Here is a 55660-nt window from a genome sequence, read left to right on the forward strand (position 1 = left end):
GCGAGTGCCGGCGGCGGGACCTGGTGGGGACGTGTGTGGCGGGCATCGGTATCGCTCCCTCTCCGGTGGACTTCTGGTCACCGCGGGAGCGAACGGACCACAGGCCGCACGCGTGGTGCGGCGAAAGCCGCTCCCGCGGGCGTGCCTGCAGTCCGAAGCACACAGGTCGCATGCCCGGCCGTCCCTGGCGCAAACAGGGAAGGCCGGCCCCGCCTCGTTTCGCCAGGGAACAGCCCCGGAACAGGGCGTCTTCGCGGTGGCACACGCGTCCCACACACAACTTCTCTTGCGCGACCCCTGTACGCGGGGGGCGTGGAGGGGACAGGTTTTACCGAGGCGTCCGCGGTGTGGCGGACGCTCGTGACCTGGGAGGTGGATCGTGTCAGCCAGGACCGACGTGGAGAAGGCGCTGCTTGGGCACGCGACGTACCGCAGTCTCGGAGAGCAGCGGCTCACACCCGCCGAAGAAAAATTCGAACGGGCCCGCAGAACCTCGGGACTGTGGCTCGCGCCGCTGGTGGCGGCGATCTTCCTCGCGCTGCCGCTCGACATGGCGCCGAGTCAGCAGACGCTCGCGGGCATCCTGCTCGGCGTCGTGGTGCTGTGGGTGACCGAACCGGTGCCGATCCCGGTGGGCGGGCTGATCGGCGTGGGCGCCATCGTGCTGTTCGGGGTGGTGCCCGCGGACGATGCGCTGGCGCCCTTCGGCTCCACGACGATCTTTACGTTCATCGGCGCGTTCATCCTCGCGCAGGCGATGCTCAAACACGGTCTCGCCCGTCGCTTCGCGTTCCGGATTCTGGCACTTCCCGGGGTGGGCCGGTCGACGTTCGGCGTGATCACCGCCTTCGGCGCGATCACCTGTGTGCTGTCCGCGTTCGTGTCCAACACCGCGACCGTGGCGATGCTGCTGCCGACGGCGCTCGGCATCCTGACGGTCATCGCCAAACTGCTCCAGGACCGCGGCCTCGTGGCGGAGGACTTCGACCCGACGCGGCTGCGGGTCGGCGCGGCGCTGGTGCTGATGCTGGCGTACGGCGCGTCCGTGGGCGGTCTGCTCACGCCGGTCGGCTCGCCGCCGAACCTGATCGGCCGGGGCCTGATCGAGGAGACGACGGGCGAACGGATCTCGTTCGCCCAGTGGATGGGCATGGCGCTGCCGATCTGTGCGCTGATGTTCGTCGTACTCGCCGTCGTCCTGCTGCTGCTGAACAAGCCGGAGATCCGGCGCATCGACGGGGTCGAGGAGTACGTCGCGCAGCAGCGCAGCGAGCTGGGCCCGCTGTCGCGGGCTGAGTGGAACACGCTGATCGCGTTCGGGATCACCGTGGTGCTGTGGATCACGCCCGGCGTGATCGCGCTGGTCGCGGGCACCGACTCCTCGGTGTACGAGACGATCAGCGGCCGTCTGGACGAGGGCATCGTGGCGGTGCTCGGGGCCGCGCTGCTGTTCCTGCTGCCGACGCACTGGGGGCGCCGGGAGGCCACGCTGAACTGGTCGGACGCGGCCCGCATCGACTGGGGCACGATCCTGCTGTTCGGCACCGGCATCATCTTCGGCTCGCTGCTGGCATCGACCGGTCTCGCGGAGACGATCGGCACCGAGGCGAACGACTGGCTGGGCCTGTCCAGCGTCTTCGCGATCACGGCCTTCGCGGTGGTGCTGGCCATCCTGGTGTCGGAGACCACGAGCAATACGGCATCCGCGGCGGTGGTGGTGCCGATCATTCTGCCCATCGCGGTGGCGGCGGACGTCGATCCGTTCGTCCCGGCGCTCGCGGCGACGTTCGCGGCCTCGTTCGGCTTCATGCTGCCGGTGTCGACCCCGCAGAACGCCATCGCCTACGGCTCGGGTGTGGTGCCGATCACCACGATGATCAGGTCCGGTTTCGGATTCGACATCCTGGGTGCCGTAGTGATCATCCTGGGCCTGCCGCTGATGGTGGAGCTGGTCGGCGTCGGCTAGCCACCGGGGCCGCCAGGGGGCGGGAGCGGCGCAGCGGGCGCGGGAGCCCGGCCGCGCCCGCCCCCTCAATCCTCGCCGTACACCACGTGCTTGACCTGCGTGTACGCCTCTAATCCGGCCTGGGCGGCGCCGCCGTCCCGCGGGTGCTCGTTGACGCCGACACAGCCCGCCCTGATTCCGCGCACGGCGCGGCGCGCCCGGCCCAGGTCGCGGGTCCACACCGAGGCGGCGGGCCCCGCGGGCACGTCGTTGGCCAGCAGGACCGCCTCCTCCTCGGCGTCGAAGGGCAGCACGGCCAGCACGGGGCCCGGCACCGCGGCGCGGGCGATCTCGCTGTCCGCGGCGGCGCCGGTCACCAGCGTGGGCCGGTAGTAGGCGCCGGCGGCGAGGCCGCCGCCCGGCGCGGAGCCGCCGGTGACGATCCGGGCGTGGCGGCGGGCCCGTTCGACCAGCGCGGCGACCCGGTGCCGGCGGCTGAAGGACGCGAGCGGACCCAGCTCGGTGGCCTCGTCCCCCGGCGGCCCGATGCGTACGGCGGCAAACCGTTCGGCGACACCGGCGACGAAGTCCGCCAGCAGCGAGCGGTGCACCAGGGCGCGGGTGGCAGCCGAGCCGTCCTGCCCGCTGTTGAGCAGCCCGGCGGCCACCGCGCCTGGCACCGCGGCGGCGAGGTCGGCGTCCTCGTGCACGACGAAGGGCGCCGCGCCGCCCGGTTCGAGGCGGAGGTGCGGCAGCCCGCCCGCGGCGCCCGCCGCCACCTCCCGCGCGGCCGCGCGGGAGCCGGTGAACGCCACCGCGGCCACCTCGGGATGCCGCACCAGGGACGCGCCCGCGACGCGCCCGCTGCCGGTGACGACGTTGACCACCCCGTCGGGCAGCCCGGCCTCCGTCAGCAGCCGCGCCAGCAGCAGGGCGGTCAGCGGCGCCGCGGCCGGGGGTTTGACGACCACCGCGTTGCCCGCGGCGACGGCGGGCAGGACCACGGCCGCGGCCGTCCGCAGCGGGTGGCTGCGCGGCGTCAGGCACGCCACCACGCCGACCGGCTCGCGCCTGACGGTTCCGCCCGCGCCGCCGGCCGCCTGCCGGGCGGCGGCGGCGCTCAGCGCGGCGGCGCCCAGGGCGGCCGGAACGTCCCACCGGCGGCTGAGCCCGATCGGCTTGCCCGTCTGGCGGGTCTCCGCCCGCGCGAACTCCTCGGCGCGGTCCTCCAGCAGGGCGGCGGCCCGGGCCAGTGCCGCGGCCCTGGCATCCGGGGCGGTGTCCGCCCAGGCGGGGAACGCACCGGCCGCCGCGGCCACCGCCCGGTCCACGTCGGCGGGCCCCGCGGCCTCGGCCGTTCGAAGGACCTCGCCGGTCGAGGGGTCGACGACGACGGCGGTCTCCCCCGCGGTGCCCGTGGTCAGGGCTCCGCCGATGTACTGATGCATGCAAGGCCGATCGTTGGTCCCGGGACTCCGTGAAGGGCTACGGACGGAAACGGTAGGGGCTGGGTACGCCGCTTCTCCAGCCGGGAGCCCGGATCGCCGCGGAGCCGGCCGGCGGTAAAGGTAGGGGGAGGGAACACGGCCGCGCCGCCGCACGGGGCGAGCCGCACGCAGGACGAGGCGCACGCAGGACGAGGCGCACGCAGGACGAGGTGGAGGGACGCCATGGACGCCCGGCAGCTGGAGTACTTCCTCGCGGTCGTCGAGCATGGCGGGTTCAGCCGGGCCGCGGCGGCCCTGCACATCGCCCAGCCCTCACTCTCCCAGGCGATCGCGAGCCTGGAGACCGATCTGGGCCTGCCCCTCTTCCACCGGGTCGGGCGCGGGGTGGTGCTCAGCGAGGCGGGCGCGGAACTGCTGGAGCCGAGCCGCCAGGTGCTGCGCGATCTGGCGGCGGTGCGGGACACCGCGGCGGCGCTTTCCGGCCTGGCCCGCGGCACCGTGGAGGTCGCCACCATGCCCTCGCCCGGCGTGGAGCCGCTGGCCACGCTGATCCGCCGGTGCGCGGAGCGCCACCCGGACCTGACGGTGAGCGCCCGGGCCGCGTTCACCCCGGACGACGTGGTGCGGATGGTGCGGACCGGCGCCTGTGAGCTGGGCCTGCTCGGCTCGGACGGGCCGGTCACCGCCGCCGGCCTCGACGTGCTGCGCATGGAGGAGCAGCCGTTCGTGGTCGTGGCGGCGCCGGGCGGCGCGTTCCTCGACGGCCGCCCCGTCGCCCCTGGCGATCTGGCGGGGCACCGGCTCGTGGCCTCGCGCCCCGGCAGCCTCATGCGCCGCATCGTCGACGACATCGTGGCGGGCACCGAGGCGACGATCGCCACCGTCGTCGACCACCGCACCTCGCTGCTGCCCCTGGTGCTCTCCGGCACCGGCATCGCCGTGCTGCCCGCGGCCTGGGCGGCGCTGGCGCGCAGCTGCGGCGCGGCCGTCGCGCCCATCGAGCCCACCGCGCACCTGCGGATCGCGCTGATCGGCCGCAAGGGCCATCTCACGCCGGCCGCCCGCGCGTTCCGGCAGCTCGCGGAGGAGTACGCGGCCAGGCCCACCCGCCGTCCGCAGGCCCCGCGTTGAGCCCGGCGGCCGCGGGGGCGACCGCCGGGCGGTGACGGCCCGCGCCGCTCCGGGGAGACGACGGCGCAGACCGGGGCGCGGTCCGACCGGAACGCGCTCGTGGTGCGGGTACCCGCGCGCCGCGCCTCAAGTCCTCGGGGAGGGCGCCTCAAGTCCGCGAGGGGCGTGAGGAGATGACTGTGCGCCCGCCGAATAAAGCGCATTGGGCAATGCGCTACCCTGCCCGCGGGGGAGCGCGGAAGCACGACGAGGGGGCGCATATGGGCAGGGCGAAGCAGACCGCGGGCACCGGCGGCAGGAAGCGGATCACGCAGGTCGACGTGGCCCGGCACGCGGGGGTGTCCACCGGCATCGTGTCCTCCGTGGTGAACGGCCGCGACTACGGCTCGATCCGGGTCAGCCAGGCGACCAGGGACCGGGTGTGGCGGTCGGTGCGGGACCTCGGCTACGTGCCGAACATCGCGGCGAGGAACCTGGCCCGCGGCAGCAACCGGCTGATCGGGGTGTTCGCCTACCGCCCGCTGATGACGGCCGTGGACGGCGATCCCGGCCGCGCGTTCCTCGCCGGGATCGAGGAGGAGGCCGGGCGTGCCGGATACAACCTGCTGCTCTTCACCGCCGCGCAGGATGCCGCCGCCGGCCGTTCCGTCTACGCGGACGGGGTCAACAGCCTCCAGCTCGCGGACGGTTCCGTGCTGATCACCACGGAGCCGCCCGGCCGCGAGGCCGAAGCGGGCGAAGCGGGCGAAGCGGAAGCAGGCGGGGCCGAAGCGGACGGGGCCGAAGCGGGCGGGGCGCGGGCCGCCGCGGAGGCCGCCGCGCTCGCCGCGGAGGAGTACCCGTTCGTCCTGGTCGGCGACGCCTTGGCGGCGGACCCCGCGCTCTCCTGCGCCGGCGCGGACCACGCCGGCGGGACCGCGGACGCGGTCCGCGCCCTCGCCGCGCGCGGGCACCGCCGCATCGCCCTGGTGCGGCACGGGCGCCCGGGACGCGTGTCCGGCCTGCGGGGCGCCGGGTTCCGGCAGGCGCGCGCCGCGCTCGGGCTCACCGCCGCGGAGGCGCCCGTCGTGGACCTCGGCGGCGGAACGGGGGACGGCGCGGCGGACCGCGGCCTCCCGGACGCCGCCGGCCTCGCGGCCTGGGCAGCGGCGGGCGGTGCCACGGCGCTGCTGGCCGAGGAGCCCGCGACGGCGGCGGGGCTGCGCGGGGCGGCGGGCTCGGGCGCCTTCGCGGTGGTGGACCTCGGCGGCGGGCGCGCGCCCGGCCTGCCCGCCGTGGACGTGCCGCGCCACGAACTGGGCCGTGAGGCCGTCCGGCTGCTGCTGCGCCTGCTGGGCCGGACCGGCGGCGGGCCGCTGCGCAGCACGCTGAGCTGCACCCTGCGCGGCGCGGACGCCCTCGCCCCGCCGCCCGGCGCGGCCTGACCGGCGGCGGGCGGCGGGCGGCGGGCGGGGCTCAGCCGGCGCCGAGCAGCGGCGCGGACGGGTCCCAGCCGAGCGGCAGCGGCTCGGGCGCGGTGACGGCGACGCCGTCCGGCGCGGGGACGCCCAGCTCGCGGACGTCACGGTGCTCCGCGGCGTCCGTGATCGCGGCCATGACCTTCAGCACGTGCAGGCCCAGGGCGCCGGACGCGCGGTGCGGTTCGCCGAACCGCAGCGCCCGCGCCATCTCCAGCACGCCGAGGCCGCGACCGGCCGTCGCGCCGTCCACCGGCAGCTCGCGCCACTCGTCCTCGCCGTTCGCCAGCAGCCGCAGCGGCCCGCGGAAGGTGTTCGGATCGGGCACGGCGAGCGTGCCCTCGCTGCCGGTGACCTCGAACTGGATGCGCCGCAGCGAGGAGTCGAAACTGAAGACGCTGTGCGCGGCGGGCCCGGAGGCGAAGTCGAGCAGCGCGCCGACGTGCGTGGGCACGTCCACGGGGAACGTCTCCCCCGCTTTCGGCCCCGATCCGGTCGTCCTGCGGGCGCGCCCCTTGCCCGCGGTCGCCGTCACCCGGGAGACCGGTCCGAAGAGGGCGACCAGCGCGGTGAGGTAGTAGGGGCCGATGTCGAACAGCGGGCCCGCGCCCGGCTGGTAGAAGAAGGCCGGATCCGGGTGCCAGGACTCCGGCCCGAGGCTCAGCAACGCCGTCGAGGCCGCGACCGGCGTGCCGATGGTGCCCGCGCGCACGGCGCGCACCGCCGACTGGATGCCGGCGCCGAGGAACGTGTCGGGCGCGTTCCCGACGAGCAGACCGCGTTCCGCGGCCTCGGCGAGCACCTTCTCGCCCGCGGCCGGCACGGTGGCCAGCGGCTTCTCGCCGTAGACGTGCTTGCCCGCGCGCAGCGCCGCCGTCGCGACCTCCGCGTGGGCGGCCGGAACGGTCAGGTTGACGACGATCTCCACCTCGGGCAGGGCGAGCACCGTGTCGAGGTCGCCCGCCACGGGCACGCCGTGCTCGCGCGCCGCCGCGGCGGCGCGGTCGGTGTCCAGGTCCGCGACGCCGAGCACGCGCACGTCGGGGAAGGAGCCGAGGGTGCGCAGGTACTCGCCGCTGATGACGCCCGCGCCGACGACCGCGACACCGACGGGGCCGCCGGTGCTCATACCGCCTCCAACTGGGCCAGGTAACCGCGGCTGTCGGCGAGTGCGTCGAAGAAGTCGGTGGCGCAGGTGTCGAGTTCGACGATGCGCAGCGCGTCGGGCGCCGCGGCCAGGAGCTCCGGAACGGGCATGGCGCCCGCGCCGACCGCCAGGTGCGGTTCGTCCCGGTCGATGGGTCCGTCCTTGATGTGCAGCGCCCCCACCCGGTCGCCGAGGCGGCGCAGCAGGGCGGGCACGTCGGCGCCGCCGACGGCCGCCCAGTAGGTGTCGATCTCCAGCACGATGCCGGGCGCGAGCTGGTCGACGAGCAGCTCGATCGCGTGCCGCCCGTCGATGACCGGCTCGATCTCCCACCAGTGGTTGTGGTAGCCCAGCCGGATGCCGCGGGCCGCGGCCCGCTCGGCGAGGCCGTTGAGCAGGGCCGCGGTACGTGCCAGGCCGTCGCGGGTGGTGAACTCCTCGGCGGGGATACCGGCGGGCACGATGGCCAGGTCGGTGCCGAGCGTTTCGATGGCGTCGAGGACCGGCTCGGGGTCACCCTTCACCAACTGCCCGGCGTGGATGGCGATGACGCGCAGGCCCAGGCCATCGGCGACGCGCCGGAAGCCCTCGGGGTCGGCGGTCGGGTCGAAGGGCTCCACGGCGGTGAACCCGATGTCGGCGATCCGGCGGAGCGTCGCGTCCCTGTCGGCGGCAAGTGCGTCACGGACCGTGTAGAGCTGAACGCCCAAGGGTGGTGCCATGCTTGTGCTGCCTTCCAAGATGTCCTGTCGTGCGGGCCACAGAGAAGATAATGCGCTTTATTGGGACTGGCAACAGCCTTGGAACGCCCTTCCCTCACGGCGTGAACTTCAAGCCTGCCGCGTGCCGGACGAGGGAACACCCGAGCCCCCGGTACCGTTTCCCGAAAAGCTTCCACGCAAAGTCCGGAAGTTTTCGGCACGTATAGCGGACCAGGCATCAGCCTCCTCGCACGTCAGGGCAGTTCGGAAGCGCGCGCCAAAAATCCGGACGGGAGCGCGGCAGGCATCCACGCGGTGCCGAAAGAGCCAACTACCGGAAGGCGCACTGCTTTTCCGCTGCTCAGTGGCGGTGTGCGGCACGGGGCGCACCCGGTTCGTTCCACAACTGAGCAGGTCACCACGGCAGCATGGCCACCTGGACACTGCGGCAACCATCCGAGAATTACCGGAAAGAAGCGTTGACGACCCCTCAGCCGCGGCGCATACTCCCCAGCGATCGTTGCCGATCGCGGGGCCCTCGCGGGCCCAGAGCCGCGGCAGGTCATCACATCCGGGCGGTGCGTCCGCACAGTCAGGTCCCTGGGAAAAGGGGTTGCAATGATCATTCAGTCCTCGCGCAGACACAGCGGATACAGACGCCCGCTCTGGCGAGCGCGCGCCCGGCGCGCGCTCGCGGCGTGTGCGGTGGGCGTCATGGCCGCGGGCGGGCTCGTGGCGCTGTCCGGCACGGCACACGCCGCCGGCACCCTGGGCGAAGCGGCGGCCGAGCGCGGCCGGTACTTCGGCACCGCGGTCGCGGCCAACCACCTCGGCGAGTCCGACTACACCGGCACGCTCAACCGCGAGTTCAACAGCGTCACCCCCGAGAACGAGATGAAGTGGGACGCCCTCGAACCCTCCCGCGGCAACTTCACCTTCGGCAACGCCGACCGCATCGTCGACCACGCGCAGAGCCGGGGCATGGACGTCCGCGGTCACACCCTGGTCTGGCACTCCCAGCTGCCCGGCTGGGTGAGCGGGCTCGGCACCAACGACCTGCGCTCGGCCATGAACAACCACATCACGCAGGTGATGCAGCACTGGCGGGGCGAGATCCACTCCTGGGACGTCGTCAACGAGGCGTTCCAGGACGGCAACAGCGGCGCCCGGCGGTCCTCCCCGTTCCAGGACCGGCTGGGCAACGGCTTCATCGAGGAGGCGTTCCGCACCGCCAGGGCCGCCGACCCGAACGCCAAGCTCTGCTACAACGACTACAACACGGACGGCATCAACGCGAAGAGCAACGCGGTCTACAACATGGTCCGGGACTTCACCCAGCGCGGGGTGCCGATCGACTGCGTGGGCTTCCAGTCGCACTTCAACGCCCAGTCACCGGTGCCCTCCGACTTCCAGCAGAACCTCCAGCGCTTCGCCGACCTCGGCGTCGACGTGCAGATCACCGAACTGGACATCGAGGGCTCCGGCACCGCGCAGGCCAACAGCTACCGCAACGTCGTGAACGCCTGCCTCGCCGTCTCCCGCTGCACCGGCATCACGGTGTGGGGCGTGACCGACAAGTACTCCTGGCGCAGCGGCGGCACCCCGCTGCTCTTCGACGGCAACTACAACAAGAAGCCCGCGTACGACGCGGTCCTGACGGCGCTCGGCGGCTCCGGCGGGGAGGACCCGGGCCCGGGGCCCGGCCCCGGCGCCTGCACGGTGGCGTACGAGCAGACCGACCGGTGGGGTGACCGCTTCAACGGCAGGGTCACGGTACGGGCGGGCAGTTCGGCGATCAGTACCTGGTCGGTGAACGTCACGGTGCGGTCCCCGCAGAAGATCTCCGCGACCTGGAACGGCAGTCCGACCTGGGATTCCAGCGGCAACGTGATGACGATGCGGCCAAGCGGCAACGGCAGCGTCCAGGCCGGCGGGTCGACGAGCTTCGGCTTCACGGTCATGGCGAACGGCGAGTGGTCGCCCCCGGCACTCGGCTCCTGCACGGCCGGCTGACCTCGCCATCCCCGGCCCCGGGCCGGTCCGGGCCGCTGTGGTCCGGACCGGCCCGCTCCGTCCGACAGGGTCAGCCGGACGGGGCTCTAGGATGCCGGGCATGGTGGACGAGACGGATCTGCGCCATTTGCGGCGCTGTGTGGAGCTTGCGGCCGAGGCGCTCGCGGCCGGGGACGAGCCGTTCGGCTCGGTGCTCGTCGACGGGGACGGAGCCGTGCTGGGCGAGGATCACAACCGGGTGGCCTCGGGGGACCGCACGCGACACCCGGAATTCGCGCTGGCGCGCTGGTCGGCCGCCCACCTCACGCCCGCGGAGCGGGCGGCGGCCACCGTGTACACCTCGGGAGAGCACTGCCCGATGTGCGCCGCGGCCCACGGCTGGGTCGGGCTCGGCCGCATCGTCTACGCCGCCTCGTCCGAGCAACTGACAACGTGGCTGCGCGAGTTCGGAGTGCCGGCCCCTCCGGTGGCACCGCTCGCGATCGGCGAGGTGGTGCCCGGGGCGCGGGTGGCGGGCCCGGTGCCCGCGCTGGCGGACGAAGTGCGGGCGCTGCACTGGCGCTTTCACTCGGGCTCCTGAGCGGGCGCCCGCCGCTATTCCCGCGCCGCCCGCAACGAACGGCGATTCCTCCTACCACCGTACGATTAACCCTTCCGGAGTATCTTCGGCTTTTATTCCCTACTCGACAATAGTGTGGGTATAACCGAAAGGCGCATCCAGCGCAGGCGCGGCCGGTTTCGCGAGTGCACCGCGGAAAAGCGCGAAGGACGGCCGCCGCCACCGCCCCTCCGAGTGCCCATAATTCGGGAGGCACCGTGGCCACACCGACAGACTCACGCACCTCACTCCTCGCCTTTTTCGGCGATCCACTCAATCCCGGAGTCAGGACCAGGGTTTTTGTTTACTGGCCGACCGGCAGCCGGGGGCAGACCGCGGAATTCCGATGCGCTGCCTGTCCCGGCGGAGAAGAGCAGACGTACCCACTGACCGCGGTGGACGACCGATTCTGGTCGGGCGACTTCGACGTACGCGCGGACGCCCCGCTGGCCGACGCCGTGCTTCAGGTCACCGCGCATCTCGACTCGGGGGACCAGACCGAGTGCGTGCCCATCACGGTCAAAGCGCCCCACTGCCTCATTCCCGGACCGCCGGGGCCGCCGGGACCCTGCGGTCCGCCGGGGCCACCTGGGCCCTGCGGCCTACAGGGCCCGCCCGGCGCGAACGGCCCCTGCGGGCCGCCCGGACTGCCGGGCCCGTGCGGTCCGCCGGGCTGCGAGGGCCCGGAAGGCGCCCCGGGGCCCGCGGGTCCGCCAGGGCCCGAGGGGCAGCGGGGGCCGCAGGGCGCGCGCGGCGTTCAGGGCGACCCCGGTCCCTGCGGTCCGCGCGGCCCCGAGGGACCCGACGGTGCAACGGGCCCCGAGGGCCCCGAGGGCCCGCCGGGGCGCAACGGCAAGGACGGCAAACACGGCAGCGACGGCAGGGACGGACAGGACGGCGTCGACGGCGTCGACGGCCGGGACGGACAGGACGGCGCACCCGGACAGGACGGGAGGGACGGCAAGGACGGTCCGGCGGGACCGCGCGGACTCCAAGGCCCCAGGGGCGACCTGGGCCCGCCGGGCGCGCGGGGGCCCCGCGGCCCCAAGGGCGACCCGGGGCCGCCTCCCGACCGTGACTGCCTGCGCAGGATGATCCTGGAGGTCCTGCGCGAGTTCGGCTTCTGCGCCGTGCCGGACTGAAGAGGCCACGCCGGTCCGGCCGCACACGCCGGATCGGCGTGCCACCCCCGCGCACGGGCCGCCGCACGCCGGGCTCGTGTGCTCCTGCCGCACCACGATTCCGCGACGACCACGGGCAACTCGCGCCGTCGGATGAACCCGACTCACCCCCTTCGACCGCGCCTTCGCCGCGTTCGCCGTATGCGGATTCCTCTACGGTTCACCCGGCGACGCGCCGCCGATCCGATGCGCGTCGCCGCGTCGATCTGTCGTCGGCTTTCCCTTCGTTCCGCGCCCGGCGCATATCCGTATATGCGCCGGGCGTCTCCTCATTCCCGTGGGCTTCCAGGAATCACGCACGACCGGGTAGGGACGCATTCCGTTCCGCCGGCGCACGGCCGACCGGGCCGCGCGCCGGCGGAACTCGCGGAGACGCACATTCCCGGAAACCGAACTTTCCGGGCCTGACCGGCTCGTTGCCGTTGGACGTCGAGTGGGGCCGATATCGGCGGCGGCCCCGCGGTGCCCGGAATCGCTCCCCCGGGCCGTCAGACGGTCTGCACGGTCTGGTAGGCGGACAGCAGCCGGTGCGCCGTGGCGGCGGGCCCGTCCACGACCACCGCCGCGTCCCGGGTGAATCCCTGCACGGACTCGCGCCCGAGGTCGATCGCGAAGTCGTCGACCGTTCCGACCACCACGTCGGCCCGGTAGGCCGCGGCCCGCGCGTCCGCGGAGTCCTTCGCGGACAGCCGCCGGACGACGGTCCCCTCCGGCTCCCCCAGCATCGCCAGTTGCTCGGCGTGCACCCGGGCGCTCCCCTCCCCGTGGGTGATCAGGTGCAGGTGCGGGTGCTCCAGGCGCAGGAGCTTGAGGGCCATCCACCGCATGACGATCCGATTGTGCTCTTCACGCTGTGTTCTGCTCCGGAACATCCCGCTCGCCACCACCGTCCACTGGGCCGGACCGGCACGGTAACGGCCCCGGCCGCGAGGGGTCCCGGCCGCCGCGGCGAGTGCGGCTCAGGGCCCCGTGACGGGGTGCCCCAGCCGGTCCAGCCGGTCAAGACCGTCCAGACCACCGAACTGCGCGGCCTGGATGCCGTACAGCTCCCGGAAGCGCCCGCCGGGGCGCGCCAGCAGCTCCTGCGGACTGCCGGACTCGACGAGCCTGCCGCGGTGCAGGACGTGCACGAGGTCGGCGTGCCGCACCGAGGCCATGCGGTGGGTGATCAGGATGACGGTCTGCCCGGCGTCGGCCAGGTCGCGGATCTGGTCGAACACCCGCTGCTCCTCCTTGGCATCGAGGGCGGCCGTCGGCTCGTCGACGATCAGGACGGGCGCGTCGCGGTAGTGGGCACGGGCGATGCCGAGCCGCTGCCACTGGCCGCCGCTGAGCTGGTGGCCGCCCTGGTAGCCGCGCGCCAGGAGGGTGTCCCAGCCGCTGGGCAGCGAGTCGACGACCGTGTCCGCGCCGGCGTTGCGGGCCGCGTCCGCGAGCCGGTCCTCCTCGATGGGGGCGGAGGGCGCGCCGATCGCGATGTTGACGCGCGCGGTGAACCGCCAGCGGTTGAAGTCCTGCGCGACCATCGCGATCCGCGCGAACACCTGGTGCCGGTCCGCCAGCGTGGTCGGCACACCGCCCCAGCAGACGCGGCCGGACTCCGGGAGGTAGAGCCCGGCGAGCAGCTTGACCAGGGTGCTCTTGCCCGACCCGTTCTCGCCGACCAGGGCGGTGATGCGGCCGGCGGGAACGGTGAGGGTGACGTCGGTGAGTGCGGGCTCTCCTTCGGTGCCCGGGTAGCGGAACGTCACGTTCTCGAAGGTGATCCGGCCGGGGCGCAGCGGGACGGGGGCGCCGCCGGTGGGGATGGCCCAGTCGGCGGCCCGCGCGCAGAGCAGGTCCAGATCGGCGACGAACAGGCTCTCGTCGTAGAGGTTGTTGATGGAGCGGACCATTCCGCCGAGGCTGGCGGACCCGGTGCGGATGGCGAGGACGGCGGTCCCGGCCACGGACATGGCCATCACCCCCGTCCACACCAGGGAGCCGAGCGCCAGGTACGTGGCGGCACCGGCCAGGCCCGTCCAGACCGAGGCCCAGAGACCGGTGCGGGCGTCGAGCCGGGCCAGCCGCGTCTGCTCGGCCTCTGAGCTGGCCGACATGTTGCGGAAGTGCTTCAGCAGGAACGGGCCGACCTGGTGGACCCGGATCTCGGCCGCGGTCTCCGTGGCGGTCAGCTCGCTGCTCAGCACGCGCCCGGCGCGGGCGTGCTGCACCCACGTGCGGAAGGAGCGGTAGCGGCGGCGGGTGGTGACGAGGGTGCTCCACATGCTGGGCACCGTCATCAGGGCGAGCAGCGGCAGCAGCACCGGGTGCAGCACGGTCAGGACGCCGGCCGCGGCGACGAGCGAGAGCAGCGCGTTGACGACGCCGATGCAGTAGTCGATCATGCGGCGTGCCGAAGTGGCCCCGTACTGGGCGGTGTCCAGCAGCCGGTGGAACTGGTCGTCCTCGATCGCGGCCAGCTCCACGCGGGAGGCGCGGACCAGATAGCGCTCGGTCGCGACGCGCTCCACCTTCGGCTCCAGGCGTCCGGAACCGTAGGTGGAGGCGGCACGCAGCAGGGCGGCGACCAGTGCGGTGACCGCGACCACGGCGAGGGCGGGCAGCGCCTCGCGCAGCCGCCCGGCCGGGTCGCCACCGGCGAGCAGCGCGGCCAGCACGGTGTTGACCGCGACCAGGCCCACGGCCTGCGCGGCGCCGCGGCCGATCTCGGCCGCGGCGACCAGGCGCAGCGCGCGCCGGTCCGCCTGGTCGGCCAGGCGGATGGTGGTCCGGATCAGCCGTGGCAGCGTGGCGACCATCGACCACAGGCTGAGCCGGGTGAAGGCGCCGTCGTGGCTGCTCCACCCCGTGTCGTACAGCAAGGGGCCGCCGAACAGCAGCTGTTCCGAGTCGGAAATACCGTGCGCGGGCCGCTCGGCCCCCGTCTCCTTCTTCTTCACGCCCACCCCTCGTCTCCCGCGCTCCCGCAGGGGACCTATCAGAGCGCAATCGGGCGACTACGGACAGCGCCCTCCGCGGGTTTTCGGACAAACTGCCGTCGGGGGTTTGGCGGCCCGCTTCGTATGGAGGCGCAGGTGTTCGAGAGGGGCCGGTCGTCGGCGGGACACGCCGCACCGACCCCGCCCGCCGACCCCCGGCGCACGCTGCGGGCCTCGCCGAACATGTCCTGATAACGCCAGGCAGAAACGATGCGCCATGCGGCCCGCCTTCCCCACCGGGGTGAACCCGCCGGGCCACGCGTTGACGAACGCGCGGCGCCGCGACCGACCGTCCGCGGGCGTTCAGGCGTTCAGGCGCTCAGGCGCTCAGGCGTTCAGGCGCCGTCCGCCGCGAGCCCGTCGTACAGGTCCGGCCTGCGGTCGCGCAGGAACGGGCGGGTGCGGCGGGTGCGTGCCGCGTGCTCCGGGTCGATCTCGGCGAGCACCACCTCCTCGCCGTCCTGCCCCGCCTCCGCCAGGATCTCGCCGTCCGGGCCGTAGATCGCGCTGGTCCCGAAGTACCGCTTGACGCCCTCCTGTCCCGTGCGGTTGGCGCACACGACGTACAGGCCGTTGAACACGGCCTGGGCGCGCAGCTCCAGTTGGAAGACCTCCCGCATCGGGGCGCTCGCGGAGGCCACCGGAACGCACATGAGGCTCGCGCCGCCGAGCGCGACCAGCCGCCCCAGCTCGGGGAAGTGCCGCTCGTAGCAGATGATGGTGCCCAGGGCGACGTCCTCGGTGCGGGTCACCACCGGAGGGCTGCCGCCCGGCCGGAAGTAGTACTTCTCGGGGAAGCCGTTGGAGAACGGCAGGTGCGACTTGCGGTAGACGGCGGCGAGTTCGCCGTTGACGAAGGTGCAGGCGGTGTTGTGGTGGACGCCCGGCACGTCCGCGGCCTCGAAGACGGAGGAGACCACGGTGATGCCGTACTCGGCCGACACCTCGCGCGCCACGGCGTTGGAGGGGCCTGCGAGCGGTTCGGCGTGCGCGAAGTACTCCGGGTCGGGCTCGGGCTGGACGAACGGGACGGCGTACAGCTCGGGGAGCAGCACGACGCGGGCGCCGCGCCGGGCGGCCTCGGTGAGCAGGGCGCGGGCGCGGCGCCGGTTGGCCGCGGCGTCGGGGCCCGCGGTGAGCTGGACGGCGGCGGCCTTCACGACGCCGCTCCGGTCAGGCTGCGCAGGGTGCGTTCCTTGTCCCCCAGGGTGGAGATGACGGGGCAGCGCACGCCCGCTTCGCGGTAGGCCAGCAGCTTCTCGTAGGCGTCCTTGGTGGTGCCGCACGCGGTGACGCGCTGCACCAGCGAGTTGGGCACGTGCACCATGGCGCGGCGGACGTCGCCCGGGGTGGCGGGCCAGCGGGCGGTGGCCTGGATGCGTTCGACGAGCCCGGGCTCGACGCCGCAGTGCTCGGCGATGTGCGGCTGCTGCATGAGGTAGAGCGTCAGGAACGCCTTGCAGGCGTCGATGGCCTCCTGCGGATCGTCGTCGTCGACGCTGCACGCGACGATCTGCGTGATGTCGATGCCGTCGGCGCCGTCGGCCCGGCGGGCGACGCCCTCGGCGATCCGGGCGCGGGCCATGTCCATGTATTCGGGCGGCAGCAGGAAGTCCAGGTGCACGCCGTCGCAGATCTCGCCCGCCAGCCGCAGCATCTTGGGGCCGACGGCGCCGAGGTAGACAGGCATGGGGACCGGCTTGTTCTCCCGGTACATGCTGTCGAAGCGCACCCCGCGCATCTGCACGAACTCGCCCTCGTGCTCGACGACTTCGTTGCGGAAAAAGGTACGGAGCACGCCGATGTACTCGCGCATGGCGGCCAGCGGGCGCACCAGGGGCTCGCCGACCTTGGTGGCCAGCGGCTCCCACCAGGCGCCGATGCCGAGGATGATCCGGCCCGGGGCGACCTCGTCGAGGGTCTTGAACGTGACGGCCATCAGGGCGGCGTTCCGGCTCTTGTTGTTGACGACGCCGGTGCCGATGCGGATGTCGCGGGTGCGGGAGGCGATGATCGCGGCGGGCACGATGCCGTCCCGGGCGAGCCGGCCTTCGGCGACCCAGACGGATTCGAAGCCGTGCCGGTCGGCGTACTCGGCCTGCCAGTAGGTCTGTTCGAGGCTGAGCCGCTCCCCGACGTGGATGCCGAGGGGGATGTCCATTCAGGTGCTCCTTGCGGTGGTGGTGCGGTGCAGGTACCGGCCGCGGCCCGGACGGCCGAGCAGGGTGCCGTCGGAGACGACGAGTTCGCCGCGGGACAGGACGTGCACGGCCCGGCCGGTGACCTCCATGCCCTCGTAGAGGCTGTAGTCGGGCCGGGAGTGGGCGGTGTCCGCGGACAGCACGTGGTGGGCGTCCGGGTCCCAGACGACGAGGTCGGCGTCGGCGCCGGCGGCGATGGTGCCCTTGCGGGGGTGGAGCCCGAAGAGCTTGGCCGGCCGGGTGGCGGTGATCTCCACGAAGCGGCTCGGCGAGAGCCGCCCGGCGGCCACCCCGTGGTGGTAGAGGAGGGCCAGCCGCTCCTCGACGCCGGGCACTCCGTTCGGCGTGCCGGGGAACCAGCCGGGCTTGCGCAGCTTCTGCGGCGGCAGGTCGGGCGGCTGGCCGAGGCAGAACCCGGCGTGGTCGGTGCCGACGGTGGACAGGCCGCCGGCCGCGAGGTGCGTCCACAGGGCGTCCTGGTTGGCGCGTTCGCGGATCGGCGGGGAGCAGATCCAGCCCGCGGCGCGTTCGCCGAGCCCCGCGTAGTCCTCGTACGCGGCGACGAGGTACTGCGGGCAGGTCTCGCCCCAGGCGGGCCGGCCCGCGGCGCGGGCGCGGGCCAGTTCGTCCGCGGCGCGCGCGCTGGAGACGTGGACCACGAACAGCGGGCTGCCCGCGGCCTCGGCGAGGACGAGGGCGCGGTGCACGGCCTCGGCCTCGGCGGCGTGCGGGTGGGCGGCGTGGTGGTGGTGCTCGGCGACGTGGCCCGCGTCGACCAGGCGCCGGGTCTCGTGGGCGACGAGATGCCCGTTCTCGGCGTGGACCATGGGCAGCGCGCCGTGTTCGGCGGCCAGCGTCATGTCCGCCAGCAGCTGGGCGTCGTCGACCATCTGCGTGCCGGGGTAGGCCATGAAGAACTTCCAGCTGCTGACGCCCTCGTCGAGCAGCCGCAGCAGGTCGTCCCTGATCTCCGGCTGCTGGTCGCGGGGCGGCACGATGGCGTGCAGCCCGAAGTCGACGACGCAGCGGGCGCGGGCGTCCTCGCGCCGCCGGAGGAACGTTTCGTACAGAGTGCGGTCCGGCTCCTTCTTCACGAAGTCGATGACGGTGGTGGTGCCGCCGTGGGCGGCGGCGACCGTGCCGGAGGTGAAGTCGTCGGCGGTGCGGGTGGTGAAGCCGTCGATGGGATATTCGAGATGGGTGTGGGCGTCGACTCCGCCGGGCAGCAGCAGCGCGCCGCCCGCGTCGATGGTGTCGTCGGCCGCCCAGTCGGCGCCGTCGCCGACGGCGGCGACGATGCCGTCGCGGATCAGGACGTCCGCGCGGAGGACGGCCTCCGCGGTGACGACGGTGCCGCCGCGGACGAGGGTGGTGCGCGTGGCGGGGTGGGGCATGGGCGGGCCTCCCGTTCAGGCCGCGTAGTGGGTGTCGGCGATGCCGAGCACCTCGTCGAGGACGGACAGCGCCAGGTCGATCTCGTCCGCGGTGACGACGAGCGGCGGGGTCAGCCGCAGTACGGAGGAGAACGAGCTGAGGTACAGGCCGCGTTCGAGTGCGGCGGAGATCAGTTCGGCCATGGGCCGGTTGGCCTCGCCCTTGGCGTTGAACGGGACCAGCGGCTCGCGGGTGTCGCGGTCGCGGACCAGCTCGATGCCGTGGAACAGGCCGCGCCCGCGGTGGTCGCCGAGGCTGGGGTGGCGGGCGGCCAGCTCGGCGAGTCCGGCGCCGAGCTGCTCGCCGCGCTCTCGGGCGTTCTCCACCAGGCGCTCCTCCCGCATGATGCGCACGGAGGCGACGCCGGTGGCGCAGGCCAGGGGGTGGCCGGAGTAGGTGAGTCCGCCCCAGAACATGTGGTCCTGGAGCCAGTCGGCGACCCGGCCGCCGACGGTCATGGCGCCGAGCGGCACGTATCCGGAGTTGAGGCCCTTGGCGGTGGTGAGGATGTCGGGCGCGACGTCCCAGTGGTCGCAGGCGAACCACGCGCCGGTGCGCCCGAATCCGGCCATCACCTCGTCGAGGATCAACAGGATGCCGTGCCGGTCGCACACCTCGCGGATCGAGGCGAGGTAGCCGTCCGGGGGATAGATCAGGCCGTTGGTGCCGGTGACGGTCTCCAGGACGACGGCGGCGACGGTGGCGGGGCCCTCGTACTGGAGGATCTCCTCCAGGTGCGGCCCGCCGGTGCACACGGGGCACGGGTCGGGGTGGCCGGCCGGACAGCGGTAGGTGTAGGGGTCGAACATGCGGACCACACCGGGCGTGCCTGGCTCGGCGGCCCAGCGGCGCGGGTCGCCGGTGAGGGAGATCGCGCCTGCCGTGGCTCCGTGGTAGGAGCGGTAGCGGGCGACGATCTTGGGGCGGCCGGTGACATGCCGGGCGAGCCGGACGGCGTTCTCGTTGGCGGCGGCGCCGCCGGTGGTGAAGAACGTCATGCCGAGGTCGCCCGGGGTCAGTTCGGCCATCAGCTCGGCGAGTTCGGCACGGGACTGCTCGGCGAAGCCGGGGCCTATGTAGCACAGCCGGTCGGCCTGTTCCTTGATGGCGGCGATCAGCCCGGGGTGCTGGTGGCCGAGGTTGAGGTTGACCAGCTGGGACTGGAAGTCGAGGTAGCGCCTGCCGTCGTGGTCCCAGAACCAGGAGCCGCTGCCGCCCGCGACCGGCCGGGCGTGGACGTTGCCCTGGACGGACCAGGAGTGGATGACGTGGGCCCGGTCGGCGGCGGCGATCCGCTCCGCGGTCCAGTCCTCGCGTGCGGGCGCGGTCATGCCGCGGCCGTCTCGGAGCCGAAGGGGGCGAGCCTGGCCAGCGGGCGGCCCGCGTTGGCGGCGAGGCAGGCCACGACGATCTCGCGGGGGCGGGGCGCGTCGGGCACGACGAGGGTGACGGTCTGGTGGTGCGAGCGCGTCTTGGCGTTGAGCTTGTGCTTGAGCGGCACGTCGAGCGGCGCGCCGGTCAGGCCGGTCTTCTCCCCGGCGGGCAGCAGTTCGGTGCCGCCGCAGGCCCGGCGGAACGGGTCGCCGAAGCGGAGGTTGTGGATCAGCGCGGAGCCGTGTTCCAGCTCGCCGTCGATGCCGACGAGGGCGGCCTTGCCGTACGCCTCGACCTCCTCGCCGAGCAGGTCGACGCAGGGCGGGCCGACGAGCGTGCCGAGTTCTTCGCCGACCTCGTTGGCGAGGGTGACCAGGTCCTCGACGTAGCCGGGCGGGTAGGGGTTGTCGAAGACGGCGGCGACGATGGCCACGCGGTGGACGCGGGGCAGCGCGCGGCCGGACTCCATGCGGGTTTCCTCGACATGACGCACGATCTTGCGAACGGCGAGTGTCACGGTCGGCTCCTTCTGTGCGGTGCTGGGCGTGCGGGTGCTGCGGGTGTTGCGGGTGTTGCGGGTGTTCCCTATGGTTCGGAGGTTTCTTGCGGTGTGGGTGGGGCGGTCGGGGGCGGGCACGTCCGGTACGCCTCGGGGCGGCGGTCGTGCAGCGGGCGGTTGAACGGGTTGGTGCGGCGGGCCTCGCGGGTGCCGACGGGGTCGACGTGGGCGTGGATCAGGGCCTCGGCGTCCCGGGGCGCGGGCCCCGCGAGCGGGCGGCCGGTGTGGTCGGTGACGATGCTGGAACCGATGAACCGCTGTCCGCGTTCGACGCCGGTGCGGCTGGCCGCGGCGATGTACAGCTGGTTGCTGTGCGCGCCGGTGACGCACAGCAGGTTGGCCATCGGGGGCCCCGGCGCCTGGTCGGGGACGGGCACCCAGTCGCTGACCGCGCAGACCAGATCGGCCCCGGCCAGGGCCAGGCTGCGCAGGCTCTCCGGGAACCACGCGTCGTAGCAGATCAGCAGCCCGATGCGGCCGAGCGGGGTGTCGGCGACGGGAAAGCCGAGGTCGCCGGGGGCGTACAGCTCGCGTTCCGCGTTCCACAGGTGGACCTTGCGGTAGGTGAGGGCACGCCCGGCGGGGCCGACCAGGACGGCGCTGTTGAACACCCGCCCGTCCGGGGCCCGTTCGACGACGCCACCGGCGATCCACAGGCCGAGGCGCGCGGCGAGCCGGTGCCAGGCGGTCACGGCGGGGCCGTCGGCGAGCGGCTCGGCGTACGCGGCGGCCTCGGCCGCGTCGCGGAAGACGTAGCCGCTGGTCACGGCCTCGGGCAGCACCACAAGGCGCGCGCCCGCGTCCGCGGCGGCGCGGATCGCGTCGCAGGTGCGGGCGATATTGCCCGCGGTGTCGCCGAGTACGGGGTCGAGTTGGGCGCAGGCCACCCGGTACCCGGTGCCGCCCGCGGGCGGCGTCACGGGGCACCCGCCAGGTCGGTGGCGCTGAGCAGCCGGCCGATCTCGTCGGCGGCGGCCCGCACCCGGGCGATGAGGGCCGGCAGGCGTTCGGGGGTGAAGCGGAACGTCGGGCCGCCGACCCACACCGCGTACGGCACGCGGCCCGCGACGCGGACCGGCGCCGCGACCGAGGCCGCGCCGGGCGCTATTTCGTCGGCGGTGTGGGCGTAGCCGGCGTCCCGCACCTCCCGGAGCGTGGCCAGGAAGCCGGGCAGGAACGCGGCACCGCCGGGCGCGCTGCGCTCCAGTTCGGGTCCGTAGGTGTGGGTGACGGCCTGCGGTTCGAGGGCGGCGAGGAGCACCTTGCCGGTGGAGGTGCACCACACGGGCTGGGTGCGGGGCACGGCGCGGGTGGTCTGGCCGATGAGGTGGGGGCCCGCGGCCTGGGTGACGACCTGGACGTGCGGCGGGAGCAGCACGTCGAACCCGGCCGTCTCCTCGGCCTCCGCGGCGAGTTCGGTGACGACGGCGCGCATCCGCGGATAGCTGCCGTTCTCGTCGAGGAGGCCGCCGACGACGGAGAGCAGGCCGAGGGAGACCTGGTAGCGGCGGGTGACGGGGTCGAGGGACACCCAGTTCTCCTGCTCCAGCACCGAAAGCACGCGGTAGCACGTGGACTTGGGCAGCCCGGCGGCGCGGGCCACGCTGCTCAGCCCGACGCCGCCCGGGTGGGCCGCGACGGCGCGCAGCACCGTGATGGTGCGGCGTACCAGTCCTTGTTCCGTCATGTCCGTGTCCCTCGCCTCGGTCGTTCTTCTGGTCGCGTGCACCGTGCCCGGCGACCCGCGCCGCTACCTGCCGCCCGGGGTGACGGTGATCCGTTCGGGTTCCCAGGTCTCGCCGGTGGTGTCGGCGCCGGTCTCGCCGAGCAGCGCGAGGGCGTCGCGGGTGAGATCGCCGCGGTATGCGCTCTCGGGCGGTTCCGACTCAAGCACACCGGCGTCGACGGCGATCTCGATGGTCTGGTCCCAGGTTTCGGCGTCGAGGGTGCCGATGCCGTTCGCCGCGGGCCAGATCAGCTTGTTGACCTCGTTGAGCATCCAGCGCTGGTGGCCCTCGCCCAGCGCGCTGCCGTGGGCGAGAACGGTGTCGGCGCAGGCGTCGAAGTCGTCGCGGCAGGCGATCCAGCCGCGGTAGGTGGCGGCGAGGAAGCGGGTGGCGACGTCCCGGTGGTCCGGGTCATCGAGCCAGTCGCCGCGGGCGTAGACACCGTCCTCCAGGGAGGCGTAGCCCTCGTCCTGGAGGTTGATGACGTGGAAATCCTCCGGGCGGTACAGCTCGCCCGTCTCCGGGTTCTCCGTTTCGAGGAGCTGGGCGTACTCGTTGTAGGTCTTGGCCTGCGCGGAGTCGACCTCCCCGTTCAGGAGCAGCGACATGTCGAACGGCTGCTGGACGACGTCCAGGTCGTGTTCCGGGTCGATCCCGGCGTCGCGCAGCGCGGCGTACAGGACGAGTTCGTTGCCGCTGCCCCAGCTGCCGAGGCGCGTGCCCGCGAGGTCGTCGAGTCCTCCAATGCCGCTTTCCGCCCGCGAGACCTGGAGGTAGGCGCCGCGCTGGAAGACCTGGCCGATGTTGACCAGGTCGGCGCCCTGTTCGCGGGTGGCCATGGTCTTGGTGACGTGGCTGACGGCGAACTCGGCGTTGCCCGCGGCCAGTACCTGCTGCGGCACGACGTTGGTGCCGCCCTCCTGGATCTGCACATCGAGGCACTGGTCGGCGTAGAAGCCGCTGTCCAGGGCGTGGTAGTACCCGGCGAACTGGGCCTGGGCGACCCACTGGAGGACGACGCGGACGCTGTCCGTCTCCTCGCAGTCGCTGTTGGCCGCGACGGAGCCCAGGCCGCTGGACTGGCCGCTCATCGGGACGCAGCCGGCCATCAGGAGCGCGCCGAACGCGGCTGCGAGGGCCGGCGCGCGGCGGGGGGCGGAGCGTGGCATGGTCGTTCCTCCTGGTGGTGCCGTTGCGTTCGGGGTCAGGTGTCGCCGTCGTGGCGGTGCCGCTGCCAGGGCACGAGGCGGCTCTCGCAGCCGGCTACGACCGCGAACAGGGCCAGGCCCATGACGCTGGCGGCCAGGACGCCGGCCCAGGTCTCGGCGAAGCGGGAGAGGGCCGCCTGGTTGGCGATGTAGACACCGAGGGCCTGGCTGGGGCCGCCGAAGTATTCGGAGACGATGACGCCGATGACGGAGGCCGCGGCGCCCAGGCGCAGCCCGTTGAAGAAGAACGGCAGGGAACGGGGCAGCCGCACCAGCAGCAGGGTGTGGCGGGGGCGGGCCGCCAGCGCGGACATCAGCTCCAGGTGCAGGGTGTCGACGTCGCGCAGCCCCCGGGTGGTGTTGACCAGGACGGGGAAGAAGACCATCAGTCCGGCGACGCACGCCTTGGACCAGATGCTGGTGACGCCGAGCCAGTTGTTGGCAATGGGCGCCAGAGCCACGACGGGCGCGCAGTTGAGGATGACGGCGACGGTCAGCAGCGGCCCCGATATGCGGCCGAGGCGGGTGAGCAGCAGCGCGCCGAGCAGACCCGAGACGCCGCCGAGCGCCATGCCGAGGAGGACCGCGGCCAGGGTGACGCGGGCGTCACGGAGGATGGTGGGCAGCTCGTCGAGGAGCGCGCCGAAGATGTCGGTCGGCGAGGGCAGGATGAACGACTGCACGCCGGTGGCGGTGACCAGCAGCTGCCAGAGCAGGACGACGGCCGCGCCGACGGCGAGGGCCGGGGCCCCGGCGGCGAGGGCGCCGCGCAGCCGGGCGGGCGGGGCAGGCGGGGCTATGCTCATGCGGGCTCCTCGGCCATGACGGCGTGCAGGGCCTTGCGCACCTCGGTGACGGTTTCGAAGTAGGCCGGGGAGGTGCGGTCCTCGACGGTCCTCGGCTGCGGCAGGCCGACCTCGATGCGGCGGGTGATGCGGCCGGGCCGCGGCGACATAATGACGATGTCGGTGGACAGGAAGACGGCTTCGGAGACGCTGTGCGTGACGAAGACGACGGTGGTGCCGGTGTCCCGCCAGATGCGGAGCAGTTCGCCCTGAAGGTATTCCCGCGTCATCTCGTCGAGGGCGCCGAGCGGCTCGTCCATCAGCAGCAGTTGGGGTCGGCAGGCCAGGGCGCGGGCGATGGCGACGCGCTGCTGCATGCCGCCGGAGAGCTGCCAGGGGAAGCGGTCGGCGACATCGCCGAGGCGGACGAGGTCCAGCATGGTCTCGGCCTGCGCCTTGCGCTCCGCCCGGGACACGCCGCCCACCTGGAGCGGGAGTTCGACGTTGCGCCTGACGGTGCGCCAGTCCAGCAGTCCGGCCTGCTGGAAGACGAGGCCGTAGTCCCGGGCGAGGCGCGCCTCGCGCGCGCTCCTGCCGCCGACGGTGACGGTGCCCGTGGTGGGCGCGGTGAGGTCGGCGATGATGCGCAGCAGGGTGCTCTTGCCGCAGCCGCTGGGACCGAGCAGGGAGACGAACGCGCCGGGGCGCACGTCGAGTCCGATGCGTTCCAGGGCGGCGACGGACTGGCCGCCGGAGGCGGGGAAGACCTTGTGGACGTCGGTGAGCGAGATGGCGGGTGCGTCGTCGGTGGCTGTCATGGCGGCGGTACCTCGCGGGGTGGTGGTGGCGGGGGCGGTCATCCGGCCGTGCTCCGGTTCCGCAGGGACAGCGACTCCCCCACGCGCAGGACCTGGACCAGGACGATGCCGGTGACGGCGGCGACCAGGACGGCCGCGTAGAGGTTCTCCGGTGCGCTGGAGTAGTAGTACGAGCTGGTGAGGATGGCGCGGCCGATGCCGCCGCCGGTGCCGGCGGACAGCTCGCCGACGATGGCGCCGACGACGCTGGCGGTGGCGGCGAGCCGCAGCCCGGCGAAGAGGAAGGGCAGGGCCGCGGGGAACCGCAGCAGCAGCAGGGTGCGCACCCGGCCGGCGGCCAGCGCGTGCATGAGTTCGCGGTGCACCGGCTGCGGGGAGTTGAGCCCGCGCAGCACGCTGACGGTCACCGGGAAGAACGCCAGGTAGGCGGAGAGCACGGTGACGGCGACCCAGCTGGGCATGCCGGCCTTGCCGCCCCAGATGACGACCATCGGGGCGACGGCGACCAGCGGCACGGTCTGGGAGGCGATCAGCCAGGGCATCACGCCGCGGGAGGCGAAGCGGGACTCGCGCAGGCCGACGGCGAGCAGGAGCCCGGCGGCCGAGCCGATGGCCAGGCCGAGCAGCGCCTCGCGGAAGGTGATGGTGGCCTCGTTGAACAGGTAGACGGCCAGCGAGGTGTCGGTGCCGCGTCTGGCCGGCTCGGTCAGCGCGCCGATGATGTCCGCGATGTGCGGCATGGCCTGGTCGTCGGCGGCGATGGGCAGGTCGAGGCCGGTGCCGGGTATCCGGCCGCCGGTGGCGTCGCCGAGCGCCTTGTAGCCCTCCCAGAGCGCGGCCAGCGCGAGGAGCACCAGCGCCGTCCACAGGAAGGCGCGCGCCGTGCGCAGTGCCGCCGCTCCGATTCCCGATCCCATGTCTCACCTCCCGGACAACGTCCAGCCACGCAGGCTGGTTTACTGAGTGAACCGATGGACCGCCAAGAGGACCGGCGGGGTTTCACTCTCCGCCCACGGCGGGCGGGGGTCAATGACGGTGACGAAAAATCTTGTTACGGCCTGGTGTCCCGACCGGACCGCCCCGCCGACGCCCGGCGGGCCACCCCCGACGTCGGCCACCCACCCCCAGGGAAACATTCGCGGATGCGATTCTTCGGCGACGGGCCGAGGCCGGGGCCGTGGACGGCGCTGTTCGCGGCCCGCCGTTCCGTATTACCGTCGGCGCATGCTGACAACGGGCGCGCCTGCGCACAACTGGGCAGGGAACATCACCTACGGGGCGGCACGGGTGCACCGCCCGGCCTCACTCGACGAGCTGCGGCGCATCGTTTCCGCGGCCTCGCAGGTGCGGACACTCGGCACCGGCCACTCGTTCAACCTCATCGCGGACACCCCGGGCGACCTGGTCCGCGCGGACGGGCTGCCGCGCCGCGCCGAGATCGACAGGGAGCGCGGGACGGTGACCGTCAGTGCCGGGCTCCGGTACGCGGAAGTGGCGGAGGAGCTGCACGCTGAAGGATTCGCGCTGGCGAATCTGGCCTCCCTCCCGCACATCACGGTGGCCGGCTCCGTCGCGACCGGCACGCACGGCTCAGGGGACGGGCGGCAGGGCCTGGCCTCGGCCGTCGCAGGACTCGAACTGGTCGGCCCCGAGGGCGACTTGGTAACGCTGAGTAGGAACGCCGACCCGGACCGCTTCCCCGGCGCCGTGGTCTCGCTCGGCGCACTCGGCGTGGTGACCGCCCTGACCCTCGACATCGAGCCGGCCTTCGAGGTGGCGCAGTGGGTCCACGTCGACGTGCCGCTCGACGCGCTGGCCGACCGCTTCGACGAGATCACCGGCGCCGCCTACAGCGTCAGCACGTTCACCGACTGGCACAGCGGCCGGGGCACCGTGTGGCTGAAGCGGCGCACCGACCGGCAAGGCGGCGGCGACGAGGCCGCGGACTGGCTGGGCGGCCGTCCCGCCACGGCGCCCTGGCACCCGATCCCGGGCATGCCGGCGGAGTTCTGCACCCGGCAGCTGGGCGAGCCGGGGCCGTGGCACGAACGGCTGCCGCACTTCCGTCCCGAGTTCACCCCGAGCCGCGGCGAGGAGCTCCAGTCGGAGCTGTTCCTGCCGCGCGCCGCGGCGCCCGCCGCGTTCGCCGCGCTTCGCGGCCTCGGCGCGGAGCTGGCGCCGGTGCTCCAGGTCTCGGAGGTCCGCACCGTGGCGCGGGACGAGCTGTGGCTGAGCCCGGCGCAGGGCCGCGACACGGTGGCCGTCCACTTCACCTGGCTCAAGGACACCGAGGCCGTCCTGCCGGTGGTGGCCGCGGTGGAGGAGCGCCTGCTGCCGCTCGGCGCACGGCCGCACTGGGGCAAGGTCACGGCCGCGGCGCCCGCGGACGTCGCGGCCCGCTTCCCGCGGCTGCCCGACTTCCGCCGCCTGGTCCTCGACCACGACCCCGCGGGCCGGTTCCGCAACGACTTCGTTGCGCGGCTCCTCGGGGTGTAACTCGGGGTGTGAGGGGCCGCAAGGGGCCGGGGAATCGTGCACGCGGCGGAGACCGGCCACGCCCGCGGCAAGCGCGTCATCCGCGTGGCCGGCTCCACCGGGTGAAGGGCCCGGCCGTCAGGCCGTGCCGCACACCCCGCCGCTGAGCGTGAACTCCGTCGGTGCGGCGTTCCCGGCCCCCTTCTCCGCGGTGAACCCGAGCGCCACGGAGCCGCCGGCCGGGATCGACGCCGTGTACGGGGCGGGCGTGACGGTCACCGAGCCGCCGCTCTGCGTGGCGGTGCCGCCCCACATGTTGGTGATCCGCTGCCCGTCGGCGAACGCGAAGGCCAGCGTCCAGTCGCTGATCGCCGCGGTGCCGGTGTTGCCGATGACGATGTCGCCCTGGAAGCCGTTGGACCACTCCCCCACCACCTGGTAGCGGACCGAGCAGTCCGAGGGCGTCCCGCCGCCCGTCCCGGTGGTCACGCCCACGGTCGCGGAACGGTCCGACCGGTTGCCCGCCGCGTCCCTGGCGTACACGGCGAAGGTGTAGTCGGTGCCGGGGCTCAGCCCGCTCACCGCCGCCGCGTTGGCCGCGGTGCTCGCCACGGCGGTCTCCCCGCCACCGCTCACGCGCACCACGTCGTAGCCGGTGACGCCGACGTTGTCGGTGGCCGCGGGCCACGACAGCCGGACCGAGGTCGCCGTGACCTCCGAGGCCACCGGCCGGCCCGGGGCCGTCGGCGCCTCGTCGTCGTCCCCGCCCTGGCCGCCGTAGACCGCCGCCTCGCGCGAGGTCTGCGCGATGCCGTTGGCGCCGTTGAAGATCCGCTGCCCCCAGGAGGTCAGCCGCGACGGGTCGAAGGCGGTGACCATGTCGAGGTACTCCACGCCCCCGCCGTTGCCGCTCCAGGACCAGCCGAGGTAGCCGAGCCCGAGGGACTGCGCGGTGGCCAGGATCGTGTCCTCGTCGGGGTTGCCGTCCGAGTGGTTGTGCCCGAACTCGCCGACCAGGATGGGCAGTCCCGCGCTCACGAACGCGTTGAGGTAGTCCCTGATCTCGGCCGCCGTGTCGTACACGCCGTACATGTGGACCGAGAAGATGACGTTGCGGTCGGGGTCGGCGTCGAAGACCGACCTGGCGTTGGCACGCATCGTTCCGGACCAGTCCTGGCCCCAGTTCGGGGCGTCCACCATGATCGTGTGGTCGAACCCGGCGTTCCTGAGCTTCAGGACCGCGGCCCTGGTGTCCGCGGTCCAGCCGGCCGTATTGCTGTTCCCGTACGGCTCGTTCCCGATGTTGAGGATGACGTACTGCTCCTGGCCGGCGAGTGCGCTTTGAATCCCGATCCAGTAGTCCGCCGCCTGGTCCAGGCTCGCGGCCGCGCCCTCTTCGCCGTAGCCGGTCGTGTCGTGGACCTCCAGCACGCAGATGAGGCGGTTCTGCTTGCAGAGGCCGATGATGCGGGAGACGTCGGAGGCGTCGTTGCGGGTCCACCGGTGGCCGCTGCTCAGCACCACGCGGACCGTGTTGGCGCCGAGTGCCTTGATGTGCGCCAGTGAATCCGTCTCGCCGGTGAACCAGGTGTGGGCGTGGTTCACGCCGCGCATCACGAAGTCGTTGCCGTTCGCCTCAAGCAGCCGGCCGGCGTCGATCCTGAATCCGGTCGCGGCCGGGGCTACCTGATCCGCCTGCGCGGACTGCCCGAAGCCGAGCAGCGCCGCGAGCATGCTCAGCAACGCGGCAAGGGCGACACCGGCGCGGGGTCTGAGTCCGCCGTGCGGACGGGTTTCTCTCATGGCGGCTCCATGGGTCGGGAGGAGAGGTGGGCTCTGGGCGATGGGAGCGCTCCCAAAGGCGTTCTCATCAATGCACCGTGCCGTGAACTCGTCAATAGATGCGGCCCCGTCAAGGGGTCCCGTCCCCCCGCCACCGGGCGGGCGCCGCGGGCGTCCGCGGCGGCGTCAGGGCGCTTCGACGACGCGCACGTGCCCGGGGGCGAAGGCGGTGACCGCGGCCTGGAGCCGCGAGCGGTCGAGGCGCCAGCCGTGGACGGCGCGGCTGAGCGCGACCACGTCGGCCGGGACGTTCGGGACGTTCGGGAGGCTGGGGAGGTCCGGAATGCGCGGGGCCCGGGGCGCCGGGCCGCGGATGCCGCGCACGCGGAGGGCGGGGCCCGCCGGGCCCGGCGCCTCCGCGTCGGCTCTGACGCGGAGGCCGATGTACCGCACGGTGGCCCCCGCGGGCAGCCGGCGCGTCCAGAGCACGATGGCCTCGATGTCCGGCCATGGCACATGCGTCGGGTGAATGCGGCCGAAGCGCAGCGGGCCGCCCCCCAGCGTGACCCCCTCGGGGTCGACGCGCAGCGCGGGACCGCGCGAGCCCGCCATGCCGGCGAATACGACGAAGACGACCGCCCCGACCGCGCCGATCACCAGGGCCAGCCACAGCACGAGCCCGCCGAGGCAGGCGAACGCCACGACGGCCAACCCGCACAGCGCGAGCCCGGACGAGGCCGCGTGCCAACCGAAACGTGCCAGGTAGATGTCGCGTTCGGATAAGGATTCCACGGGGCACATCATGGCATCGGGGCCCCGGGGGCCCTTCGAATGGCACCCACCGCAAACCGGGACTAGCCTGACTCAATGGACGACAAGGACATCCTTGCCCGTGTCGGTGAGCTCGTGGCCGAGGAGCGCGCTCTGCGGGAGCGTGCCGTCGGCCACGGGCTCCAGGAGGCCGAGGAAGTACGGCTCGGCGACGTCGAGGTGGGTCTCGACCAGTGCTGGGACCTGTTGCGCCAGCGCCGCGCCCGCAGCGAGTTCGGGGACGACCCGGACGCGGCGGCCCTGCGGCCGGCCCCCGAGGTGGAGGGCTACGAGAGCTGAGCCACCGCACGCCAGGACCGGCCGGGCGCATCGTCGAGGCACGGACCCCCCCGGTGACCTGCTGCTCTGCTGCTCTGCTGCTCTGCTGCTCTGCTGACGGAGGGCACACCGTGCCGTTCCGCAAAGCGAGGGCGGCGGTCACGGCCCGACCCGCATGCGGGGGGCCGGGCGTTCGTCCGCCGTGCAGGGACCGAGGGGCCCCCGCACGTGCCCCGGTCGGCGCGGCGACCGTGCGATCCCGGAGCGGGGCGTGAATGCGCGGAGGGCCACGTCTACTCGAAGGCGTGCAGGGTGTCCTCGCCGCTGGTCCACCAGACGCCGAGCCTCTGGCGGACCAGGAGCCAGCCGTCCGGGCCCCGGCGGAATTCCCAGTCGTAGGGGCCGCCCATGGCGTAGGGGGAGGACGTCCGCCCGGGTGCGGTGACGGCGACGAACCACATGTAGCCGATGCCGGTTGCCCGGTCGCCCTCCACGTCGAAGTCCATGTTGAGGATGTGATGCTGCATGCTCGGGTAGGGCGATTCCGCCGCTTTCACCTTGGCCAGGACCGCCTCCTTTCCGTGAGTCTTCTCCCACGGCCCGAACTCCAGCACCGCGTCCTCGGCCCAACACCCGATCCAGGCCCGCCAGTCCTTGCGGTCCAGCGCCCGCCACCCGCGGATCATCAGGGTACGCAGAGCCTCCTTGTCCTCCAGGGCCCGGAGTCTGCCGACCAGGCTGTCATCGGCGGCTGCGTATGACATGTCAGTTCCTTCCATGAACGGGTCCTCCCCGGCCGAGTCTGGTCGCGCCGGTGACCGACGGCCAGGACGCGTGCCGCCTGGGTGCCCCGCACCCGGGCAAGGCCCGCGGCCCCTCGGCCGCTGCTGAGGTAGCCTGCTGACCGTCGCGGAGGGTGATCTCCGCGGGGCCGGCCGGCTCGGGAGCCGGCCGGGCAGGTGAGTCGGGGAGAGTACGGGTGGCGCTTCAGCGGATCTCGGCGCGCAATGCCCGGTTCCAGCAGTGGCAGGCGCAGTTGACCAACCGCACCAAGCGGCAGCGCGCCGGGGAGTTCCTGATCCAGGGGGTGCGGCCGATCTCGCAGGCGGCCGAGCGCGGCTGGCCGATCCGGACGCTGATCTTCGACGCGGGACGGCCGCTGACCCGCTGGGCGGCGGCGCTGCTGCAAGAGGTCCCGGCCGAGAAGGTCGCCATGGCCCCCGAGCTGCTCGCCGAGTTGGGCGGCAAGGACGAGGGCGTGCCCGAGCTGGTCGCGGTGGCCGGGATGCCGCCCGACGACCTGGCCCGCATCCCGGTCGGCCCCGCCTTCCTCGGCGTGGCCTTCGACCGCCCGACCAGTCCGGGCAACATCGGAACGATCGTCCGTTCCGCCGACTCCTTCGGCGCGGACGGGCTGGTGGTGACGGGGCACGCCGCCGACGTGTACGACCCCAAGTCGGTGCGGGCGAGCACCGGTTCGCTGTTCGCGCTGCCGGTGGTGCGCGCCCCGGGCCACCGGGAGGTCGAGACCTGGCTCGCTCGGGCGCGGGCCGCCGGACGGCCGGTGACGGTGGTCGGCACGGACGAGCGGGGCGAGGCGGACATCGCGCACTTCGACCTGACCGGCCCGGTGCTGCTCGCGGTGGGCAACGAGACCGCGGGCCTGAGCGCCGGCTGGCGCGAGCTGTGCGACGCGCTGGTGCGGATTCCGATGACGGGAACGGCGAGTTCGCTGAACGCGGCGAACGCGGCGAGCATCGTGCTGTACGAGGCCGCCAGGCAGCGGGCCGCGAAAACCGGGTGACGCGGGCGTCCGAGGCCGTACAGCATCGGCGCATGGCAAGGATTCACGACATCGTCGTCGACTGTGCGCACCCGGCCTCCCTGGCACGGTTCTGGGCCGCCGCCCTGGAGGACTACGCGGTGGCGCCGTACGACGAGGCCGAGTTGGCCCGCCTGCGGCGGCTCGGCTTCGCCGGTCCGGAGGAGGACCCGACGGTGCTGGTGGAACCCGCGCACGGCGGTCCGCGGCTGTTCTTCCAGCTGGTCCCGGAGCCGAAGGCGGGAAAGAACCGGTTGCACCTGGACCTGTCCGCGCCGGACGCCGAGACGGAGATCACCCGGCTGACCGGGCTCGGCGCACGCGTGACGGAACGCCACCCGGAGTGGACGGTCATGATCGACCCCGAGGGCAACGAATTCTGCCTGGCCGAACGCTGACTGCCGGGTACCGGCAGCTCAGAGCATGCGGAAGTCCCGCCCACACATGATGGAACAACGCACGGGCAGGGCGGCGCGAGGGCTTCCGAAGCCCGTCATGAGCAGCGGTGTCGCGGCGGCTTGCGCGGGCCGCCGTCTTCGTGCGGCCTCAGGGTGTAGAGGGCGAAATCGTCGTCGGCGTGGCGGATGTCGCGGGTGTGGTGGAAACCGAGGCGTTCCATCACGGCGCGGGAGCGGGCATTGCGGGTCTCGGTGAAGGAGACCAGTTCGGTCGCCCCGAGTTCTCCGAAGGCGCAGGCCACGCCCTCGCGGCCGATTTCGCTCGCGTAGCCGCGGCCCCACAGGGCCTCGCGGACCGCCCAGCCGATCTCCAGGCGGCGGGCGCCGTCGACCTCGGCCAAGGAGAGGCCGCCGCGCCCGATCAGCTCGCCGGTGCCGCGTTCGTAGGCCAGCCATTTGTGGATGCCCTCGGTGCGCCAGGCCCGTCCCATGGCTGCCGCGGCGGCGCGCGCGTCCTCGGTCGACCAGGCACCGTACCAGCGGGCGATGCCGGGGTCCCGGTGCAGGCGGTACAGGTCGTTCTCCCGCTCAGGGCCGATGGGTTCGAGGCGGAGGCGCGCGGTGCGGCGGGTGCGGTGGGTGCCGGTCACGGGGGGCATCGTGGCCCCGCGCGGGGAGGCGTGTCGAACGGTTATGCCGCCGGGGTCAGTCCTCGGCGACCACGCGGATGCCGCGCACCGTGGCGTCGGCCGCGTCGGGCACGACCATGCCGGCCTCGACGCCGGTGCGCAGGTAGCGCAGCACGTCGTCGGTGAGCCGTTCGCCGGGCAGCGCGGCGGGGATGCCCGGCGGGTAGGGCGTGAGCATTTCGGCCGTGACACGCCCCGCGGCCTTGTCGGACGGCACCTGCTCGGCCCGGCCGAAGAAGGCGTCCCGCGGCAGCATCACCTGGTCGAGGCGCAGGTGCGCCGGGTCGGGAACGTCGACGCGGGGTGCGGGGCGCAGGGTGCCGGCGTGGGCCGCGAGGTCGCGGAGGGCGGCCAGCAGCGCGGCGGCGCTCGCCTCGTCGTCGGCGTGCGTCAGCTGGACGCTGGCGCGGCGGTGGTCGGAGACGTGCAGGTTGATGCGGTGATGCTCGCGCAGCCAGTCCGCGGCGCGGTAGCCGCTGGTCCCGAGTCCGCCGACGTCGATGATGACCTGGAGCGGGTCGAGGTCGGCGGCCCGCCCAGGGGCGCAGAAGTCCGCCCGCCCGTGGACGTGGAGGCCGTCGATGTCCTCGATCCGCCGCCTGACGCGCGCGGCGCGGTCCAGCGCGTCGTCGTACAGCGCGCGGCCGTGCTGGACCATCTGGCGCCGCCAGCCGTCCAGCGCCGCGTAGAGGAGGACGGAGGGGCTGGTGGTGCCGAGCAGGTCCGCCCTGGCCTTGAGGATGGCCGGGGCGATGAGGTCGCCGCCGAGGTGGAAGACGGAGCCCTGTTCGAGGCCGGAGCCCATCTTGTGGACGGAGGTCACGCACACGTCGGCCCCGGCGTCCATGGCCCAGGTCGGGAGGCCGGGGTGGAAGGGCAGGTGTGCACCCCACGCCTCGTCGACGATCAGCGGGCGGCCCCTGGCGTGGCAGACGGCGGCCACGGCGGCGAGGTCGGTGCAGGTGCCGTAGGGCGTGGGCGAGGTCACGAGGGCGCCGCGCGCGTCCGGGTGCGCGGCGAACGCGGCCTCGAACGCCTCGGGGGCGGGCGGGTGCGCGAGGTGCAGATCCGGGTCCCACTGCGGGTCCACCCAGATCGGCCGGACGCCGGAGAGGATGAGCCCCGAGACGACCGATTTGTGGGCGTCCCTGCCGATCACCAGCTTCTCGTGCGGGCCCGCGACGGACAGCATGGCCGCTTTGACGGACAGCGAGCTGCCGCAGGTGGAGAAGAAGGTGTGCTCGGCGCTCACCGCGTCCGCCATCAGCCGCTGCGCCTCGTCGAGGACGCCGTGCGAGGAGGTTCTGTCGTCGAGCCCGGCGATGGCGAGCACGTCGGAACGGAAGACCGCGTCGCCGAGCACCGCGCGGACCCGGGGGTCGGCGCCGCGGCCCTGCTTGTGCCCGGGCGGCGTGAAGGGGAGCTGGCCGCCGTCGTGGTAGGCGGCCAGGGCCTCGAGTACGGGTGCGCGTGCGTGGTCCATACGGGCCTCCTTGCCGCCAGGGTGACGGCAAAACGGCCCCCGGCCGCCGGTCCCGGTCCCCGGTCGCCCTGCGCGCGGCGGTCGGTGTCCCGTGACAGCGGAGTTCGGTTTCAGCGCTGCGGGCTCACGCCCGCCACGGTCAGCCGGAACAGCCGGTCCGCCCGGGCGGCGGGGTCGGGGTGGTGCTCCGTGCCCAGGGCGATGCCGACGATCAGCGTGATCAGGTCCGTGACGGTGACGTCCGCGGCCACCGCACCGTCCTGCGCGGCGCGGCGCAGCAGCGGGCCCGCGGCCGCTTCGAGCGCCGCCGAGCAGCTGTTCTCGTGGATCGGCTCCGACTCGGCGCCGTCGTAGGCCAGCGCGGCGGCCAGCCCCCGGGCGGAGACGCAGTAGGCGACGACGTCGTTCAGCCAGTCCAGCAGCGCCTGCCGGCTGTCGCCCGCGCCGGTCAGGTGGTGGGCGCGGACACACAGGGCCTCGATCCGTTTCCGGGAGACCGCCTCCAGCAGTGCGCGGCGGGTGGGGAAGTGCCTGCGCACGGTCGCCGAGCCGACGCCCACGGTGCGGGCGATCTGTTCCAGCGAAGCGCCGGGGCCGTGGGCGGCGACCTCTTCCTCGGCCACGGCGAGAATCCGCGCGTAGTTGCGCCGGGCGTCGGCGCGCTGGCGTTCGGGCATGGCCGTCACCTCCGGGTTCGCCAAGTGGCGGGGTCCGCCGTATCGTATCGGAAACATAAACGGCGGGCCCCGCCGTTTACGAGTTTCCAGAGGAGCATCATGTCCGCAGATTCCGCGCCCGTCCTGGTCACCGGCGCCACCGGCAGGCAGGGCGGCTCGGTCGCCCGCGCCCTGCTCGCGGCGGGCGTTCCCGTCCGCGCCCTGGTACGCGACCCGGCCACCGACCGGGCCGGGGCCGTCGAGGCGCTGGGCGCCGAACTGGTCACCGGCGACCTTCACGACCGCGATTCCGTGGTCCGGGCCGCCGGGGGCGCCCGCGCCGTCTTCTCCGTGCAGATGCCCGCCATGACGGCGGAAGGCTTCGATTTCGAGGGTGAGGTGACCCAGGGCATCAACCTCGTCGAGGGCGCGAAGGCGGCCGGAGTGCCGCAGTTCGTGCACACGTCCGTGACCGGCGCCGGCCAGCACACCGGAACTTCCGGCTGGGCCGAGGGGCGCTGGACCGTGGAGCCCTCCTTCAACGCCAAGAGCGCGATCCAGGACCGGGTCCGCGCGGCCGGCTTCCCCCGCTGGACGCTGCTCAAGCCGGGCTTCTTCATGGAGAACTTCCTCCCGTCCATGGCGTTCCTCTTCCCGCGCGGCATCGAGGGCGGCCTGGTGAGCATCCTGAACCCCGGGACCCGGCTGTCCCTGGTCGCGACACGGGACATCGGCGGGGCCGCCGCCGCGGCCATCGCCGCGCCGGAACGGTTCCACGGGGTCGAGCTGGAGCTGGCCGGGGATCACCTGTCGATGACGGAGATCGCCGAGGTCCTCTCCCGCGCCCTGGGCACGCACCTGTCCGCGCCGGACATGACCGAGGAGGAGGCCCTGGCCGCCGGGATGCCGCCGATGGGTACCGCCCACGCGTGGCTGAACGTGGCCGGCCAGCCGGCCCGCCCCCGGTACGCGAGGGACCTCGGCATCCCGCTCACCACCTTCGACGCATGGGCGCGGGAACACCTGCCGGAACACGTGCGGGCCCACACACCCGCGAACCGCCCCACCGCCTCCTGACCCGCGCACTCATACCGAAGCCCCTAATATCGAACGCGTGAGCGAACTACCGTCCGACCTGCCCCGCCTGCACGCTCTCGCCACCTGGCTGGAGCGCCAGCTCAGCGCGGTCCGGGAGGCCATCGACGAGGCCGAGGAGCGGGCGGGGCCGCGCTGGTGGGTGCAGTGGATGCGCACCGCGGCGGGCGAGCCGCGGCGCGGTGTGCTCCACCGCGCGGGCTGCTGGTGCCCCGGTGCGCCGGATCTGCACCTGGCCGACGCGCGGCGCGTGGTGGCCGAGCACGGCAGCCGGATCGAGACCTGCCTGGTGTGCCGGGCGGACGTGCGCCCCACCGCACCGCGGTCCGGCGGGGAGCCCTGACCCCGGCCGCCCCACACCGCACTCGGAGGCAAGCCACCCATCAGCCGCGTAAACAACCCTCCGGGTCAATGCACCTAGGCCTCCAGGCTTCTGGCGATGGCGCGCAGGCCGATCGCCAGTTCGCGGCTGCCGGGCGTCCGTTCCGGATCGACGAGCATCTGCTGCGTCAGCCCGGCGACGAGGGCCATGTGCACCGAGCCGACCGCGCGTGCGGTCTCCTCGTCGTCCGCCATCTCCTCGCCGTGCAGCTGGGCGGCGAGCCGCGGTCGCGCGCGTTCCATGGCGTCGGCGATCTGCTGCCGGATCTCCGGGGCACGCTCCGCCTGGGCGAACGCCTCGGTGGTCGCCACCAGCAGCGGACGCTCGTCCTTCATGGAGGCGATGATCCGCGACCACAGCGCCTCGATGCGGTCGGAGTCCTCACCCGGCCCGGCCGCGGCGGGCATGGCGCGCTCGCCCCACTCGAAGACGGCCTCCAGCAGCGCGGCGTTGAGCAGCGCCTCCTTGGACCCGTAGTGGTAATTGATCGCGCCGAGCGGCGCGTTGGCCGCCGCCGCAAGGTCCCGCGAGGTGGTCCTCGCGTAACCCCGCTCCTCCAGGCAGCGCTTCGCCCCGGCCATCAGCCGTTCCCGGTGTCCCATCCCCCCAGCCTAGATGAACGCCCGTTCCGGACAGGCGTTCAGCCGGTCCGCCCCTCCCCGACCAGGCGGTCGAGCAGACCGACGTACGCGGCGGACTTGGCCGCCGCGGGCGCCGCCGAGCCCTCCACCGGGTACGCGCCTCCGAGGCGGCTCCGCAGGGCCGCGACGAGATCCGGGTGGGTACGCCGCACCAGCCCGCCCGCGAGGACGACGACCGTGCCCCCCGGCAGTCCTGCGCGGCCGATCGCGGTGGCGAGCAGGTCCACCACACGCCGCTTGTCCGCCGCGTCGAGGCGGCGCGGCAGGTACTGGCCGCCGATGCGGGCGTTGAGGCACCCCGGGGCGCGGCAGCCGTCGCAGACGGCCTCGCCGAAGCCGGTCTGGTGGCTGAGCCGGACGTCGACGACCTCGCCGCCGGTGATCAGCGAGCCGCCGAGGCCCGTACCGATCCCCGCGTAGAGCAGGCTGCCGGGCCGTTCCGCCCGCAGCAGCCATTCGCCGAGCGCGGCGGCGTCGGCGTCGTTCATCGACACGTCGGGACGGTGCGGGTAGCCGAGTTCGCGCCACGCCTCGACGTCGTCCCAGCCCAGTTGCGTGGCCCCCTGCACGCGCCCGTCGATCACGAGACCGGGCGCGGCCAGGCCGAAAGGACCGGTGTCCGCGGCCGGCCGGGGACCTTCGGCAAACTCCACCGTTCCGCCCGCGAACACGCTGCTCTGCACGGACGACCCACCGACTTCGACGGCGTGCACGGGCGGCCCCGGCGCGTCGCGCGCGGCCAGGGCGCGGGCGAGGTGTGGCGGCAGCGTCATTCTCACCGTTCCCACTCACCGTTCCCGTCGGTCGCGGGCCCCGGCGGCCCGCACGCCTCGCCGCCGCCGGGCCGGTGGCGGCGGCGAGGCGCGGGCGCCCCCGCCCGGTCTCACCGGATCTGACGGCCGGAGATGGCCCGGGCGATCACCAGGCGCTGGATCTCGCTCGTGCCCTCGAAGATGGTGTATATCTTCGCATCGCGGTACATGCGCTCCACCGGGTGCTCCCTGCTGTAACCGGCGCCGCCGAGGATCTGGACGGCCTTCTCCGTTGCCGTGACGGCGAGTTCGCCCGCGCGGAGCTTGGCCATCGAGCCTTCGCCCGCGGTGAACTCCCGTTCGCCGCGCGCCATCCACGCCGCGCGCCAGATCAGCAGGCGGACGGCGTCGATCTCGGTGCGCAGGTCGGCGAGCGCGAAGGCGATGGCCTGGTTCTCGACGATGGGGCGGCCGAAGGCGACGCGTTCGCCCGCGTACTCGAGCGCGTACTCGTAGGCGGCGCGTGCGATGCCCAGGGCCTGGGCGCCGACGGTGGGGCGGGACACCTCGAAGGTGGCCATGGCGGCCTGGCCCTTGGCCCGGCCGCCCTCGCGGGCCCTGGCCAGCCGCCGTTCCAGGCGCTCCCGGCCGCCGAGCAGGCAGCGCCCCGGCACGCGCACGTCGTCGAGGAAGACGTCGGCGGTGTGCGAGGCGCGCAGGCCGAGCTTCTTGATCTTGCGGTTGCCTTCGAGGCCAGGGGTGCCGGGCGGTACGACGAACGCGGCCTGGCCGCGCGACCCGAGTCCCGGCTCGACGGAGGCGACGACGACGTGCACGTCGGCGATGCCGCCGTTGGTGATCCACGCCTTCTGCCCGCCGAGCACCCACTCGTCCTTGGCCTCGTCGTAACGGGCGCGGGTGCGCATGGCGGAGACGTCGGAGCCGGCCTCGGGCTCGGAGACGCAGAACGCGGCCACCTTCGGCTGCCGCGCGTCGCCGAAGCACTGCGGCACCCACTCCGCGAGCTGGTCGGGGGTACCCGCGGCGAAGATGCCGGCGACGGCGAGCGAGGTGCCGAACAGCGCCATGCCGATGCCCGCGTCGCCCCAGAACAGCTCCTCGTTGGCGAGTTGCAGGGTGAGCCCGGAGGGGTCGCCGAACATCTCGGCCAGCGACTCGAAGCCGTACAGGCCGATCTTGGCGGCCTCCTGGATGACGGGCCAGGGGGTCTCCTCGCGTTCGTCCCACTCCGCCGCCGCGGGGCGGACCACGTCGGCGGCGAAGCCGTGCACCCAGTCGCGGACGTCGCGCTGGTCCTCGGTGAGGTCGAGGGAGAATCCGCTCATCGAGAGGATCACTCAGCCCTTCGGGATGTCGAACAGGCGGGTGAGGCCGGAGGCGAGCCCGACGTCGCCTGCGACCTTCAGCTTGCGGGTCATGAACATCGTCACCGGACTCCCGTTGCCGGAGACCAGTTTGAGGAACTCCACGTCGCCCATGGTCAGCGTCGCGCGCGGCGCGGTGTCCGAACGGCCCGCGCGGACGGTGCAGGTGCCGTCGGCTATCTCCGTCTCGTACACGACCACCGGCTCGCCGGTGATCTCCCAGCGGATGACGGCGTTCAGCGATCCGGCGCTCTCGGGGCGGAACTGGCGCCCCATGCGGCCGAACACCTCGGCCAGGACGCGGGTGCGCAGCTCTCCCCGCATCAGCCCGGCCAGCTCCTTGGCGGGGAGCTTCCTGACCAGGGCGGCGAACTCCTCGGGGGTGACGCTGCCGAAATCGAGACCGGCCAGGTCGGGCGTGGGTTCTGCCATCGGGACTTCCTTACCCTGAAGTAAACTTACTATAGAGTAAGATTAGGTGCGGCGTAGGTAGGCTGGCAAGGGTGACCGACAAACGGAGACGGCGGCTGCCCCGGAGCGTGCGCGAGCAGGAGATCATCGACGCGGCGCTCGGCGTCTTCTCCAAACGCGGCTACCGCGCCGCCGTGGTGGACGAGATCGCCGACCTCGCCGGGATCTCCAAGCCGATGGTGTACCTGTATCTCGGCTCCAAGGAGGGCCTGTTCATCGCGTGCGTCCGCCGCGAGTCGCAGCGCCTCGCAGCGGCGTTCCGGGAGGCGGCGCAGGCCGGTGACTCCCCCGAGCAGCGGCTGTGGGCGGGGCTCGGCGCGTTCTTCGCCTTCGTGGCCGAGCACCGCGACAGCTGGGTGGTGCTGCACCGGCAGGCCCCGGAGCAGGGCGAGGCCATCGCGCAGGAGATCGCGGACGCCCGCCGTTCGGTGATGGCGGAGGTCAACGGGCTGGTGCGGGACGGCATCACCAAGGGCGGCGAGGCGGACCGGCTCGGCGAACAGGAGGCCGACTTCGTCGCCCACGCCCTGGTGGGCGCGGCGGATTCGCTGACCGACTGGATGGAGCGCCACCCCGGCGAGCCGCCGGAGCGGGTCACGGTCCGCCTGATGAACGTGATGTGGGTGGGCATGCGCAATGTGCTGGCCGGCGAGGTGTGGGCGCCGCCGCAGCCCGACGCCTGACCGCGAGCGGGCTCAGGACGCCTCGACGCGGCCCTGCAAGTACGGGCGTTCGGCCGGGCCGCCGGCGGCGGGGCGCAGCGCGAAGCCGAGCGCCGGGCCCGACTCCCACAGCAGGAACGTCACCTCCGCGGGCAGTGCGAGTGGCCTGTGGAACGCCGTCTCGGCGGTGTACGCGCCGGGGAACGCGTCCGGCCGCGCCCGCCGGGCCGCCGCGAGGCAGCGCGCCGCCATCCACATGCCGTGCGCGATGGCGCGCCGGTAGCCGAACGGACGGGCCGTCAGCGGGTGGAGGTGGATCGGGTTCCGGTCCCCTGACACCGCCGCGTAGCGGCGGCCGGTGTCCGCGGGCACCGTCCACCGTTCGGTCCGCGGCTCCGCGCCACGCGCGGCGTGCTCCGGGGCCGCGTCCCCGGGCCCGGCTCCGTCCACGGGCCCGGCTCCGTCCACGGGGTGGCGGCGCAGATAGGTGGCGGCGGAACGCCACACCGGGGCGTCCGCCATGTCCACGGCCTCGGTCACCACGTCGAAGGCGGTGCCCCTGGGGTGCGGCTCGGGCCGCCCCGTCGCCACGCGGTAGGTGAGCGGCTCCCGCGGGGCGAGGGGCCGCAACTGCTCGATGCGGTTGGCGATGTGCACGAGGCCCGGCAGCCGGAACGGGAAGTCCCGCCGCGACATCAGCGACATGGCCAGGGGGAACGCCAGTACCTGCGGGTAGGTGACGGGCAGCGGGTCGGTGCCCTCGAAGCCGCAGACCTGCGCGTAGCGGGCCAGGCGGCCGGGGTCCGCGGCGGCGCCCCGCCGTTCGAGCCGCCGTTCCGGCAGGGGACCGCTGCCACGCCGGGGCAGCAGCAGGGCGCGCGCGTAGGAGGCGAGCATGCGCCTCACGCCCCCATCAGGGCCTGGCCGCACACCCGCAGCACCTGGCCGGTGACGGCGCCCGTGCCGGGCGAGGCGAAGTAGGCGACGGCCTCGGCGACATCGACGGGCAGACCGCCCTGCCCCAGGCTGTTCAGGCGGCGGCCCGCCTGCCGGACGAGCGGCGGCACCGCGGCGGTCATGCGCGTCTCGATGAAGCCGGGCGCGACGGCGTTCACGGTGATGCCGCGGGCGGCGACGGCCGGGGCGAAGGCGCGGACGAGCCCGGTCACCCCGGCCTTGCTCGCGGCGTAGTTGGTCTGTCCGGCGTTGCCCGCGAGCCCGCTGATGGAGGAGGTGGCGACGATCCGGCCGCCGTCGCGCACCGCCGGGAGCAGCCCCTCGGTCAGCCGCTCGACGGCCGCGAGGTTGACGTCGAGGACCGTGTGCCAGCGGTCGGCGTCCATGCGGCCGAGCGTCTTGTCGCGGGTGATCCCCGCGTTGTGCACCAGGACGTCGAGGCCGCCGCCGTGCTCCTCGCCGAGGTGGGCGGCGATGCGCGGGACGGCGTCGTCCGCGGTCACGTCGAGGGCGAGCGCGGTGCCGCCGAGGCGGTCGGCGAGCGCGTGCAGTGCGTCCCGCTGCCCCGGCACGTCCAGGCACAGCACCCGGGCGCCGTCGCGGTGCAGCGTCTCGGCGACGGCCGCGCCGATGCCGCGGGCGGCGCCGGTGACGAGCGCGGTGCGGCCGGCCAGCGGGCGGTTCCAGTCGGCGGGGACCTCGGCGGGGCCTTCCGCGGCCAGGCGCAGGGGCTGCCCCGAGACGTAGGCGGAGCGTGCGGAGAGCACGAAGCGGACGGTGGACTCCATCGCCTCCTCCGCGCCCGGCGCGATCAGCAGCAGGTGCGCGGTCGCGCCGTGCCGCAGCTCCTTGCCGAGGGAGCGGACGAACCCTTCCAGGGCCTGCTGGGCTGCGGCCGCGCCCGGGGTGGCGGCCGACTCGGGCGGGGTGCCGAGGACGAGCACCCGGCCGTTCGGCAGGAGACTGCGGATGCGGGGATGGAAGAAGGCGTGCACGGCGGCGAGTTGGCCGATGGCCGTGATGCCGGTGGCGTCGAGGAGGAGCGCGCCCGGCCGGCCGGGGTGCTCCTGCACCGTGGCACCGCAGCGGTCGAGGACGGCTTGCAACGGCTTGACGGCGCGCGGGTCCGCGGCGTGGCCGAGGACGACGGGGCCGCGGGCGACGGGCTGTCCGGGCCGGTACCGCCCGAGCCGGGCCGGGCGGGGCAGGCCGAGGCGTGCGGCCACGCGGCCACCGACGCGGCTGGTGGCGAAGGAGAGATACCTGTCGGCCATTGATTTCCTCCTTACTCAGGGGTAAGTCTACTGGGAAGTTAAGTGAGTCGGCCGGCCACCCACAAGCCGGCACCGTCAGAAAGCGAGACCGCCATGACAGCGGCCGGGCGCCCGGTGGCCATCGTCGGTGGCAACCGCATCCCCTTCGCCCGCTCCGACGGGCCGTACGCCACCGCATCGAACCAGGACATGCTCGCCGCGGCACTGGACGGGCTCGTCGAGCGGTACGGGCTCCACGGGGCCCTGCTGGGCGAGTTGGTCGCGGGCGCGGTGCTCAAGCACAGCAGGGACTTCAATCTCGCGCGGGAAACCGTGCTCGGCAGCGCCCTGGACCGCCGCACCCCCGCCTACGACGTGCAGCAGGCGTGCGGCACCGGACTTGAGGCCGTCATCCTCGTCGCCAACAAGATCGCCCTCGGGCAGATCGACTGCGGCATCGCGGGCGGCGTGGACACCGCGAGCGACGTGCCGCTCGCGCTGAACGACACGCTGCGCCGCACCCTGCTGCGGGCCAGGAGGGAACGTTCCCTCCCCCGCCGCCTGCGGGCGCTGGCCGCGTTGCGCCCGCGGCACCTCGTGCCGGAGATCCCGCGCGACGCCGAGCCGCGCACCGGGCTCTCCATGGGCGAGCACGCGGCGCGCACCGCGGCCGAGTGGGGCATCTCCCGCGCGGCGCAGGACCGGTTCGCCGCCGCGGGGCACCGCAAACTGGCCGCGGCCTGGGAACGCGGCTTCTTCGACGACCTGGTGACCCCGTTCCGCGGCCTGGCCCGCGACCAGGTCCTGCGCCCCGACAGCAGCGAGGAACAACTGGCGGGACTACGCCCGGTGTTCGGCACCGACCGCGAGGACGCCACCATGACGGCCGGCAATTCGACCCCGCTGACCGACGGCGCCGCGACCGTGCTGCTGGCCAGCGAGGAGTGGGCGGCGGCGCGCGGGCTCCCGGTGCGGGCGCGCCTCACGCACGCCCGCACCGCCGCGGTGGACTTCACCGGAGGGCCTGACGGGCTGCTGACCGCCCCCGTGCACGCCGTGCCGCGGCTGCTCGCCGACGCGGGCCTCGCGCCGGGCGACCTCGACCTGTACGAGATCCACGAGGCGTTCGCCTCCCAGGTGCTCGCGACGCTCGCCGCCTGGGAGGACCCCGGCTTCTGCGCCCGCCGCCTCGGGCTCGCCGCACCACTCGGGCCGCTGGACCCGGGCCGGCTCAACGTCGCCGGTTCCTCGCTCGCCACCGGCCATCCGTTCGCCGCCACCGGCGGCCGCATCGTCGCCACCCTCGCCAAACTGCTGCACGAGCGCGCCGCCGAGCGCGGCTGCGGGCCCGGCGGCGGGGAGCCCGTGCGCGGGCTGGTGTCGGTCTGTGCCGCGGGCGGGCTCGGCGTGACCGCCATTCTCGAAAGCCGGCAAGGGAGCTGACGCATGGGAGCACAGCGGGATCTGAAACGCGCGCGCCGCCGCCGCGGCCCCGGCCACGGTGCGCCGCCCGAACTGGTCCGCGAGAACGGCACGGTGCGCGAGGTGCGCGTGCCGCCGCTGGTCGATCCGCCGGTGTCGGGCAGCACCGCCGACATCCCGTTCACCAACGCCGCCGAGGCGCCGGGCGCCGTCGTCATCCGGCGCCGCACCGGCGGCCGGTGGACGCCGGTCACCGCGGCGGAGTTCGCCCACGCGGTGCGGGCCACCGCCAAGGGCCTCATCGCCGCCGGCCTCGCGCCGGGCGGGCGGGTCGCGCTGATGGCCCGCACCTCCTACGAATGGACGGTGCTCGACTTCGCCGTCTGGGCGGCGGGCGGCCAGAGCGTTCCGGTGTACGCCACGTCGTCGGCCGCGCAGATCGGGTGGATTCTGCGCGACTCGGGCGCCGCCTTCGCCGTCGTGGAGACCGCGGAGCACGCCGCGGCCACGCGCGCGGCGGCCGAGGAGCCCGGCGCGGGGCCGCGGCCCCGGCTGTGGGTCATCGACGAGGGCGCGCTCGACGAACTGGCCGCCCTCGGCCGGGACGTGCCCGACACGGAGGTGACCGCGCGCCGCGCCGCCCTCGGCCCCGGCAGCACCGCCACCCTCGTGTACACCTCCGGCACGACGGGCCGCCCGCGGGGCTGCGTCATCACCCACGGCAACCTGCACGCCGAGGCGGCAAACCTGGTCCAGATGCTGAAACCGGTCTTCGAGGAGGTCACCGGACTGAAGCCGGCCACCCTGGTGTTCCTGCCGCTGGCCCACGTCCTCGGCCGCACCATCCAGATCGCGTGCCTGTCCGCGCGCATCGAGATCGGGCACTGCCCCAGCGTCAAACCCGACGAGCTGCGGCCCGAACTGGCCTCCTTCCGGCCCACGTTCCTCGTCGGCGTGCCCTACCTCTTCGAGAAGATCCACGACACCGGGCGGGCCACGGCGGAACGGCTCGGCCGCGGCGCCTCCTTCGCGCGCGCCGACCGCATCGGCGTGGCCTACGGCGAGGCGGCGCTCGCCGCCTACCGGGGCACGGGGCCGGGACCGGGCGCCGGGCTGCGGCTGGCGAAGGGCCTGTACGACCTGCTGGTCTACCGCAGGGTCCGCAAGGCGCTCGGCGGCCGCGTCCGCTACGCCATCAGCGGCGGTTCGCGCCTCGACCGGCGGCTGAGCCTCTTCTTCTTCGGCTGCGGCATCGTCGTGTACGAGGGCTACGGCCTCACCGAGACCACCTCGGCCGCCACCCTCGTCCCGCCGCTGGCGCCGCGGCCGGGCACTGTCGGCCTGCCCGTGCCCGGCACCGCGGTGCGCATCGCCGACGACGGCGAAGTCCTGATCCGCGGCGGCGTCGTCGCGGGCACCTACTGGAACGACCCGGCCGCGACGGCCGCGGCCCGCGACGGCGAGTGGTTCGCGACCGGGGACCTCGGCGGTCTCGACGAGGACGGTTACCTGACCATCACCGGGCGGAAGAAGGACATCCTGGTCACCAGCGGCGGCAAGAACGTCTCCCCCGCCGTGCTGGAGGACCGGCTGCGCAGCCGTCCGCCGGTGGGGCAGTGCATGGTGGTCGGCGACGCGCGGCCGTTCGTCGCCGCCCTCGTCACCCTCGAACGCGACGCGCTGGACCACTGGCTGGCCGTGCGCAAACGCCCGCGGGACACCCCGGTTTCCGAGCTGTGCGCCGACCCGGAGCTGCGGGCCGACGTGCAGCGCGCCGTGGACTACGCCAACGAGGCCGTCTCACGCGCCGAGTCGATCCGCGCGTTCACCATCGTGCCGGGCGAGTTCACCGAGGAGAACGGGCTGCTCACCCCCTCCCTGAAGGTGAAGCGCGCGGCCGTGGCCGACGCCTACGCGCGGGAGGTCGCCCGGCTGTACGGAGACTGAGCGCGGGGTGACTGTCAGTGGCGGGGGCTACGGTCGCAGCATGAACTCACTCAGGGTAACCAACTTGTCCTCCTGGCCACCGGTCGACGCGTCCTGGGCCAGGATCGACGCCTGGCTGGCGCGGCACGCGCCGGCAAGCGCGGCTCTGCTGCGCCCGCCCGCGCAGCAGGCGGACATCGAGGCGGCCGAGCGGCGGCTCGGCCTGGCATTCACGCCGCGGAGGACCGCGCCGCGTGGTCCCACCGGTCGGCAGTCGGGGCCGCGCTGCGCCGCTTCGCGCTGCTTCCCGTCGAGGCCGCCGCCGGGCCCGTGCTGTCGGCCCGGTTGACCGCCGCGTGGCGCACCGAGCTGGCGGAGGACCTGCGCTCGGTTCACTCGAAGACGGCGGCCTCCTGGGCCCTGTCCTGGCCCAGGACACACGCAGGCTCCGCCGGGGGAACGTCCTGGGCCGCGTCCTGGACACAGCGGAAGCCGCCGTGACCGGTCGAGGAGTCGGGCGTGTTGTGCGAACGGGCGGCCACCCGGTAGCGGTTGCAGTAGGAGGCGTGGCACAGGTAGGAGCCGCCGCGAATGGCCTTCTGCCCGGGGGCGAACCAGTCGGCGCACCACTCCCAGACGTTCCCCGAGGTGTTGAACAGGCCGAAGCCGTTCGGCTCGTAGGCGTCGGCCGCCACGGTGCCCGGGCGTGGCCTGGCGGGGGTGCCGCGGAAACGCCGCGGGAAGTCGCCCTGCCAGATGTTGCACATCTCCCGGCCGCCCGGGGCCAGTTCGTCACCCCAGGGGTAGCGCAGGCCCTCGGCGCCGCCGCGGGCGGCGTACTCCCATTCGGCCTCGGTGGGCAGCCGCGCGCCCGCCCAGGCGCAGTAGGCGAGCGCGTCGTCGTGGGACATGTGCACCACGGGGTGGGAGGCGCGGTCGCCGAGATCGGAGCCGGGGCCTTCGGGGGCCCGCCAGTGGGCGCCCGCGACGCCGAGCCACCAGGGGGCCTGCGGCACCCGGCCCAGGACGTGCCGCCGCGCGCCGGGAGCGAGCAGCAGGTGGAAGACGAAGGAGCTGCCGAAGCGTTCGGCGTCGGTGACGTAGCCGGTGGCGTCGGCGAAGGCCGCGAACGCCGCGTTGGTGACGGCGGTGGTGTCGATGCGGAACGGCGCGACCCGCACCTGGCGCACCGGGCCCTCGGCGTCGGCGTGGTAGCCCTCGGCGAAGTGGTCGCCCATGAGGAACGTGCCGCCGCGCAGGGTGACCTGTTCGCGCGCCGGACGGCCGTCCGGCCCGGGGCCGGGCGTGCGCCGCGCGGACGCCGCTGCGGCCACGCCCTCGCGGGCGGGGCCGCAGCAGGCGCTCACGAGGCCACCGCCGTGTCCGCGGGCGGCGTGAGGACGGGCGCGGCGGCCAGCAGGGGGCGGGTGTAGGCGCGGGCCGGCCGGTCGCGGACGTCGTCGGCGGGCCCGGTCTCCACGATCCGGCCGCGGTGCATCTCGGCGATGCGATGGCTGACCTGGCGCACGACGGCGAGGTCGTGGGCGATGAACACCATGGCCGGGCCGAGGCGTTCCTGGAAGCCGGTCGGCAGGTTGACCACCTGGGCCTGGACGGAGACGTCCAGGGCGGAGACCGGCTCGTCGCAGATCAGCACGGCGGGCCCGGGCGCCAGGGCGCGGGCGATGCCGATGCGTTGGCGCTGCCCGCCGGAGAAGTCCCGCGGGTGGCGGTCGGCGGCCGAGGGGGCGAGGCCGACCTGCGCCAGGAGCGCGGCGACCCGTTCCGCCCGGTCGCCGATGCCGCGGGCGGCCGGGCAGCGCCGCGCCTGTCCCGAGGCGCGCTTCCTTCCGTGGGTGGGGCTGCCGTTCGGGCACGGGCGGGGGCCGGGCGCGCGTCGGCTCGCCGTCATCGGCCGTGCGGCCGGGCCGGGGTGAACAGCTCCGGGGTGCTCCAGTCGATGATCTGCACGGCCGCGCCCGCCGCCTCAAGGCCGCGGCAGTGGGCGTGGTGGCGCCGTTCGATGTCGCCGGGGCGCAGCAGATCGGCGAACGCGGGCTCGCCGAGCAGCCGCCTGGCGTAGGCCCAGACGGCGGGGTGCGCGGCGATACGGTGCACGGCCGCGGCGTCGAGGTGCCAGCGGTGCACGGTGTCCAGGTGCACCAGGGTCACCCACAGGTGCAGGTCGGCGGCCGTGAGGGAGTCACCGAGCAGGAACGGGCCGCCGCCCGCCAGCCGTTCCTCGATCTCGCCCAGGGCGGTGAGCAGCGTGGCCAGGGCCCGTTCCCCGCCGGGCTCCGGCCCGGCGGCCTGCCCCGCCTGCCCCGCCCGCCCCGCCCGCTGGGCGGCCTCGGCGATGTCCCGGTCGCACAGCAGGCCCAGGCGCCGGATCTCCCGCGCCGCGCCGGGCGGGCGCAGGTCGGGCCGGCCGTCCGTACGGAAGTGGACGGCGAGGTCGTGGGCGATGTCGGTCGCGTGGTTGCTGACCACGCGGCCGGTCCAGCTGTCGGCGAGCACCGGCGCGGTGGCCGGGCCCGGGTAGCGGTGTGCGGTCCGCTCGTACACGGTGCGCAGCTCGGCGTAGCCGCCGTCGTTCCCCGGCACGGCGGGGAGCAGGGTGAGCGGGACGCGGTCCGCGAGCCGCAGCAGGCGGTGGGTGAGGGCGACGCGCAGCGAGCCGGGACAGGCGAGGGAGAGGTACAGGCGGTAGCGGAGCGGGGCGGGGTAGAAGCCGTGGTCCGCGTCGGGGCCGATGCGGGCGCGGAAAAGGGGCAGGGGCATGGCTCTCCCTCTCGGGGCAGGGGCGCGTACGGACAAGGAGGGGAGGGAGGTGAGGGCGGGGGTGGCCCGCGACCGCCTCAGCGGAGGCGACTTGCGGCGCTGGAGACGCGCAGCAGATCGATGTGGCGACGGGAGGTCAGGTACGGAAGGGACGCACGGCCCGGCGGCAGAGAGCCGCTGTCCGGTGCCGCGTCAGCCATGTACATTCCGTCCGCTCGGTCAGAGATGACCCGCCGCAGGGGCTTCCCGTCGGATTGTCCGGGTACGCCGCATCGACGTCAAGGGGCGCGCGCCTGCCCGGCGAACAACTCCGCGCCCTGCTCGGCCACTTCCTCAAGTCCTCACGCTTCCCGTAACACAGTGGTCGCACCCGTAACATCCGCGCCACGTTCGATCAAAGAAGCGGAAATCGCCGCTGCCTACGGTCCCTGGCCATGGATGCACCGCTGTATACACCGCCGTCCACACCACCGCCCGCCTCGGCGGTCCGCCGCAACCGGCGCGAGGCGACGTACGCCGAGCTGCGCCGGTTGCTGCTGATGGGCGAGTTCGGCGCCCGCACCCGGCTGGTGGAGGTGCAGCTCGGGAGACGCCTCGGCGTCTCCCGCACCCCGGTGCGCGAGGCGCTGGTCCGGCTGGTGGCCGACGGCCTGGTGGAGCGGCACGCCGACGGCTACTACGCGGCCCGGCCCGACCTCGCCGAGCTGCGCGACCTGTACGAGCTGCGGATCACGCTCGAACTGCGCGGTATCGCACGGGCGCTGGAGTCCGCCGCGGTGCGCCACGACGCGGCCCTGCTGGAGCCGCTGCGCGACCACTGGCGGGCCCTGCGCGAGGACATGCCGGAGCCCGATCCCGGGTTCGTCCTCCAGGACGAGGACTTCCACCACACGCTGCTGCGTTCCTCGGGCAACCCGCGGCTGACCGAGACGCTGGAGTCCGTCACCATCCGCATCCGCCCGGTCCGCATGTACGACTACCTCACCGCGGACCGGATCGAACGGACCGTCGTCGAGCATCTGGAGATCGTCGAGCACGTGCTCGCCGACCGCCTGCCCGAGGCGCTGGGCGCACTGCGGCGGCACGTCGGCGAATCGCTCGACGTGGTGGCGGAACGCGCCGCCCGCGCGATCTCGCAGATGGCCCTGCACGGCGGCTGACCCACGCCCCTCCCCCGCTCCACTCGTCCCCAGGAGTCTCAATGACGCACGCCCCGGCCCACCCGGCCGATACCGCCGCCGTACCCGCGGGCGCGGCCGAGGAGTTCGAGGACCGGCCCGTCCCGCCCACGCACCGCAGGCCGCTGCGGTCGGTGTCCTCGGTGTGGTTCGGCTTCCCGATGGTGCTGACCAACGCCATCGTCGGCGGCGTCATCGTCCACAGCCTCGGGTTCGCCGTCGGTTTCGCGGCCATCCTGGCCGGGAGCCTGGTCCTGGGCGGCTACGTCGGCGCCCTCAGCTACCTGGCCGGCCGCAGCGGCGACACGTTCGCCAGGATCGCCGCGGTCACCTTCGGCACCCGCGGCGCCGCCCTGGCGGCCGCCTTCCTGTCCACCGTCGTGATCGGCTGGTTCGCCTTCCAGGTGGGCCTGACCGGCGCCACCCTGAACGCGGCACTCGGCTGGCACACCGAGGCGACCGTGCTGGTGGCCGGCGTGCTGTACGCCGCGGTCGCCCGCGCCGGCATCGGGGCCCTCGCGGTGATCGGCTGGATCGCCGCCCCGCTGTACCTGGTCCTGGGCGCCGTCGCCATCGCCCTCGCCCTGCGCGACGCGAGCGTGGGCGACGTCCTGTCCTACGAGGGCGCGGCGCCGTCCGGCGGCGCGCTGGCGTTCGGCGCCGCCGTCACCCTCGTCGTGGCCACGTTCATCGACTCGGGCACGATGACGGCCGACTTCACCCGCTGGTCGCGCAACGGCAGGGAGGCGGTGCTCGCCGCGCTGTCCGCCTTCCCCGTGGCCAACCTGCTGGCCCTGCTGGTCGGTGCCGTGATCGTCGGCGCGGGCGCCGCCGCGCGGCCGGGCAGCGACGGCGGCGACTTCCTGCCGCTGCTGACCGGCCACGGCGCGGCCCTGACCGCCGCCGCCGTGGTGTTCGTCTTCGTCAACCTCGGCTCGGTCTCGGCGCACTGCCTCTACAACGCGGCCGTCGGCTGGGGCCAACTGACCGGCGCCACGCTGCGCCGCCTGGTGCCCGTCATCGGGCTGCTCGGCCTGGCCGTCGCGCTCGCCGGGGTCTGGGAGCACTTCGAGACCTGGCTGGTGCTGCTCGGGGTGTTCGTGCCGCCGATCGGCGCCGTCATCCTCACCGACCAGCTGCTGCGCGCCCGGCGCGCCGCCGCCCGCCCCGCGGCCCCGCCGCTGCGCCCGGCCGCACTCGCCGCCTGGGCGGTCGGCGCCGCGCTGGCCACCCTCGTGCACTACCAGGGCCCCCAGTACTGCGAGGCCGTGGTCGGCATGGCCGCCGCCGCGCTCGCCCACCTCGCCCTCTCCCGCCGCTGATGCCGCCTCCCGCCCCGTTCCCGCTCCCGTTCCCGTTCCCGTTCCCGGAAAGGAACCGCCCGCGCCATGGCCTCCGTTGACGCCACCCCTTACACCTGGCCCTACGACGGCACACTCAGCCCGCCGAGGACCGCGCTGCTGTGCATCGACTGGCAGACCGACTTCTGCGGCCCCGGCGGCTACGTCGACACCATGGGCTACGACATCTCCCTCACCCGCTCCGGCCTGGCACCCACCGCGCGCGTCCTCGCCGCGGCGCGGCGCGCGGGCATGACCGTCGTCCACACCCGGGAGGGGCACCGCCCCGACCTGTCCGACCTGCCCGCCAACAAGCGGTGGCGCTCGGAGCGCATGGGCGCGGAGATCGGCACCGCGGGCCCGTGCGGGCGCATCCTCGTGCGCGGCGAACCCGGCTGGGAGATCGTGCCGGAAGTGGCCCCGCTGGACGGCGAACTGGTCGTCGACAAGCCCGGCAAGGGCTCGTTCTACGCCACCGACCTCGACCTGGTGCTGCGCACCCGCGGCATCACCCACCTGGTGCTGACCGGCATCACCACGGACGTCTGCGTGCACACGACGATGCGCGAGGCGAACGACCGCGGCTTCGAGTGCCTGCTGCTGTCGGACTGCACCGGCGCCACCGAGCACACCAACTACGAGGCCGCGCTGAAGATGATCACCATGCAGGGCGGCATCTTCGGCGCCGTCGCGGACAGCGGCGCGCTGCTCGCCGCCCTCGGGGAGGCCGCGTGACCGCCGCGGGAACGGCCACGGCACGCGTGCGGCGGGCCCTGGCGCTGCTCGACCGGGGGGAACGGCCCGAGGCGTGGATCGCCGTGCGGCCCGCGGACGACCTGCTCGCCGAGGCCGCCGCCGTCGACGCCGCCGTGGCAGCGGGCACGGAACTGCCGCTCGCCGGGCAGGTGTTCGCCGTCAAGGACAACATCGACACGGCCGGGCTGCCCACCACGGCGGGCTGCCCCGGCTTCGCCTACCGCCCCGAGGCCCCGGCGCCCGCCGTGGCCCGGCTGACCGCGGCCGGGGCGATCGTGGCCGGCAAGACGAACCTCGACCAGTTCGCCACCGGCCTCGTCGGCACCCGCAGCCCCTACGGGGCGGTCCGCGCCGTGCACGATCCGGCGCGGGTCAGCGGCGGTTCCAGCTCCGGCTCGGCGGTGGCCGTCGCGCTCGGCATCGTCGACTTCGCCCTCGGCACCGACACGGCCGGATCGGGGCGGGTGCCCGCCGCGTTCCAGGGCATCGTCGGACTCAAGCCGACCCTCGGCCTGGTGTCCACGCACGGTGTGGTGCCCGCCGCCCGCCCCTTCGACTGCGTCTCCGTCCTGGCCCCGACGCTGGCCGCGGCCGAGACGGTGGCGGCGGTGCTGGCCGGCGGCGGCGCGCGCGACTGGCCGGCCGACGCGCCGCTGGCCGCCCCGCCGGCGCCGCGCGTCGCGGTGCCCGCGGAGGCGCAGCTCGACGCGCTCGGCCCGGACTGGCGCAAGGCGTTCGCCGACGCGGTGGAACGGCTGCGCGCTGCCGGCGCGCGGGTGGAGACGGTGGACGTGCAGCCGTTCCTCGACGCGGCCCGGCTGCTGTACGAGGGCGGGTTCGCGGCCGAACGGTACGCCGCCTTCGGCGCGTTCGTCGCCGCGGGCGGCCCCGGGCTCGACGGCAGCGTGCGCGCGGTCGTCGAGGCGGCCGGCCGGCTGCCCGCCCACGCCTACGCCGCCGACCTGGCGCGGCTGGCCGCGCTGCGCGCCCAGGCCATGGAGCGCATCGCGGGCTGCGCCGCCCTGCTGCTGCCGACCGCGCCGGAGCACCCGACCCTCGCCGAGGTGGCCGCCGATCCGCACGGCGTCAACCGCCGCCTCGGCACGTACACCAACTTCGTGAACCTCCTGGACCTGTCCGCCGTGGCGGTCCCCGCCGGAACCGTGAACGGCGGTCCTTTCGGCGTCACGGTGATCGCACGCGCCTTCGCCGACCGGGTCGCGGCCGACATCGCGGCGCTGCTCGTCCCGGCGGAGGACCGCGAGACGACCGGCTGGGGCCCGCCCGGCCTGCCGCTCGCCGTCTTCGGCGCGCACCTGCGCGGCCTGCCGCTGAACCACCAGCTCACCGACGCGGGCGCCCGCCTGCTCGGCGAGGTGCGCACCGCGCCGCGCTACCGGATGGCCGCGCTGCCGGGCAGCCCGCCCCGCCCCGGCCTGCTGCGGGTGGCCGATGGGGAGCCGGGCCACGGCATCGAGGGCGAGCTGTGGGCCCTGCCGCCCGCGGCGCTCGGCCGGCTGCTCGCGGCGCTGCCCGCGCCGATGGCGCTGGGCCGGGTGCTGCTCGCGGACGGCCGCGAGGTCACCGGCTTCCTGTGCGAGGCGCACGCCGTGCACGGCGCCCCCGACATCTCCGGGCACGGGAGCTGGCGCAGCTGCCCGGAGCAGACCAGGAAAGCAGGTGGCGGCGCATGACGACGGAGAGCACGAGCCCAGGGAACGCGGGGGCCACCGCGGCCGGAACGGTGCCGCACCCGGTCGACGCACGGCTGCCGCTCAGCCGGCTCGGCGCGCTGGGTGCCCAGCACGTCGCCGTGATGTACACCGGCTGCGTCGCCGTGCCGCTGGTGTTCGGCGCGGCGGCCGGTCTCGACACGCGGACCATCGGGCTGCTGGTCGCCGCGGACCTGCTGGTGGCCGGGCTGGTGACGATCGTGCAGAGCCTGGGTCTCGGGCGGCTGTTCGGCGTCCGGCTGCCGGTCGTGGCGGGCGCGTCGTTCACCGCCGTCACGCCGATGATCACGATTCAGGGCGAGTACGGTCTTGCCGCGGTCTACGGGGCGATGCTGGCCGCCGGTGTCTTCGGCATGCTCATCGCCTGGCCGTTCGCCCGGCTGGTGCGGTATTTCCCGCCCGTCGTGCGCGGCACCGCGGTCACGATCATCGGGCTGTCCCTGGTCGGCAAGGCCGTCGACCTGATCACCGGCGACGACCCCGAGGCGCCGGACTACGCCTCGGGGGAACGGCTCGGCCTGGCGGTCGGCGTGGTGGTCCTCATCGTCGTGCTGACGCGCTTCGCCCGCGGCTTCCTCGCGCAGACGGTGGTGCTGATCGGGCTGCTGGCCGGCACCGGCGCGGCTGCCTGGCTCGGGATGACGGACTTCTCGGCGGTCTCGGGCGCCGACTGGTTCGGCTTCCCCGACCCGTTCCACTTCGGCGCGCCCGAATTCCCGCTCGCCGCCGTGGTGTCGATGTGCGTGGTGATGCTGGTGATCTTCGCCGAGTCGACCGCGTACCTGCTGTCGGTCGGCGAGATCACCGGCCGGCCGGTCGGCCGCGCGGAGCTCGCCCGCGGACTCGCCGCGGACGGCTTGTCGGGCACGGTCGCGGGCGCGATGACGTCGTTCCCCGACACTGTGTTCGCGCAGAACGTCAGCCTCGTGCGGATGACGGGCGTGCGCAGCCGCTACACCGTCACGGCCGCGGGCGTGCTGCTCGTGCTGCTCGGCCTGATGCCCAAGCTGGGCGAGACCGTGGCATCGCTGCCGGGTCCGGTGATCGGCGCGGTCAGCCTGGTGATGTTCGCGATGGTCGCCCTCACCGGCATCAGGACGCTGAGCGAGGTCAGGTACGACGGCACGCACAACGGGATGATCGTCGCGCTGGCGCTGGCCGTGGGCATGGTGCCGGTCGTGGCGCCCACGATCTACGCGGACTTCCCCTCCTGGTTCCGCATCGTCGCCGGCGGGTCCATCTCCAGCGCCGTCATCGTGGCGTTCTTCCTCAACCTCTTCTTCAACCACCTGACCAGGGAGCGCGCATGAGCCACCCCACCGTCGACCTGATCCGCGCCGCCACCGGCGACCCGGGCGACCTGTCGCCCCTCGCCGCGCTCGCCGAGGCGGGGCGGGCCGTCTCCGACGTGCTTGCCGTGGTCGGCAAGACGGAGGGCAACGGCTGCGTCAACGACTTCAGCCGTACCCTGGCCGCGTCCCGCTGGGAGCCGCTGCTGCCCGCCGGAACGGTCACCGTGTTCTCCGGCGGCACCGAGGGCGTGCTCAGCCCGCACGTCAACCTGGTGGTCACCGACGCCGGGGCGCACCCCGGCCACGACCGCGGCCTGGTCGCCGCGGTCGGCCGCACCCGCGACCTGGCCCCGGCCGAGGTCGGCCGCGAACCGCAGGTGCGGGCCGTGCGGGAGACGGTGAGCCGGCTGGTCGGGGAGCTGGACCTGGCACCCGACGACGTTCACCTCGCGCTGGTGAAGTGCCCGCTGCTGACCTCGGAACGCCTTGCCGCCTGCCGCGCGGACGGCGCGGAGCCGGTGACCGAGGACAC

53 protein-coding genes and 1 pseudogene (2 of these 54 only partly in view) are annotated in these 55660 nt (G+C 74.1%); 21 read left to right on the forward strand and 33 right to left on the reverse strand.

Translation table 11 applies throughout. From position 1 onward, the window contains the following. A protein-coding gene (locus tag STBA_RS04555) for a SigB/SigF/SigG family RNA polymerase sigma factor (protein ID WP_077057988.1) crosses the window boundary here: on the reverse strand, window positions 1-46 show its start. It extends 767 nt beyond the left edge of the window; the window shows 46 of its 813 coding nt (coding positions 1-46); its start codon is at window positions 44-46; its stop codon lies beyond the left edge, outside the window. Between the two features lie 333 nt (window positions 47-379). Here STBA_RS04555 and STBA_RS04560 point away from each other — a divergent pair, with 333 nt between their 5' ends. After that, entirely contained in the window at window positions 380-1966 is a 1587-nt protein-coding gene (locus tag STBA_RS04560; RefSeq protein WP_253194526.1) for a DASS family sodium-coupled anion symporter, read from the forward strand. A 65-nt stretch (window positions 1967-2031) separates the two neighbouring features. Here the strand turns inward: STBA_RS04560 and STBA_RS04565 are convergent, their stop codons facing one another. Then, window positions 2032-3393: an aldehyde dehydrogenase family protein gene (locus STBA_RS04565; RefSeq protein ID WP_077057990.1), complete on the reverse strand. Its 1362-nt coding sequence runs from the start codon at window positions 3391-3393 to the stop codon at window positions 2032-2034. A gap of 222 nt (window positions 3394-3615) precedes the next feature. Here STBA_RS04565 and STBA_RS04570 point away from each other — a divergent pair, with 222 nt between their 5' ends. Next, the gene (locus tag STBA_RS04570; RefSeq protein ID WP_077057991.1) at window positions 3616-4524 is read left to right on the forward strand and encodes a LysR family transcriptional regulator; all 909 of its coding nucleotides are present in this window, start codon (window positions 3616-3618) and stop codon (window positions 4522-4524) included. A gap of 260 nt (window positions 4525-4784) precedes the next feature. Continuing rightward, the gene (locus STBA_RS04575; protein ID WP_077057992.1) at window positions 4785-5948 is read left to right on the forward strand and encodes a LacI family DNA-binding transcriptional regulator; all 1164 of its coding nucleotides are present in this window, start codon (window positions 4785-4787) and stop codon (window positions 5946-5948) included. Between the two features lie 31 nt (window positions 5949-5979). Here the strand turns inward: STBA_RS04575 and STBA_RS04580 are convergent, their stop codons facing one another. Both STBA_RS04580 and STBA_RS04585 read right to left on the reverse strand, forming a co-directional pair. Next, the gene (locus STBA_RS04580; protein ID WP_077057993.1) at window positions 5980-7110 is read right to left on the reverse strand and encodes a Gfo/Idh/MocA family oxidoreductase; all 1131 of its coding nucleotides are present in this window, start codon (window positions 7108-7110) and stop codon (window positions 5980-5982) included. After that, window positions 7107-7850: a sugar phosphate isomerase/epimerase gene (locus tag STBA_RS04585; protein WP_077057994.1), complete on the reverse strand. Its 744-nt coding sequence runs from the start codon at window positions 7848-7850 to the stop codon at window positions 7107-7109. The genes STBA_RS04580 and STBA_RS04585 overlap by 4 nt, the downstream gene beginning before the upstream one ends. 693 nt (window positions 7851-8543) lie before the next feature. Between STBA_RS04585 and STBA_RS04590 the strand changes: the two genes are divergently transcribed. The 3 genes from STBA_RS04590 (at window position 8544) to STBA_RS04600 (ending at window position 11582) form a co-directional block, all read left to right on the forward strand. After that, window positions 8544-9842 (forward strand): endo-1,4-beta-xylanase, encoded by a 1299-nt coding sequence (locus tag STBA_RS04590; protein ID WP_077057995.1) that lies wholly within the window; start codon window positions 8544-8546, stop codon window positions 9840-9842. A 100-nt stretch (window positions 9843-9942) separates the two neighbouring features. Continuing rightward, complete coding sequence (locus STBA_RS04595; protein WP_077057996.1) at window positions 9943-10422, forward strand: nucleoside deaminase; 480 nt, start codon at window positions 9943-9945, stop codon at window positions 10420-10422. Between the two features lie 413 nt (window positions 10423-10835). Beyond that, a complete protein-coding gene (locus STBA_RS04600; protein ID WP_077057997.1) occupies window positions 10836-11582 on the forward strand; it encodes a hypothetical protein in 747 nt (248 codons plus the stop codon). A gap of 527 nt (window positions 11583-12109) precedes the next feature. On the opposite strand, the gene STBA_RS04605 is transcribed toward STBA_RS04600, so the two are convergent. The 13 genes from STBA_RS04605 to STBA_RS04665 form a co-directional block, all read right to left on the reverse strand. Further along, window positions 12110-12439 (reverse strand): hypothetical protein, encoded by a 330-nt coding sequence (locus STBA_RS04605; protein ID WP_143659424.1) that lies wholly within the window; start codon window positions 12437-12439, stop codon window positions 12110-12112. A gap of 141 nt (window positions 12440-12580) precedes the next feature. After that, the gene (locus STBA_RS04610) at window positions 12581-14563 is read right to left on the reverse strand and encodes an ABC transporter ATP-binding protein (protein ID WP_253194528.1); all 1983 of its coding nucleotides are present in this window, start codon (window positions 14561-14563) and stop codon (window positions 12581-12583) included. A gap of 374 nt (window positions 14564-14937) precedes the next feature. Beyond that, window positions 14938-15762: a nitrilase-related carbon-nitrogen hydrolase gene (locus STBA_RS04615; protein WP_077057999.1), complete on the reverse strand. Its 825-nt coding sequence runs from the start codon at window positions 15760-15762 to the stop codon at window positions 14938-14940. Further along, window positions 15759-16763: an LLM class flavin-dependent oxidoreductase gene (locus STBA_RS04620; RefSeq protein WP_077058000.1), complete on the reverse strand. Its 1005-nt coding sequence runs from the start codon at window positions 16761-16763 to the stop codon at window positions 15759-15761. Before STBA_RS04620 ends, STBA_RS04615 begins: the two co-directional genes overlap by 4 nt. Then, on the reverse strand, window positions 16764-18197 hold the full coding sequence (gene hydA / locus STBA_RS04625) for a dihydropyrimidinase (RefSeq protein WP_077058001.1): 1434 nt from the start codon (window positions 18195-18197) through the stop codon (window positions 16764-16766). A 15-nt stretch (window positions 18198-18212) separates the two neighbouring features. Next, window positions 18213-19568, reverse strand: a complete 1356-nt coding sequence (locus STBA_RS04630; RefSeq protein ID WP_077058002.1) for an aminotransferase class III-fold pyridoxal phosphate-dependent enzyme — start codon at window positions 19566-19568, stop codon at window positions 18213-18215. Beyond that, window positions 19565-20128 carry an amino acid synthesis family protein gene (locus STBA_RS04635; RefSeq protein ID WP_077058003.1) on the reverse strand — a complete coding sequence of 188 codons (564 nt, stop codon included), beginning with the start codon at window positions 20126-20128 and terminating at the stop codon, window positions 19565-19567. The genes STBA_RS04630 and STBA_RS04635 overlap by 4 nt, the downstream gene beginning before the upstream one ends. 68 nt (window positions 20129-20196) lie before the next feature. Then, window positions 20197-21090, reverse strand: a complete 894-nt coding sequence (locus tag STBA_RS04640; RefSeq protein WP_077058004.1) for a nitrilase-related carbon-nitrogen hydrolase — start codon at window positions 21088-21090, stop codon at window positions 20197-20199. Further along, on the reverse strand, window positions 21087-21857 hold the full coding sequence (locus STBA_RS04645) for an IclR family transcriptional regulator (protein WP_077058005.1): 771 nt from the start codon (window positions 21855-21857) through the stop codon (window positions 21087-21089). Before STBA_RS04645 ends, STBA_RS04640 begins: the two co-directional genes overlap by 4 nt. 63 nt (window positions 21858-21920) lie before the next feature. Then, window positions 21921-23066 carry an ABC transporter substrate-binding protein gene (locus STBA_RS04650; RefSeq protein ID WP_077058006.1) on the reverse strand — a complete coding sequence of 382 codons (1146 nt, stop codon included), beginning with the start codon at window positions 23064-23066 and terminating at the stop codon, window positions 21921-21923. A 35-nt stretch (window positions 23067-23101) separates the two neighbouring features. After that, on the reverse strand, window positions 23102-23911 hold the full coding sequence (locus tag STBA_RS04655) for an ABC transporter permease subunit (protein ID WP_077058007.1): 810 nt from the start codon (window positions 23909-23911) through the stop codon (window positions 23102-23104). After that, window positions 23908-24708 carry an ABC transporter ATP-binding protein gene (locus tag STBA_RS04660; RefSeq protein ID WP_077063108.1) on the reverse strand — a complete coding sequence of 267 codons (801 nt, stop codon included), beginning with the start codon at window positions 24706-24708 and terminating at the stop codon, window positions 23908-23910. The genes STBA_RS04655 and STBA_RS04660 overlap by 4 nt, the downstream gene beginning before the upstream one ends. A 38-nt stretch (window positions 24709-24746) precedes the next feature. Beyond that, the gene (locus STBA_RS04665) at window positions 24747-25625 is read right to left on the reverse strand and encodes an ABC transporter permease subunit (protein ID WP_079251717.1); all 879 of its coding nucleotides are present in this window, start codon (window positions 25623-25625) and stop codon (window positions 24747-24749) included. Between the two features lie 307 nt (window positions 25626-25932). Here STBA_RS04665 and STBA_RS04670 point away from each other — a divergent pair, with 307 nt between their 5' ends. After that, on the forward strand, window positions 25933-27204 hold the full coding sequence (locus tag STBA_RS04670) for an FAD-binding protein (RefSeq protein ID WP_077058008.1): 1272 nt from the start codon (window positions 25933-25935) through the stop codon (window positions 27202-27204). Between the two features lie 117 nt (window positions 27205-27321). Here STBA_RS04670 and STBA_RS04675 read toward each other — a convergent pair whose 3' ends face one another. Both STBA_RS04675 and STBA_RS04680 read right to left on the reverse strand, forming a co-directional pair. After that, window positions 27322-28986 carry a cellulase family glycosylhydrolase gene (locus STBA_RS04675; protein ID WP_077058009.1) on the reverse strand — a complete coding sequence of 555 codons (1665 nt, stop codon included), beginning with the start codon at window positions 28984-28986 and terminating at the stop codon, window positions 27322-27324. A gap of 165 nt (window positions 28987-29151) precedes the next feature. Then, window positions 29152-29757: a hypothetical protein gene (locus STBA_RS04680; RefSeq protein WP_077058010.1), complete on the reverse strand. Its 606-nt coding sequence runs from the start codon at window positions 29755-29757 to the stop codon at window positions 29152-29154. 75 nt (window positions 29758-29832) lie between these two features. Here STBA_RS04680 and STBA_RS04685 point away from each other — a divergent pair, with 75 nt between their 5' ends. Further along, window positions 29833-30075: a DUF2630 family protein gene (locus STBA_RS04685; RefSeq protein ID WP_077058011.1), complete on the forward strand. Its 243-nt coding sequence runs from the start codon at window positions 29833-29835 to the stop codon at window positions 30073-30075. A 272-nt stretch (window positions 30076-30347) separates the two neighbouring features. Here STBA_RS04685 and STBA_RS04690 read toward each other — a convergent pair whose 3' ends face one another. Beyond that, window positions 30348-30818, reverse strand: coding sequence for a nuclear transport factor 2 family protein (locus STBA_RS04690; protein ID WP_077058012.1), 471 nt, complete (start codon window positions 30816-30818; stop codon window positions 30348-30350). A gap of 215 nt (window positions 30819-31033) precedes the next feature. Between STBA_RS04690 and STBA_RS04695 the strand changes: the two genes are divergently transcribed. After that, a complete protein-coding gene (locus STBA_RS04695; RefSeq protein ID WP_077058013.1) occupies window positions 31034-31858 on the forward strand; it encodes a TrmH family RNA methyltransferase in 825 nt (274 codons plus the stop codon). 32 nt (window positions 31859-31890) lie between these two features. Then, window positions 31891-32274 (forward strand): VOC family protein, encoded by a 384-nt coding sequence (locus STBA_RS04700; protein ID WP_077058014.1) that lies wholly within the window; start codon window positions 31891-31893, stop codon window positions 32272-32274. A gap of 95 nt (window positions 32275-32369) precedes the next feature. On the opposite strand, the gene STBA_RS04705 is transcribed toward STBA_RS04700, so the two are convergent. The 3 genes from STBA_RS04705 to STBA_RS04715 all read right to left on the reverse strand — a co-directional run bounded on the left by STBA_RS04705 (window position 32370) and on the right by STBA_RS04715 (window position 35123). Then, the gene (locus tag STBA_RS04705) at window positions 32370-32924 is read right to left on the reverse strand and encodes a GNAT family N-acetyltransferase (RefSeq protein WP_216355910.1); all 555 of its coding nucleotides are present in this window, start codon (window positions 32922-32924) and stop codon (window positions 32370-32372) included. Window positions 32925-32979: 55 nt separating this feature from the next. Further along, on the reverse strand, window positions 32980-34446 hold the full coding sequence (locus tag STBA_RS04710; protein WP_077058016.1) for an ornithine decarboxylase: 1467 nt from the start codon (window positions 34444-34446) through the stop codon (window positions 32980-32982). Window positions 34447-34556: 110 nt separating this feature from the next. Continuing rightward, window positions 34557-35123 (reverse strand): TetR/AcrR family transcriptional regulator, encoded by a 567-nt coding sequence (locus tag STBA_RS04715; RefSeq protein ID WP_077058017.1) that lies wholly within the window; start codon window positions 35121-35123, stop codon window positions 34557-34559. Window positions 35124-35222: 99 nt separating this feature from the next. Between STBA_RS04715 and STBA_RS04720 the strand changes: the two genes are divergently transcribed. Next, the gene (locus STBA_RS04720; RefSeq protein ID WP_077058018.1) at window positions 35223-36179 is read left to right on the forward strand and encodes an NmrA family NAD(P)-binding protein; all 957 of its coding nucleotides are present in this window, start codon (window positions 35223-35225) and stop codon (window positions 36177-36179) included. Between the two features lie 37 nt (window positions 36180-36216). After that, a complete protein-coding gene (locus STBA_RS04725; RefSeq protein WP_077058019.1) occupies window positions 36217-36540 on the forward strand; it encodes a hypothetical protein in 324 nt (107 codons plus the stop codon). Between the two features lie 74 nt (window positions 36541-36614). Here STBA_RS04725 and STBA_RS04730 read toward each other — a convergent pair whose 3' ends face one another. The 4 genes from STBA_RS04730 to STBA_RS04745 form a co-directional block, all read right to left on the reverse strand. Further along, the gene (locus STBA_RS04730; RefSeq protein ID WP_077058020.1) at window positions 36615-37181 is read right to left on the reverse strand and encodes a TetR family transcriptional regulator; all 567 of its coding nucleotides are present in this window, start codon (window positions 37179-37181) and stop codon (window positions 36615-36617) included. A 38-nt stretch (window positions 37182-37219) separates the two neighbouring features. Next, window positions 37220-37993, reverse strand: a complete 774-nt coding sequence (locus tag STBA_RS36260) for an ROK family protein (RefSeq protein WP_077058021.1) — start codon at window positions 37991-37993, stop codon at window positions 37220-37222. 110 nt (window positions 37994-38103) lie between these two features. Next, window positions 38104-39318, reverse strand: a complete 1215-nt coding sequence (locus tag STBA_RS04740) for an acyl-CoA dehydrogenase family protein (RefSeq protein ID WP_077058022.1) — start codon at window positions 39316-39318, stop codon at window positions 38104-38106. Between the two features lie 12 nt (window positions 39319-39330). Beyond that, the gene (locus tag STBA_RS04745) at window positions 39331-39789 is read right to left on the reverse strand and encodes an SCP2 sterol-binding domain-containing protein (RefSeq protein WP_077058023.1); all 459 of its coding nucleotides are present in this window, start codon (window positions 39787-39789) and stop codon (window positions 39331-39333) included. Between the two features lie 71 nt (window positions 39790-39860). Here STBA_RS04745 and STBA_RS04750 point away from each other — a divergent pair, with 71 nt between their 5' ends. After that, window positions 39861-40511 (forward strand): TetR/AcrR family transcriptional regulator, encoded by a 651-nt coding sequence (locus tag STBA_RS04750; protein WP_077058024.1) that lies wholly within the window; start codon window positions 39861-39863, stop codon window positions 40509-40511. A 12-nt stretch (window positions 40512-40523) separates the two neighbouring features. On the opposite strand, the gene STBA_RS04755 is transcribed toward STBA_RS04750, so the two are convergent. Both STBA_RS04755 and STBA_RS04760 read right to left on the reverse strand, forming a co-directional pair. After that, a complete protein-coding gene (locus tag STBA_RS04755) occupies window positions 40524-41387 on the reverse strand; it encodes a MaoC/PaaZ C-terminal domain-containing protein (protein ID WP_077058025.1) in 864 nt (287 codons plus the stop codon). 5 nt (window positions 41388-41392) lie between these two features. Next, complete coding sequence (locus tag STBA_RS04760; RefSeq protein ID WP_077058026.1) at window positions 41393-42721, reverse strand: 3-oxoacyl-ACP reductase; 1329 nt, start codon at window positions 42719-42721, stop codon at window positions 41393-41395. A 93-nt stretch (window positions 42722-42814) separates the two neighbouring features. Here STBA_RS04760 and STBA_RS04765 point away from each other — a divergent pair, with 93 nt between their 5' ends. Continuing rightward, window positions 42815-44143: an acetyl-CoA C-acetyltransferase gene (locus STBA_RS04765; protein WP_077058027.1), complete on the forward strand. Its 1329-nt coding sequence runs from the start codon at window positions 42815-42817 to the stop codon at window positions 44141-44143. Between the two features lie 3 nt (window positions 44144-44146). Continuing rightward, a complete protein-coding gene (locus STBA_RS04770) occupies window positions 44147-46069 on the forward strand; it encodes an AMP-dependent synthetase/ligase (protein WP_077058028.1) in 1923 nt (640 codons plus the stop codon). A gap of 371 nt (window positions 46070-46440) precedes the next feature. Here the strand turns inward: STBA_RS04770 and STBA_RS04775 are convergent, their stop codons facing one another. From STBA_RS04775 to STBA_RS39420, 4 genes and pseudogenes are all read right to left on the reverse strand, one after another. Further along, window positions 46441-47382 (reverse strand): SUMF1/EgtB/PvdO family nonheme iron enzyme, encoded by a 942-nt coding sequence (locus STBA_RS04775; protein WP_079252353.1) that lies wholly within the window; start codon window positions 47380-47382, stop codon window positions 46441-46443. A 29-nt stretch (window positions 47383-47411) separates the two neighbouring features. After that, window positions 47412-47858: pseudogene (locus STBA_RS04780) on the reverse strand (ABC transporter ATP-binding protein); the annotation flags it as partial. Between the two features lie 98 nt (window positions 47859-47956). Further along, a complete protein-coding gene (locus STBA_RS04785; RefSeq protein WP_077058029.1) occupies window positions 47957-48829 on the reverse strand; it encodes a glutathione S-transferase C-terminal domain-containing protein in 873 nt (290 codons plus the stop codon). Window positions 48830-48906: 77 nt separating this feature from the next. Further along, a complete protein-coding gene (locus tag STBA_RS39420; RefSeq protein ID WP_366510735.1) occupies window positions 48907-49035 on the reverse strand; it encodes a putative leader peptide in 129 nt (42 codons plus the stop codon). Window positions 49036-49263: 228 nt separating this feature from the next. On the opposite strand from STBA_RS39420, the gene STBA_RS04790 reads away from it, so the two are divergent. From STBA_RS04790 to STBA_RS04815, 6 genes are all read left to right on the forward strand, one after another. Beyond that, on the forward strand, window positions 49264-49989 hold the full coding sequence (locus STBA_RS04790; RefSeq protein ID WP_077058030.1) for a GntR family transcriptional regulator: 726 nt from the start codon (window positions 49264-49266) through the stop codon (window positions 49987-49989). A 41-nt stretch (window positions 49990-50030) separates the two neighbouring features. Next, window positions 50031-51329: a cytosine permease gene (locus STBA_RS04795; protein ID WP_077058031.1), complete on the forward strand. Its 1299-nt coding sequence runs from the start codon at window positions 50031-50033 to the stop codon at window positions 51327-51329. 66 nt (window positions 51330-51395) lie between these two features. After that, on the forward strand, window positions 51396-52082 hold the full coding sequence (locus STBA_RS04800) for an isochorismatase family cysteine hydrolase (protein WP_077058032.1): 687 nt from the start codon (window positions 51396-51398) through the stop codon (window positions 52080-52082). After that, entirely contained in the window at window positions 52079-53797 is a 1719-nt protein-coding gene (gene atzF / locus STBA_RS04805; RefSeq protein ID WP_077058033.1) for an allophanate hydrolase, read from the forward strand. Before STBA_RS04800 ends, atzF begins: the two co-directional genes overlap by 4 nt. Next, window positions 53794-55146 carry a nucleobase:cation symporter-2 family protein gene (locus STBA_RS04810; RefSeq protein WP_077058034.1) on the forward strand — a complete coding sequence of 451 codons (1353 nt, stop codon included), beginning with the start codon at window positions 53794-53796 and terminating at the stop codon, window positions 55144-55146. The genes atzF and STBA_RS04810 overlap by 4 nt, the downstream gene beginning before the upstream one ends. Further along, on the forward strand, window positions 55143-55660 hold the 5' portion of the coding sequence (locus tag STBA_RS04815) for a ring-opening amidohydrolase (protein WP_077058035.1). Its footprint extends 553 nt past the window's final position; only the first 518 of its 1071 coding nucleotides appear in the window; it begins with the start codon at window positions 55143-55145; its stop codon lies off the right edge, out of view. Before STBA_RS04810 ends, STBA_RS04815 begins: the two co-directional genes overlap by 4 nt.

Source organism: Streptomyces sp. MP131-18, from assembly GCF_001984575.1.
GTDB lineage: Bacteria > Actinomycetota > Actinomycetes > Streptomycetales > Streptomycetaceae > Streptomyces > Streptomyces johnsoniae.

Bases quoted from the DNA above. Each gene is read 5' to 3' on its own strand.
- STBA_RS04650 (WP_077058006.1), bottom strand. From the start codon at position 23,066: ATGCCACGCTCCGCCCCCCGCCGCGCGCCGGCCCTCGCAGCCGCGTTC.
- STBA_RS04745 (WP_077058023.1), bottom strand. From the start codon at position 39,789: ATGGCAGAACCCACGCCCGACCTGGCCGGTCTCGATTTCGGCAGCGTC.
- STBA_RS04790 (WP_077058030.1), top strand. From the start codon at position 49,264: ATGGATGCACCGCTGTATACACCGCCGTCCACACCACCGCCCGCCTCG.
- STBA_RS04670 (WP_077058008.1), top strand. From the start codon at position 25,933: ATGCTGACAACGGGCGCGCCTGCGCACAACTGGGCAGGGAACATCACC.
- STBA_RS04740 (WP_077058022.1), bottom strand. From the start codon at position 39,318: ATGAGCGGATTCTCCCTCGACCTCACCGAGGACCAGCGCGACGTCCGC.
- STBA_RS04590 (WP_077057995.1), top strand. From the start codon at position 8,544: ATGGCCGCGGGCGGGCTCGTGGCGCTGTCCGGCACGGCACACGCCGCC.
- STBA_RS04620 (WP_077058000.1), bottom strand. From the start codon at position 16,763: ATGGACATCCCCCTCGGCATCCACGTCGGGGAGCGGCTCAGCCTCGAA.
- STBA_RS04675 (WP_077058009.1), bottom strand. From the start codon at position 28,986: ATGAGAGAAACCCGTCCGCACGGCGGACTCAGACCCCGCGCCGGTGTC.
- STBA_RS04570 (WP_077057991.1), top strand. From the start codon at position 3,616: ATGGACGCCCGGCAGCTGGAGTACTTCCTCGCGGTCGTCGAGCATGGC.
- STBA_RS04770 (WP_077058028.1), top strand. From the start codon at position 44,147: ATGGGAGCACAGCGGGATCTGAAACGCGCGCGCCGCCGCCGCGGCCCC.
- STBA_RS04710 (WP_077058016.1), bottom strand. From the start codon at position 34,446: ATGGACCACGCACGCGCACCCGTACTCGAGGCCCTGGCCGCCTACCAC.
- STBA_RS04715 (WP_077058017.1), bottom strand. From the start codon at position 35,123: ATGCCCGAACGCCAGCGCGCCGACGCCCGGCGCAACTACGCGCGGATT.
- STBA_RS04655 (WP_077058007.1), bottom strand. From the start codon at position 23,911: ATGAGCATAGCCCCGCCTGCCCCGCCCGCCCGGCTGCGCGGCGCCCTC.
- STBA_RS04690 (WP_077058012.1), bottom strand. From the start codon at position 30,818: ATGTCATACGCAGCCGCCGATGACAGCCTGGTCGGCAGACTCCGGGCC.
- STBA_RS04585 (WP_077057994.1), bottom strand. From the start codon at position 7,850: ATGGCACCACCCTTGGGCGTTCAGCTCTACACGGTCCGTGACGCACTT.
- STBA_RS04645 (WP_077058005.1), bottom strand. From the start codon at position 21,857: ATGACGGAACAAGGACTGGTACGCCGCACCATCACGGTGCTGCGCGCC.
- STBA_RS04630 (WP_077058002.1), bottom strand. From the start codon at position 19,568: ATGACCGCGCCCGCACGCGAGGACTGGACCGCGGAGCGGATCGCCGCC.
- STBA_RS04785 (WP_077058029.1), bottom strand. From the start codon at position 48,829: ATGCCCCTGCCCCTTTTCCGCGCCCGCATCGGCCCCGACGCGGACCAC.
- STBA_RS04765 (WP_077058027.1), top strand. From the start codon at position 42,815: ATGACAGCGGCCGGGCGCCCGGTGGCCATCGTCGGTGGCAACCGCATC.
- STBA_RS04575 (WP_077057992.1), top strand. From the start codon at position 4,785: ATGGGCAGGGCGAAGCAGACCGCGGGCACCGGCGGCAGGAAGCGGATC.
- STBA_RS04720 (WP_077058018.1), top strand. From the start codon at position 35,223: ATGTCCGCAGATTCCGCGCCCGTCCTGGTCACCGGCGCCACCGGCAGG.
- STBA_RS36260 (WP_077058021.1), bottom strand. From the start codon at position 37,993: ATGACGCTGCCGCCACACCTCGCCCGCGCCCTGGCCGCGCGCGACGCG.
- STBA_RS04605 (WP_143659424.1), bottom strand. From the start codon at position 12,439: ATGGCCCTCAAGCTCCTGCGCCTGGAGCACCCGCACCTGCACCTGATC.
- STBA_RS04685 (WP_077058011.1), top strand. From the start codon at position 29,833: ATGGACGACAAGGACATCCTTGCCCGTGTCGGTGAGCTCGTGGCCGAG.
- STBA_RS04565 (WP_077057990.1), bottom strand. From the start codon at position 3,393: ATGCATCAGTACATCGGCGGAGCCCTGACCACGGGCACCGCGGGGGAG.
- STBA_RS04700 (WP_077058014.1), top strand. From the start codon at position 31,891: ATGGCAAGGATTCACGACATCGTCGTCGACTGTGCGCACCCGGCCTCC.
- STBA_RS04660 (WP_077063108.1), bottom strand. From the start codon at position 24,708: ATGACAGCCACCGACGACGCACCCGCCATCTCGCTCACCGACGTCCAC.
- STBA_RS04595 (WP_077057996.1), top strand. From the start codon at position 9,943: ATGGTGGACGAGACGGATCTGCGCCATTTGCGGCGCTGTGTGGAGCTT.
- hydA (WP_077058001.1), bottom strand. From the start codon at position 18,197: ATGCCCCACCCCGCCACGCGCACCACCCTCGTCCGCGGCGGCACCGTC.
- STBA_RS04730 (WP_077058020.1), bottom strand. From the start codon at position 37,181: ATGGGACACCGGGAACGGCTGATGGCCGGGGCGAAGCGCTGCCTGGAG.
- STBA_RS04580 (WP_077057993.1), bottom strand. From the start codon at position 7,110: ATGAGCACCGGCGGCCCCGTCGGTGTCGCGGTCGTCGGCGCGGGCGTC.
- STBA_RS04755 (WP_077058025.1), bottom strand. From the start codon at position 41,387: ATGCTCGCCTCCTACGCGCGCGCCCTGCTGCTGCCCCGGCGTGGCAGC.
- STBA_RS04665 (WP_079251717.1), bottom strand. From the start codon at position 25,625: ATGGGATCGGGAATCGGAGCGGCGGCACTGCGCACGGCGCGCGCCTTC.
- STBA_RS39420 (WP_366510735.1), bottom strand. From the start codon at position 49,035: ATGTACATGGCTGACGCGGCACCGGACAGCGGCTCTCTGCCGCCGGGC.
- STBA_RS04760 (WP_077058026.1), bottom strand. From the start codon at position 42,721: ATGGCCGACAGGTATCTCTCCTTCGCCACCAGCCGCGTCGGTGGCCGC.
- STBA_RS04810 (WP_077058034.1), top strand. From the start codon at position 53,794: ATGACGACGGAGAGCACGAGCCCAGGGAACGCGGGGGCCACCGCGGCC.
- STBA_RS04795 (WP_077058031.1), top strand. From the start codon at position 50,031: ATGACGCACGCCCCGGCCCACCCGGCCGATACCGCCGCCGTACCCGCG.
- STBA_RS04800 (WP_077058032.1), top strand. From the start codon at position 51,396: ATGGCCTCCGTTGACGCCACCCCTTACACCTGGCCCTACGACGGCACA.